The sequence below is a fragment of the Paenibacillus sp. An7 genome, from assembly GCF_009870785.1.
In the GTDB taxonomy this organism is placed as follows: domain Bacteria; phylum Bacillota; class Bacilli; order Paenibacillales; family Paenibacillaceae; genus Paenibacillus.
The window spans coordinates 1-57,671 of record NZ_WTWX01000019.1; the positions used below are offsets into that span (position 1 = coordinate 1).

At 43.3% G+C, this 57,671-nt stretch carries 57 protein-coding genes (1 of these 57 running past the window's edge); 15 read left to right on the plus strand and 42 right to left on the minus strand.

The window, feature by feature from the left end; all coding sequences use genetic code 11:
- Window positions 1-241 precede the first annotated feature (241 nt).
- Window positions 242-706 (minus strand): MarR family winged helix-turn-helix transcriptional regulator, encoded by a 465-nt coding sequence (locus GQY27_RS16950; RefSeq protein ID WP_160036443.1) that lies wholly within the window; start codon window positions 704-706, stop codon window positions 242-244.
- An 801-nt stretch (window positions 707-1,507) separates the two neighbouring features.
- On the opposite strand from GQY27_RS16950, the gene GQY27_RS16955 reads away from it, so the two are divergent.
- Window positions 1,508-3,121: a YifB family Mg chelatase-like AAA ATPase gene (locus tag GQY27_RS16955; protein ID WP_160036444.1), complete on the plus strand. Its 1,614-nt coding sequence runs from the start codon at window positions 1,508-1,510 to the stop codon at window positions 3,119-3,121.
- 109 nt (window positions 3,122-3,230) lie between these two features.
- On the opposite strand, the gene GQY27_RS16960 is transcribed toward GQY27_RS16955, so the two are convergent.
- The 10 genes from GQY27_RS16960 to rplS form a co-directional block, all read right to left on the minus strand.
- Window positions 3,231-3,482, minus strand: a complete 252-nt coding sequence (locus GQY27_RS16960) for a YolD-like family protein (RefSeq protein ID WP_160036445.1) — start codon at window positions 3,480-3,482, stop codon at window positions 3,231-3,233.
- Window positions 3,483-3,662: 180 nt separating this feature from the next.
- Window positions 3,663-4,550, minus strand: coding sequence for a hypothetical protein (locus GQY27_RS16965; RefSeq protein WP_160036446.1), 888 nt, complete (start codon window positions 4,548-4,550; stop codon window positions 3,663-3,665).
- Window positions 4,551-4,836: 286 nt separating this feature from the next.
- Window positions 4,837-5,400, minus strand: a complete 564-nt coding sequence (locus GQY27_RS16970; protein WP_160036447.1) for a nitroreductase family protein — start codon at window positions 5,398-5,400, stop codon at window positions 4,837-4,839.
- A gap of 314 nt (window positions 5,401-5,714) precedes the next feature.
- Entirely contained in the window at window positions 5,715-6,137 is a 423-nt protein-coding gene (locus tag GQY27_RS16975) for a YraN family protein (RefSeq protein ID WP_160036448.1), read from the minus strand.
- Window positions 6,138-6,149: 12 nt separating this feature from the next.
- A complete protein-coding gene (locus GQY27_RS16980; RefSeq protein ID WP_160036449.1) occupies window positions 6,150-6,452 on the minus strand; it encodes an EscU/YscU/HrcU family type III secretion system export apparatus switch protein in 303 nt (100 codons plus the stop codon).
- On the minus strand, window positions 6,449-8,566 hold the full coding sequence (locus tag GQY27_RS16985) for a TP0910 N-terminal domain-containing protein (RefSeq protein WP_160036450.1): 2,118 nt from the start codon (window positions 8,564-8,566) through the stop codon (window positions 6,449-6,451). Before GQY27_RS16985 ends, GQY27_RS16980 begins: the two co-directional genes overlap by 4 nt.
- Before the next feature lie 169 nt (window positions 8,567-8,735).
- Window positions 8,736-9,392 carry a ribonuclease HII gene (rnhB, locus tag GQY27_RS16990; protein WP_160036508.1) on the minus strand — a complete coding sequence of 219 codons (657 nt, stop codon included), beginning with the start codon at window positions 9,390-9,392 and terminating at the stop codon, window positions 8,736-8,738.
- A 199-nt stretch (window positions 9,393-9,591) separates the two neighbouring features.
- Complete coding sequence (gene ylqF / locus GQY27_RS16995; protein WP_160036451.1) at window positions 9,592-10,458, minus strand: ribosome biogenesis GTPase YlqF; 867 nt, start codon at window positions 10,456-10,458, stop codon at window positions 9,592-9,594.
- 61 nt (window positions 10,459-10,519) lie between these two features.
- Window positions 10,520-11,140 (minus strand): signal peptidase I, encoded by a 621-nt coding sequence (lepB, locus tag GQY27_RS17000; RefSeq protein ID WP_160036452.1) that lies wholly within the window; start codon window positions 11,138-11,140, stop codon window positions 10,520-10,522.
- Between the two features lie 232 nt (window positions 11,141-11,372).
- Complete coding sequence (gene rplS, locus GQY27_RS17005) at window positions 11,373-11,714, minus strand: 50S ribosomal protein L19 (protein ID WP_160036453.1); 342 nt, start codon at window positions 11,712-11,714, stop codon at window positions 11,373-11,375.
- 278 nt (window positions 11,715-11,992) lie between these two features.
- Between rplS and GQY27_RS17010 the strand changes: the two genes are divergently transcribed.
- On the plus strand, window positions 11,993-12,937 hold the full coding sequence (locus tag GQY27_RS17010; RefSeq protein WP_160036454.1) for a polysaccharide deacetylase family protein: 945 nt from the start codon (window positions 11,993-11,995) through the stop codon (window positions 12,935-12,937).
- A gap of 148 nt (window positions 12,938-13,085) precedes the next feature.
- Here GQY27_RS17010 and trmD read toward each other — a convergent pair whose 3' ends face one another.
- The 8 genes from trmD to wecB form a co-directional block, all read right to left on the minus strand.
- Window positions 13,086-13,868 carry a tRNA (guanosine(37)-N1)-methyltransferase TrmD gene (trmD, locus tag GQY27_RS17015; protein WP_160036455.1) on the minus strand — a complete coding sequence of 261 codons (783 nt, stop codon included), beginning with the start codon at window positions 13,866-13,868 and terminating at the stop codon, window positions 13,086-13,088.
- Complete coding sequence (gene rimM, locus GQY27_RS17020; RefSeq protein ID WP_160036456.1) at window positions 13,868-14,377, minus strand: ribosome maturation factor RimM; 510 nt, start codon at window positions 14,375-14,377, stop codon at window positions 13,868-13,870. Before rimM ends, trmD begins: the two co-directional genes overlap by 1 nt.
- An 87-nt stretch (window positions 14,378-14,464) precedes the next feature.
- On the minus strand, window positions 14,465-14,695 hold the full coding sequence (locus GQY27_RS17025) for a KH domain-containing protein (RefSeq protein WP_047909748.1): 231 nt from the start codon (window positions 14,693-14,695) through the stop codon (window positions 14,465-14,467).
- Between the two features lie 23 nt (window positions 14,696-14,718).
- A complete protein-coding gene (gene rpsP, locus GQY27_RS17030) occupies window positions 14,719-14,991 on the minus strand; it encodes a 30S ribosomal protein S16 (protein ID WP_160036457.1) in 273 nt (90 codons plus the stop codon).
- A 46-nt stretch (window positions 14,992-15,037) separates the two neighbouring features.
- On the minus strand, window positions 15,038-16,417 hold the full coding sequence (gene ffh, locus GQY27_RS17035; protein ID WP_160036458.1) for a signal recognition particle protein: 1,380 nt from the start codon (window positions 16,415-16,417) through the stop codon (window positions 15,038-15,040).
- A gap of 41 nt (window positions 16,418-16,458) precedes the next feature.
- Window positions 16,459-16,815, minus strand: coding sequence for a YlxM family DNA-binding protein (ylxM, locus tag GQY27_RS17040; RefSeq protein ID WP_160036459.1), 357 nt, complete (start codon window positions 16,813-16,815; stop codon window positions 16,459-16,461).
- A 199-nt stretch (window positions 16,816-17,014) separates the two neighbouring features.
- Entirely contained in the window at window positions 17,015-17,662 is a 648-nt protein-coding gene (gene trhA, locus GQY27_RS17045; RefSeq protein ID WP_160036460.1) for a PAQR family membrane homeostasis protein TrhA, read from the minus strand.
- Window positions 17,663-17,739: 77 nt separating this feature from the next.
- On the minus strand, window positions 17,740-18,855 hold the full coding sequence (gene wecB, locus GQY27_RS17050; RefSeq protein WP_160036461.1) for a non-hydrolyzing UDP-N-acetylglucosamine 2-epimerase: 1,116 nt from the start codon (window positions 18,853-18,855) through the stop codon (window positions 17,740-17,742).
- Between the two features lie 232 nt (window positions 18,856-19,087).
- Between wecB and GQY27_RS17055 the strand changes: the two genes are divergently transcribed.
- The 5 genes from GQY27_RS17055 (at window position 19,088) to GQY27_RS17075 (ending at window position 22,984) form a co-directional block, all read left to right on the plus strand.
- Complete coding sequence (locus GQY27_RS17055) at window positions 19,088-20,113, plus strand: glycosyltransferase (protein ID WP_160036462.1); 1,026 nt, start codon at window positions 19,088-19,090, stop codon at window positions 20,111-20,113.
- Window positions 20,070-21,362 carry a glycosyltransferase family 2 protein gene (locus GQY27_RS17060; protein WP_160036463.1) on the plus strand — a complete coding sequence of 431 codons (1,293 nt, stop codon included), beginning with the start codon at window positions 20,070-20,072 and terminating at the stop codon, window positions 21,360-21,362. The genes GQY27_RS17055 and GQY27_RS17060 overlap by 44 nt, the downstream gene beginning before the upstream one ends.
- Window positions 21,359-22,369, plus strand: a complete 1,011-nt coding sequence (locus GQY27_RS17065; protein WP_160036464.1) for a polysaccharide pyruvyl transferase family protein — start codon at window positions 21,359-21,361, stop codon at window positions 22,367-22,369. Before GQY27_RS17060 ends, GQY27_RS17065 begins: the two co-directional genes overlap by 4 nt.
- A gap of 24 nt (window positions 22,370-22,393) precedes the next feature.
- Window positions 22,394-22,717: a hypothetical protein gene (locus tag GQY27_RS17070; protein ID WP_160036465.1), complete on the plus strand. Its 324-nt coding sequence runs from the start codon at window positions 22,394-22,396 to the stop codon at window positions 22,715-22,717.
- A 63-nt stretch (window positions 22,718-22,780) separates the two neighbouring features.
- The gene (locus tag GQY27_RS17075; protein ID WP_160036466.1) at window positions 22,781-22,984 is read left to right on the plus strand and encodes a hypothetical protein; all 204 of its coding nucleotides are present in this window, start codon (window positions 22,781-22,783) and stop codon (window positions 22,982-22,984) included.
- Between the two features lie 238 nt (window positions 22,985-23,222).
- On the opposite strand, the gene ftsY is transcribed toward GQY27_RS17075, so the two are convergent.
- From ftsY to GQY27_RS17135, 12 genes are all read right to left on the minus strand, one after another.
- Window positions 23,223-24,227: a signal recognition particle-docking protein FtsY gene (gene ftsY / locus GQY27_RS17080; RefSeq protein WP_160036467.1), complete on the minus strand. Its 1,005-nt coding sequence runs from the start codon at window positions 24,225-24,227 to the stop codon at window positions 23,223-23,225.
- A 33-nt stretch (window positions 24,228-24,260) separates the two neighbouring features.
- A complete protein-coding gene (smc, locus tag GQY27_RS17085; RefSeq protein WP_160036468.1) occupies window positions 24,261-27,830 on the minus strand; it encodes a chromosome segregation protein SMC in 3,570 nt (1,189 codons plus the stop codon).
- 279 nt (window positions 27,831-28,109) lie between these two features.
- Window positions 28,110-28,802, minus strand: coding sequence for a ribonuclease III (rnc, locus tag GQY27_RS17090; RefSeq protein ID WP_160036469.1), 693 nt, complete (start codon window positions 28,800-28,802; stop codon window positions 28,110-28,112).
- 13 nt (window positions 28,803-28,815) lie between these two features.
- Window positions 28,816-30,054: a beta-ketoacyl-ACP synthase II gene (fabF, locus tag GQY27_RS17095; RefSeq protein ID WP_160036470.1), complete on the minus strand. Its 1,239-nt coding sequence runs from the start codon at window positions 30,052-30,054 to the stop codon at window positions 28,816-28,818.
- Between the two features lie 204 nt (window positions 30,055-30,258).
- Window positions 30,259-30,492 carry an acyl carrier protein gene (gene acpP, locus GQY27_RS17100; RefSeq protein ID WP_160036471.1) on the minus strand — a complete coding sequence of 78 codons (234 nt, stop codon included), beginning with the start codon at window positions 30,490-30,492 and terminating at the stop codon, window positions 30,259-30,261.
- A 120-nt stretch (window positions 30,493-30,612) separates the two neighbouring features.
- Complete coding sequence (gene fabG / locus GQY27_RS17105) at window positions 30,613-31,362, minus strand: 3-oxoacyl-[acyl-carrier-protein] reductase (RefSeq protein ID WP_160036472.1); 750 nt, start codon at window positions 31,360-31,362, stop codon at window positions 30,613-30,615.
- Window positions 31,363-31,406: 44 nt separating this feature from the next.
- Window positions 31,407-32,348 (minus strand): ACP S-malonyltransferase, encoded by a 942-nt coding sequence (gene fabD, locus GQY27_RS17110; protein ID WP_160036473.1) that lies wholly within the window; start codon window positions 32,346-32,348, stop codon window positions 31,407-31,409.
- Between the two features lie 84 nt (window positions 32,349-32,432).
- A complete protein-coding gene (locus GQY27_RS17115) occupies window positions 32,433-33,428 on the minus strand; it encodes a beta-ketoacyl-ACP synthase III (RefSeq protein ID WP_442950916.1) in 996 nt (331 codons plus the stop codon).
- 5 nt (window positions 33,429-33,433) lie between these two features.
- Entirely contained in the window at window positions 33,434-34,423 is a 990-nt protein-coding gene (gene plsX / locus GQY27_RS17120; RefSeq protein WP_160036474.1) for a phosphate acyltransferase PlsX, read from the minus strand.
- The gene (gene fapR / locus GQY27_RS17125; protein ID WP_201450751.1) at window positions 34,407-35,003 is read right to left on the minus strand and encodes a transcription factor FapR; all 597 of its coding nucleotides are present in this window, start codon (window positions 35,001-35,003) and stop codon (window positions 34,407-34,409) included. Before fapR ends, plsX begins: the two co-directional genes overlap by 17 nt.
- A 344-nt stretch (window positions 35,004-35,347) precedes the next feature.
- Window positions 35,348-35,521, minus strand: a complete 174-nt coding sequence (gene rpmF / locus GQY27_RS17130) for a 50S ribosomal protein L32 (RefSeq protein WP_160036476.1) — start codon at window positions 35,519-35,521, stop codon at window positions 35,348-35,350.
- Window positions 35,522-35,846: 325 nt separating this feature from the next.
- On the minus strand, window positions 35,847-36,353 hold the full coding sequence (locus GQY27_RS17135; protein WP_160036477.1) for a YceD family protein: 507 nt from the start codon (window positions 36,351-36,353) through the stop codon (window positions 35,847-35,849).
- Between the two features lie 252 nt (window positions 36,354-36,605).
- Between GQY27_RS17135 and GQY27_RS17140 the strand changes: the two genes are divergently transcribed.
- Window positions 36,606-37,862 (plus strand): nucleotidyltransferase, encoded by a 1,257-nt coding sequence (locus GQY27_RS17140; RefSeq protein ID WP_268893035.1) that lies wholly within the window; start codon window positions 36,606-36,608, stop codon window positions 37,860-37,862.
- Between the two features lie 154 nt (window positions 37,863-38,016).
- Here the strand turns inward: GQY27_RS17140 and GQY27_RS17145 are convergent, their stop codons facing one another.
- Window positions 38,017-39,054, minus strand: a complete 1,038-nt coding sequence (locus GQY27_RS17145) for a SepM family pheromone-processing serine protease (protein ID WP_160036478.1) — start codon at window positions 39,052-39,054, stop codon at window positions 38,017-38,019.
- Between the two features lie 204 nt (window positions 39,055-39,258).
- Here GQY27_RS17145 and GQY27_RS17150 point away from each other — a divergent pair, with 204 nt between their 5' ends.
- On the plus strand, window positions 39,259-40,509 hold the full coding sequence (locus GQY27_RS17150) for a nucleoside recognition domain-containing protein (RefSeq protein WP_160036479.1): 1,251 nt from the start codon (window positions 39,259-39,261) through the stop codon (window positions 40,507-40,509).
- On the opposite strand, the gene coaD is transcribed toward GQY27_RS17150, so the two are convergent.
- A complete protein-coding gene (gene coaD, locus GQY27_RS17155; RefSeq protein ID WP_160036480.1) occupies window positions 40,484-41,002 on the minus strand; it encodes a pantetheine-phosphate adenylyltransferase in 519 nt (172 codons plus the stop codon). The two genes, GQY27_RS17150 and coaD, sit on opposite strands and share 26 nt — an antisense overlap.
- The gene (gene rsmD, locus GQY27_RS17160; RefSeq protein ID WP_160036481.1) at window positions 40,995-41,615 is read right to left on the minus strand and encodes a 16S rRNA (guanine(966)-N(2))-methyltransferase RsmD; all 621 of its coding nucleotides are present in this window, start codon (window positions 41,613-41,615) and stop codon (window positions 40,995-40,997) included. Before rsmD ends, coaD begins: the two co-directional genes overlap by 8 nt.
- Window positions 41,616-42,410: 795 nt before the next feature.
- On the opposite strand from rsmD, the gene ahpC reads away from it, so the two are divergent.
- Together ahpC and ahpF are read left to right on the plus strand one after the other, a co-directional pair.
- Window positions 42,411-42,974, plus strand: a complete 564-nt coding sequence (ahpC, locus tag GQY27_RS17165) for an alkyl hydroperoxide reductase subunit C (protein WP_160036482.1) — start codon at window positions 42,411-42,413, stop codon at window positions 42,972-42,974.
- Window positions 42,975-42,987: 13 nt separating this feature from the next.
- Window positions 42,988-44,517: an alkyl hydroperoxide reductase subunit F gene (gene ahpF / locus GQY27_RS17170; RefSeq protein WP_160036483.1), complete on the plus strand. Its 1,530-nt coding sequence runs from the start codon at window positions 42,988-42,990 to the stop codon at window positions 44,515-44,517.
- A gap of 115 nt (window positions 44,518-44,632) precedes the next feature.
- Here the strand turns inward: ahpF and GQY27_RS17175 are convergent, their stop codons facing one another.
- The 4 genes from GQY27_RS17175 to GQY27_RS17190 form a co-directional block, all read right to left on the minus strand.
- Window positions 44,633-44,827 (minus strand): hypothetical protein, encoded by a 195-nt coding sequence (locus tag GQY27_RS17175; RefSeq protein WP_160036484.1) that lies wholly within the window; start codon window positions 44,825-44,827, stop codon window positions 44,633-44,635.
- Between the two features lie 12 nt (window positions 44,828-44,839).
- The gene (locus GQY27_RS17180) at window positions 44,840-45,715 is read right to left on the minus strand and encodes an SMP-30/gluconolactonase/LRE family protein (protein ID WP_201450750.1); all 876 of its coding nucleotides are present in this window, start codon (window positions 45,713-45,715) and stop codon (window positions 44,840-44,842) included.
- Window positions 45,716-45,948: 233 nt separating this feature from the next.
- Window positions 45,949-46,743, minus strand: a complete 795-nt coding sequence (locus tag GQY27_RS17185; protein WP_160036485.1) for an alpha/beta hydrolase — start codon at window positions 46,741-46,743, stop codon at window positions 45,949-45,951.
- A 154-nt stretch (window positions 46,744-46,897) separates the two neighbouring features.
- The gene (locus tag GQY27_RS17190) at window positions 46,898-47,737 is read right to left on the minus strand and encodes an AraC family transcriptional regulator (protein WP_160036486.1); all 840 of its coding nucleotides are present in this window, start codon (window positions 47,735-47,737) and stop codon (window positions 46,898-46,900) included.
- 114 nt (window positions 47,738-47,851) lie between these two features.
- Between GQY27_RS17190 and GQY27_RS17195 the strand changes: the two genes are divergently transcribed.
- Window positions 47,852-49,879 carry a beta-galactosidase gene (locus GQY27_RS17195; protein WP_160036487.1) on the plus strand — a complete coding sequence of 676 codons (2,028 nt, stop codon included), beginning with the start codon at window positions 47,852-47,854 and terminating at the stop codon, window positions 49,877-49,879.
- A 196-nt stretch (window positions 49,880-50,075) separates the two neighbouring features.
- Entirely contained in the window at window positions 50,076-50,984 is a 909-nt protein-coding gene (locus GQY27_RS17200) for a hypothetical protein (RefSeq protein ID WP_160036488.1), read from the plus strand.
- Between the two features lie 78 nt (window positions 50,985-51,062).
- Here the strand turns inward: GQY27_RS17200 and GQY27_RS17205 are convergent, their stop codons facing one another.
- Window positions 51,063-52,580: a UxaA family hydrolase gene (locus GQY27_RS17205; RefSeq protein WP_160036489.1), complete on the minus strand. Its 1,518-nt coding sequence runs from the start codon at window positions 52,578-52,580 to the stop codon at window positions 51,063-51,065.
- Window positions 52,567-54,081, minus strand: coding sequence for a tagaturonate reductase (locus tag GQY27_RS17210; RefSeq protein ID WP_160036490.1), 1,515 nt, complete (start codon window positions 54,079-54,081; stop codon window positions 52,567-52,569). Before GQY27_RS17210 ends, GQY27_RS17205 begins: the two co-directional genes overlap by 14 nt.
- Before the next feature lie 132 nt (window positions 54,082-54,213).
- Here GQY27_RS17210 and GQY27_RS17215 point away from each other — a divergent pair, with 132 nt between their 5' ends.
- The gene (locus GQY27_RS17215) at window positions 54,214-55,083 is read left to right on the plus strand and encodes an AraC family transcriptional regulator (RefSeq protein ID WP_160036491.1); all 870 of its coding nucleotides are present in this window, start codon (window positions 54,214-54,216) and stop codon (window positions 55,081-55,083) included.
- An 82-nt stretch (window positions 55,084-55,165) separates the two neighbouring features.
- Here the strand turns inward: GQY27_RS17215 and GQY27_RS17220 are convergent, their stop codons facing one another.
- Window positions 55,166-55,753, minus strand: coding sequence for an HD domain-containing protein (locus GQY27_RS17220; protein ID WP_160036492.1), 588 nt, complete (start codon window positions 55,751-55,753; stop codon window positions 55,166-55,168).
- 133 nt (window positions 55,754-55,886) lie between these two features.
- On the opposite strand from GQY27_RS17220, the gene GQY27_RS17225 reads away from it, so the two are divergent.
- A complete protein-coding gene (locus GQY27_RS17225) occupies window positions 55,887-56,558 on the plus strand; it encodes a tetratricopeptide repeat protein (protein WP_160036493.1) in 672 nt (223 codons plus the stop codon).
- A gap of 72 nt (window positions 56,559-56,630) precedes the next feature.
- On the opposite strand, the gene GQY27_RS17230 is transcribed toward GQY27_RS17225, so the two are convergent.
- Window positions 56,631-57,671, minus strand: the 3' portion of a protein-coding gene (locus GQY27_RS17230) for a phosphotransferase (protein WP_160036494.1). 33 nt of this gene lie beyond the right edge of the window; only the last 1,041 of its 1,074 coding nucleotides appear in the window; its start codon lies beyond the right edge, outside the window — the gene reads right to left on this strand; its stop codon occupies window positions 56,631-56,633.

Sequence of the window (57,671 nt, forward strand, 5' to 3'; positions counted from 1 at the left end):
GCAACAAGGCGGGCTAGTTAGTCATATGTCCTTATAAACCCACATCATTGTAACACGTTTTTAAAACGCTTACCTTAAAAATTGGTATCAAACTGAGTGTATTTTGATATCGATATCATTCCAAATAAAGAATGTTTGGGTAAAAATGGAAAAACCTTCTACACTCGTTCTGTTGAGTTGTAGAAGGTTTCTCCTTTTTTAGACGAATTCTAAAGCTCATTCTTATCAGCCTATTTTCATCTTAGTTCTTCTTTTGTTTGTCCTCGACGTTATTTTCGTGAACCTGTGTTAAAAGACCTGTGAATTGATTTAATAAAGATGTAAACTGATCATCATCAAGACAAGCTTGATTCCGCATCGCGTTTGGGATATGAACCGCTTCATCCTGCAGCATTTTCCCTTTTTCGGTCAGCGAGATAAGTACCTTTCTTTCATCATGGACAGAACGCTCTCTGTTAATCAGCCCTGCGGTCTGCATACGTTTAAGCAGCGGAGTGAGGGTGCCGGAATCGAGATACAGCGCTTCGCCAATCTCCTTCACTGTACATTCCTCTCGCTCCCACAACACCATGAGCACTAAATACTGGGAATAGGTGACACCGATCTTGTCTAGGTATGGCTGGTAAAGTTTTGTTATCTCTCTAGAACAAGCATATATAGCAAAACAAAGCTGGTTCTCCAGCTTTAACTCTTCATGAATTTTCATTAATATTCCACCTGCTCCCTGGCATTCAAATCATGTTGGATTCTGATGCAAAATACATATACAACCCAATCTTTGTATCTTATTTTATCATAGCAAATCTAAAATACCATATTTAATTTCCAATCATTTAGTCGCACCCTTAATTTATTACGGAAAATTAGATTGCAGAAAACATATATGTAACACAAAGTGCCTTCTAGAAGCCCGAGATAAGATTAGTAGTATCACTTTACTTCTGTTATGCCATCATTATAGAGCAGTTAAGATACAGAATGAAAAATGAAATAGTAATCTATAAGGCAAAGAAAAATACGGTTGTCATTCGTAAAGATCGCAGCAGGGTATGTAATACCAAGTGTAGAAGATAGTAAAATAGAAATTAGTAAAATAGAATAAATTTTGCCCTAGATTACTTCAAATAGCACATGCAGAAAAACAACATCAATCAGTAGTCCTTTTGGGAATTACATATAAGATCTGTAAATGTGTGTCCGAGATGTTCATGTAAATTCTTCTATAATTAAGATTGACATAGAAAAGTATCATTGTTTACAATGAACTTGCTAGTAAATGATTCCATTTAAATATAATAAACTCCAAACGTCATTTAAGTGGAATCCAAATTTATTTTTGGAATTAAGTTATTTATCATAGAAATACAGACTAAAAGTTCACACATACGTTCTATTGCAATCCATTGAAATATACATATTCATTTTGAAAATAAGGAAGCACCTTTTTTCATGTTTAATTACCCATTTATCTAGCGTGGGATAAACTGAAAACGAGGTGTTTTTTCATATGTACGGAAAATTATATGGAGCTTGTTTATACGGTATTGATGGGGTACTTATTGAGGTGGAAACGGATTTGTCTAACGGATTACCTCAAACTTCAATTATCGGACTTCCAGACTCAGCTATACGAGAAGCAGTAGAACGTGTCCGAGCTGCAATCAAAAACTGCGGTTTTCAGTATCCCTTGCAGCGGATTACCATTAACCTGGCACCTGCCGACCTCCGTAAAGAAGGGTCTTCTTTTGATCTCGCCATCGCACTGGCCGTCTTAACAACTAGTGAGCAGCTTATCCTTCCTGCAAATAAGAAGACTTTATTTTTAGGCGAATTAGCACTCGATGGTAGTCTTAGACCTGTACCCGGTATCCTCAGTATGGTAGACCTTGCTCGCCGGCAAGGCTTTGATTCTGTTGTCGTTCCCATCGAGAATGTAACCGAAGGTTCCGTTATCCAAGGAATTGAAGTCTATGGTCTTCGGCATTTAAGAGATTTGGTCCCCTCCGTGTCGGGAGACGCGGATTCATCTATATCCAAGGCAAAAATACAGCAAGGAAGAATACAGCTCGAAGACTACGCTCATCTCTCTACAAATACATATGCATCACGTAAAGAATCTTCTGAAGAAGGTTCTTATCTTATGGAAGACTATATTGACGTTCTAGGACAACAGCATGTGAAAAGAGCACTCACAATTGCTGCCGCTGGAATGCACAACATTATGCTGGTTGGTCCTCCCGGCACGGGAAAAACGATGCTCATCAAACGTCTGCCTACCATACTCCCTCCGCTTACCGATCAAGAAGCACTTGAAGTCACCAAAGTTCTAAGCGCTTCAGGCAAATTAAAAAATGGACTGAGTAGACTAGCAACCGTTCGTCCGTTTCGCTCTCCTCATCATACAATTTCAGCCGCCGGTCTGATCGGAGGAGGAACGATACCAAAACCAGGAGAAGTCAGTCTTGCTCACCGAGGAATTCTGTTCCTGGATGAACTTCCTGAGTTTAACCGCCAAGTCCTTGAAGTACTAAGACAACCGCTAGAGGATCGACATGTAACACTTAGCAGAGCTCGGGCAGCTTTTACATTCCCTGCTCATTTTATGCTCGCCGCCTCCATGAATCCTTGTCCGTGCGGATATGCTGGCAATGATCCTAAGCAGCAGCGATGTACTTGTACACCTCATAAAATAGCCGCCTATCGTGCCAAAATATCCGGACCGCTGCTGGACCGGATTGACTTACAAGTCGAAGTCCCCCGGCCCAAAGAAGGCCTTGAGGTAAAGATTACTTCCTCCTCTGCAGATCTCCAAGCCCAGGTGCTCGCTGCACAGAAAATTCAGGAAGAGCGGTATAAGGGACTGCCGATCTCTTGGAACAGTGAGTTATCGGGTAGTTTACTTCGGCGGACCGCTGTTCTGGATAAACCTGCCGAGGACATGCTTCATCAGACCATTGATGCACTCGGGCTCAGCATGAGATCTTATGATCGGATTCTTAAGATGGCTCGTACGATTGCAGATCTAGCAGAAGAAGAGCAGATTAAAACACTCCATGTGGCAGAAGCCATTCAGTATCGGAACTTAGATGTGAGATCTGTGGCGATGCAGGAGTATGAATAAAGAAAGGAATTTTCTGAGGTTTAAACATAAGAATCAAAAATATGAATTCAAACATTAAATATTAAAAATAAACCCGTCTCCTTAAAAGGATCGGGTTTGTTTAATGCTATTAATCTCTAGGGTAATCCATTCTCATAATATCCATAAAAGGGACTTTATACAGTCCTTCTTCAGACTGAATATGTACCTTGCCTGTACGTGAATCCATCGTCACGATCTGTCCTCGTACTTTTTCTTCCCATGCCCATACCGTCACTTCAATTGTGGATTCTTCTTGATAGGCTTCTGACAACTGGTTCCCTAATTCTTCTAGTACAAATTCATCTCTTGTTGGCCGCTTTGGTACTTTGGATTTTGCCATGATGATGTCCTCCGATCAATGCATGCTATATTTTGAGTTATTATTTAATTCAGTTATTTTGCAAAATGCTCATTTAAGAAATTGTCTTTGTAAAGGTTCATTATATCGCATATCCGTTCTGCAGGATAACTTTTTAATCAAATCCCCACAGTTTCCTCATATCCTTTTACGTTCTAAAGTCTATTTCCATCTTCGATGAAATTTACTTAGATCATTCAAGGCTTGATCCATATCATACTTTCTCAATAGATCGCTGATCTCCACATACTCTATGACTCCGAATCTGGCTTTGTAAAAAGCGAGTTTTTGTATTTTATAAGGCTCCCCTTCTAATCGATTCAGTAAATAATAAGTCACTAGTTCTGCAGCTTCTTTCCAGTTATATCCGTGTTTTTTAGTCGTTCTGATATCATACAGCGTATCTCCAATCATAAAATCAGCCGAAGCTCCGCCCACTCGTCTTCGCTTCTCATCAAAGGAAGGAAAATACTTAATTTCTTTCCTTTGCTCATAAGGAAAACGTTCTTCAAAGATCTGCCATAGAAGCTTTAGGTCACTCTCTACATTAGGCATAGGAGGATGGATAAACTGCTGAACAAATTCTGTTGGACTTGAAAAAGTCGCATGTACACCAAGCCGGTAGATCGTATCGAGCTTACTGCACATAAAGGCTCCGTGAATGAATTCCTCTTCCGAAACCGCTTCTCCTCTTATAAATGAATCCCAAACCTCAGTGAAACTCTCAAAAAAATGAGTCAGCTCATCGATCGCAGGTACATCGGAAAAGAACTCATGAATCACTTCGCACCCTTTTCTTGCAAGCGGATTGAAGGCTTTATCAGGAGAATCTAGATTTTTCCTAGCCAAAATAGCACGAATCATATATTGAAAAGATAACCGAACGAGTCCAGATACATAGCTCGTAAAATTAGAATCTGCGAGTATCGATTTTTTCTTAAAGGGAGGGACTTCCGTAGAATAGAATTTAAAATCTACTGCTTTCGGTGTAACTTTACGGATGATTTCTTGAAAGTCCTTATTTGTATGAATAAGCGAAGTTAAGCTCAAAGTATGCCACCTCGTATCGGAGTATCGATCTAAAAAAACGAAGATTATATCTATTAAATGAATTCCTCACTCTTAACCAATCTCAATTATAGCACAAATGTTCGCATTTTTCTTGTGTAAAACCAATTATTTAAAAGCAGTAAGAATTAAATAAACAAACCAAAAAGAAGTCCCCTATGACAGATCACTGTCATAGGGAACTTCCTCTTCGTTAAATAGCTGAATTCGATGATTAACTACGAGCCGAATCAATTTCATAACTCACTACACCTTATTCAGTTAGCGTTTATTTAAATATCATTAATTTTTCAGATGCTGGCGTACGTTCTTGTGGTTTAGGCACGACATCAGGATAGCCGATATAGAGCATACCTACAATCTTCTCACCGGGAACAATGCCAAGTGTTTCTCTAAACTTAGGCCCGTACAAGAACGGTTTTGTTACCCAGAATGTTCCAACCTCTTCAGCCCAGGCTGCTAACATAAAGTTCTGCACAAGCGCACTTGTTGCTGCAAAATCTTCATCAAAGATCGCTTGTCTTGGGTCTTCCTTCATAACCACAAGCATAATCGTCGGCACATTCAGGACCGTAGTCACAAACTTGTTGTCTTCACCCATCTCAGCAGCGATGGCCTCCGATAACTTTTGACGACCCTCTTCCCGGAATAGTAAAAACCTCCACGGCTCACGAAGCTTATGGTTTGGCGCCCATACAGCTGTGTCCAAAAACTCTGTAATCTTTTCTACAGGTACGGGTTGTTCCTGAAATTTCTTAATCGTACGGCGTCCACGGATAACTTCTTTTATGTCCAAGTTCTTTGCTGCTGCTTGTACAGGTGTATCACTCATTCGGATTTCCTCCTCAAGAAAAACTCAAAGTATTTTTTCACAAGTTACATAGATAATGAGAATGTTTATCAATTAAAGCACTGCCCTTAGCATACCTTGGTAAAGGTTGTAAAGTCAATTCCTCACAATAGAAAAAGTCCAGTACCCTCTCGGTTGATTCCCCAAGGGTCTGGACATTCACAGTTAAACTCTATGATACCGCTTTTTCACATTACATTACTTTACTTTTCATTACATCACCTCTACGACACTTCACTTCACTTTAGATTACTTCACTCTACATTACTTCACTCACAAAAGTGGAATCTAGTATATTAGAATGCATTCTCAATATGTTTAATCTCTATCGACCCCTCGGACCAATTCACGGGAGGAAGTAATACACCCATCACATCAAAGCGTATCTGTTTATTACTAATACGACGATCTTGAAGATACACCGCGGCAGTCTGCCGCACCTGATTTATTTTACGATGATTCACAGACTCAAGAGCCGTTCCATACTGATGCGAACCGGTTCGACTTCGAACTTCCACAAAAATATACATATCCTCAAGTACAGCGATAATATCAATCTCACCGCTTCGGCATCTCCAGTTGGTTTCTACGATTCGGTAACCTGCCTCTATTAAAAACCTAGCTGCTGCTTCTTCTCCTGCTTTTCCTTTGGCTTTCCGTGTATCTTTGGGCACTTCACTGCTAAAGTTTGCTCCATTAGGAACTTGTCCGTTATTCATCGCAATTCCTCTCTACTCGGGAAGAGTATAAACTTTTGCTTTTTGTTCTGCCTGATAGACAAATGTCAGTACTTCAGCAACCAGCTGATAGAGTTCAGGAGGGATTTGGGTATCCAAATCAAGCTTGGAGAGAACTTCGACTAAAGCCGCATCTTCCTGAATGGGTACACCATGTTCTTTTGCTTTTTCAAGTATTGAATCTGCCAAAGTCCCATTGCCTTTAGCCACGACAACTGGTGCTTCCGCTTCCCCTAGTGTATATTTCAAAGCTACTGCCTTTTTCTGCTCTTGTTTCTGCGAGGAGTTCTCTTTCATATTCGCAGATCCACCCCTTTATAGGAGTCAGGTACATAGGTATCTAGCAGCTGTTTTGGTGGGGGTCCTGATTCGTTACCGCCCGAAGAGGATTCTCTTGTTACTACTTCTGAACGAAATACGGACAGTTGGTACCCTGTGTTCTCGAGGAGTGATCCAATCTGATCATGTCCTTCTTCAAAAATACGAGCGGAAAGCTCATTATCTGTACGAATATGCAGGCTTATCACTTTACCAACCACCTGCATGTCTATTAATGTTGGGCCAAGCTGCTTCATATTCAAATCAAACCAAATCCGGCAATGGGATGCATCCAGTTCGCCTCTGGGCCCGCGCCGAGACTCGATTTGTACATTTGCCGTCACTTGTCCGTCTGCTCCTGTTAGCGGGATGAACCAATTCATCTGGGCAAAAGGAGCCGTCCGGTCCGTATTCATTAGCAACTGATGCCCTGTAAGCAAGTGCACAAGCTGCCCAGCCGTCTCTTTCACGGGCGGCGGAAGTTCTGCACTTGCCTCTGCTTGCAGCAGCAGGCCCTTCAGCGTGTCCGCTTGCTCTGCTGCGGCCACCCCACTCTGCGCGGGAGAAGGCAATGTCCCGCGCAGGGTCTGCTGCTCGTGCTCCGCACCGAGCAGCTTCAGCACACGCCCCACCCACGAGTCATCACTCGTGGCGGCAGGCGTGTGCCCGGGTGCTGGCTGTACATCAGCGCCCTGTCCCTGCTGCGGCGTGCCTGGCACCGCAGCAGCTTTGCTGGCCGAGTTCTCACCGGCCAGCTGGATTTGCGGCGCAGCCTGCAGTTCCTGCAGCAGGTTTGTTACGCGCCGCGCCAGTTCAGGCCCAGGCGGTACAGCTGCTGAGCGCGCAGGAATCAGCTCTGTCCCTCCCTGATCTGCAGCTCTTGCATTTGCAGTCATATTTTCAAACTGCTCTTTTTCACTCGGCGCAGATAGGGATACAAACTTCGTATCTTTCACGATTGGATCTCCGCTTGAATTTTTCTTACTTGCATTTTCGCCGCCATGAACCTGATCATTCCCCTCACTAGCAGCTGTATTCTTAGGAGCCTGATGCTGTTCCTCGCTACCCTCTGTTTTGATACCCATACTCTGTATATTTCCGCTACCCTTTAATCCGCTGTCTTGTGTATTTCCTTTAGAGCTCGTCATTCCCTCCGGTTCACTTACAGCCTGTTCCCCCGTAGCAGCAGAACTTAGATCACTCGTATTCTTTGCGCCCATTCCTGCAGCTTTAGAACCATGATCTCCATTCGTTAGCGGTGTTGCCGTACTTCCTTCAGCACTTTCAGCACTAAGACCCGTATAAGTGATCTGCGCAGAGTGCACCGTCTCTCGTTTACCCTCAGTTAGGCTAGTATTCCCTCTAACATTCCCACTACCATTCTCTACTTTCGTTTCAGGACGAAGCGGCATCTCAGAACCTGGGAATGGGGTCCGGTTCCCGTTCCCGTCTACGATCCCCGCCGTTTTAGCGGAACTGCTCTTCCATGTCGAGTCTGGCGTGATCAATTTTTGCAGCATACCATCCAGTTCACCCATAAGTTGATCCAGCGAAGGGCCATACAAAGCCATATGGAGACTTTGAACACTCGTTCCGGTAACGGGAAGTCCTCGCTGCATAGCAAGACTTACCGAGTTCACCCATTCCCCTAATTTTATATTTTCGGGTTTCGCCGTCATCACGCTTTGCACGTTTGTCACATTTTCTTTCGTAAGCTGAATACCGCTTTGCTGCATCGCAATCAGCAGCTGCCTGTTTTCTTTGGTGTCAGTCAGCTTAAGCGAACTTAAAAGATCGGTCATGGTGCCGGGTGAAGCAGATGCAAGTGTTCCTTCATACGGCTTCATCACGAGCATGCCGTCTTTATTCGGAGAACCTACCTGGAGTATGGCGGTATCTCCGACTTTCATAGGTGTATCCAGTGCAGCTCGTATTTGAACTCCTTTAATCTGGAGGACCGCTTCTTTCTGATCTGCGGATACCTGTACAACGCTCGCCCGAACCACCTGTCCTTCTTTTAATTCGAGCGACTTTGAACCTCCCGCTGCCTTTGAATCGCCTAACAGTCCTCGTAAGGTTTGTCCTATATTCATGGGAATAATTCCCCCTTCATTGCATTGTGCCCTGTCTCGCTGTGTTACTTTATCCTTATTATCGGTTATTCCTTGGTCACACTGAAGTTAAGTGCTATTAAAAAAAGATAACCCCGGTATAAACCAAAGTTACCTTCTACTACAGACAGAAACAAAACCTGAGTGAACATTAGAATAACGTTGGCTGTTCCTGTTCACCCAAAATTTTGCCAAGAAAGCTTCGCCGATGCATAGGGGTAGCCCCTAATGCCAGCAGTTGCTCTCTATGAAATTTCGTTGCATATCCCTTATGTACGGCAATCCCGTATTCCGGATACATTTCATCCCATACTTCCTTGCACATCCGGTCTCTTGTCACTTTAGCGATAATCGAAGCCGCGCCAATGGACTGACTATTGGCATCCCCTTTAATGATCGATAATTGAGGTATCGGAAGATCCACCGTTTCCGCATCTACCAGTAAGTGATCTGGCGCCACAGCGAGTTGTTCAACTGCTTTTTTCATAGCTAGTCTGGAAGCCTGTCTAATGTTGATTCGGTCAATCGTCTCGACATCACAGATTCCTACGCCGACAGCCAGTGCTTCTTTCATAATGATGTCATAGAGCAAGTCACGTTTTTTGTCCGATAGTTTCTTAGAGTCATTCACTCCATCAAGAACAAGCCCTTTGGGGAGAATAACCGCAGCAGCAACCACATCTCCAAACAAACAGCCTCTTCCTACTTCATCAATTCCTGCAATATATTCGGCTCCGCTTTCCCATGCTTCTCGTTCATAGCGCAGCATATCTATCGTTTTATTCTCTTCTTGCTCATAATCTAACATGCCAATCTCCTGATTCTTCAAAACATATCTTCCCCTTCGCGGTATTACTCCGTATTCATTATCATAGCATATGTAACCTTATACGAGAACCTTCTCTACTACCGCGATCTGTTATGAAAATTCGGCATAAAAAAAGTCCCTGCCTAAAAGCAGAGACCTTTCCTACCTACTATATTCACAGCTGATTTCGTAAAATGGCTTAGTAAGGAGCTTCCAGACTGAAACGCCCAAGCTTGCCCGCTCTCAGTTCTCTTAATAAGATAGAGGAAGCTTTCTCAAGATCTACTCGTCCACCGCTGATAATCGCACCGCGTTTACGTCCAATTGCTTCCATAATGGCAACAATCTCATCCGGGTTATCGATATCCTTAGGCGGTTCTTCGAGTCCGTAGCGTTCCTTCATTGCCGGCCAGTAGAACTGAACGAGGTACTTGATAGCAAAAAATGCGATATCTTCAATATTCAGAATTTCTTCTTTAATCGCTCCCGTTACGGCAAGACGATATCCAACATTTTGATCCTCAAATTTAGGCCACAGAATACCTGGGGTATCCAACAATTCGATCTCTCTGTTCGCTACCTTAATCCATTGCTGCGCCTTCGTCACACCAGGTTTGTCTCCTGTTGCTGCAATGTTACGGCCTGCCATTCGGTTAATCAGCGTTGATTTTCCAACGTTAGGAATACCTACAATTAAAGCCCGTATAGGACGAGGATTGATCCCTTTTGCAATCTGTCTATCGATCTTATCTTTGAACAAAAGCTTGGCAGTTGCCGGAATGTCTTTTACACCCGTACCTGTATTCGCATCAATCGCAAGGGTCGTATGCCCTTCCTCTTTGAAATACTTAATCCACTCTTCTGTTACTTCCGGATCAGCCAAATCTGCTTTATTCAGCAAAATCATCCGAGGTTTGCCTTGCAAAATCTCATCAATCATGGGATTTCGGCTGGAAATCGGCAAACGTGCATCAATCAGCTCAATTACTACGTCAATCAGTTTCAGTTTATCCTGAATTTGACGACGTGCTCTTGTCATATGTCCGGGAAACCATTGTATAGTCAAGTTCATTCACCTTCTTTTACACAGCATTTCTGATAAACCTATACATCAATCAGAATCATTTTTAGTGGTTAATCCACTCAATATCTTTTATTGGCCAAAAAATTACATCTGCTCTACCTACCACATCTTCGAGCGGAACATAACCAATCATACGGCTATCCGTACTGTTACTACGGTTGTCACCCATCGCGAAAATCATGCCTTCAGGCACTTTTCCATCTGGGAAAAATTCATTTGGGAAGTTATACGTATTATACTGACCGCCATCTGCCTGAGCTTCTTCAATCGCTTCTTTTAAATAAGGCTCATCGATAACTTGCCCGTTTACTTTTACTTCATCTCCATTAACTTCAACCGTATCCCCGCCTACCGCAATAACCCGTTTAATAAAATCTCGGTTTTCGGAAGGAACGTGAAATACAACCACTTCTCCACGTTTCGGCTCCCTAATATCATACAAGATCTGATTCACAATGACTCTTTCACCCGTATGAAAATTAGGTTTCATTGAAGGACCATCCACAATAAAAGGTTTAAACAAGAAGAAGCGAATAATGAAAACCAGTACTAAAGCAATCGCAATCGCTTTGGTCCATTCCCAAACTTCATTTCTTACTTTCTTTGATTTAGAATCTCCATCTTGCGGTGGATTCACTCGTCCATTTTGTACATCCTGCTCCATAGCTCGTTCTCATCCTTCCATGTCATCAAATGACGCATTTAACGAATTTATGTATGATTCCTTTTCCTTATTAATAGGTTGCCTATTCTGACCAAGGAAACATCATCTACTTAAGAGTCCCTCAAGCTATTGTAAGAGAAATAAGTACAGGTTACAACTTTCTATTTCAACAAAGATAAAGTAAAAAAAGCAAAAAGGGCTTGTTTCCAAGCCCTTTCCGTTATTCGTTATATTAACGAATTTCTTTAATTCTCGCTGCTTTACCGCGAAGTTCACGAAGATAATAAAGCTTCGCACGACGCACTTTACCACGGCGAGCCACTTCGAGTTTATCGATTTTTGGGGAATGAAGCGGGAAAGTTCTTTCCACACCTACACCGTAAGAAATTTTACGAACTGTAAAAGTCTCACTGATTCCACCACCACGGCGTTTGATTACTACACCTTCAAACAACTGGACACGTTCGCGTGTTCCCTCGATAACCTTAACGTGCACTTTTACAGTGTCACCAGGACGAAAGTTTGGCAAATCAGTACGAAGTTGTTCTTGTGTAATCGCTTGGACGATATTCATCTATGACTCCCTCCTTCCGTACAGGTGTTCATGTATCTTCCGGATACTCTCAACGTTATCCATCATCATCCACAGAGGACCACCGTATTCCACACAACAGAATAATTATAACATGCAGTACTATTATATTGCAAGTATAACGCTCTATTATTTTGCAAAGATTATATTGTAAGAACCTTGTAACTTTCTAGCCTTCCTTCTCGTTTAGGATAGAGAAAAGATAATAAGATATCAATAAGGAATCTTCTTTCCTTTAATGATTTTAAAAGGAGAACTGTATGAACCGCAAGTTTTTGAAAAAATGGAGCCCTCGGCTCATTGTTGTCCTGGTCGCCATGATTATAGTGTATGCAGCACTTGTCTCAAATCCAACGAATGCTTTTAGTCACAAGGTATGTACATCATGGCAAATGGTTAAGAACAAATCATTTATATTGTCCCACCGTCCGTTTTCTGAGAATATTATAAACACAGCCTACGCAGACAATATAACGGAGCAGCAGGCTGAACAAGTCCCTGTACTTATGTATCATTATCTTGTTCCTAAATCGTTAAATAAAGAACCAGGCAACAAATCAGTTATGAATGTAGAAGATTTTGAAAAAGGTATGGATTATCTCCATCAAGAAGGATACTATACTCCTACTTTGCAAGAGCTCGAACAATACGTTAATGGCGAAATTACACTGCCTAAAAAATCAGTTGTCATTACTTTTGATGATGGATATGAGAATAATTTAGTTTATGCCTATCCCATTTTGAAAAAGTATAATTTCAACGCTGCCATCTTTGTCATCGGAAGTAAAACACAAGAAAATAATGAACCATTTGATCCTGCTCGCAAAAGTTTTTTAACAAAAGCACAAATGGAAGAAAGCAAGGATGTATTTGAATTCCACAGTCATACCTATAATCTCCACTATAAAGGCTTTGAAAAATGCGGTTCCACGTACGCGGCAGGTCTTGACACTAAACTGCTGAAACAAGATATGAAACAAATGAAAGAATTCGGCATTGATACTCCTTATTTTGCATATCCCTATGGGAATAAAAGCACACAAATGATGTATTATTTGCGTGAAGAAGGTTACCGTATGGCATTCTCGGTAAGACAAGGTTTTGTTAAACCCGGGGATAATCCAATGAAGCTGAATCGATTAACTGTAACCACAGGTACCGATTTATCTGTCCTTCTCCATCCGCCGGCTGAAAGTTTGGAATGACATAAGAAGGCTGCCCCCAACACATATGCATGGGTGCAGCCTTTCTTTTTGAATTTTAGAAGATAATGCTCAAATTTAGGATATATCTCTGCCAATCCATAAAACGGTATTTTAGTTTATCGTAATCATAGTTCTCCGCAGTACCCGTTTAATCAGCTTCGTTATTTCGTTCATGCTCACGAATCTGTTGCTCGAGCCAAATCTTTTCTTTCTTCGTCATCTCGGTATGTTCAAGCAAGTCTGGACGGCGCGTATATGTCCGCCAAAGCGACTGCTGTCTGCGCCATAGATCAATATTACGATGATGACCAGATAACAGGACGTCCGGCACTTTATGACCTCTGTACTCGGCTGGTCTCGTGTAGTGAGGGTATTCTAAGAGGCCTGTACTAAATGAGTCTGTGATCGCACTCGTTTCGTTACCCAGAACCCCAGGAAGGAGTCTAACCACACTATCGATTACCACCATGGCCGGAAGTTCTCCGCCAGTAAGTACATAATCTCCTGTAGAGATCTCATCTGTAACGAGATGCTCACGGATTCGTTCATCGTAACCTTCATAATGACCACAAATAAAGATCAAGTGATCTTCTTTGGAGAGTTCCTCTGCTTTTTTCTGAGTGAATGTCTCGCCTTGCGGGCACATCAGAATAATACGTGGAGGTTTCTTAGAAGGGTCTACCGTGCCATTCTCTAAATCTGTACCTGTGATACTTTCGACTGCGTTAAAAATAGGTTCTGGTTTAAGAACCATTCCCCCACCGCCGCCATAAGGCGTATCATCTACCTGTCCATGTTTATTGCCTGAATACTCACGAAAATTGATCGCTTGTAAAGATACAATGCCTTTTTCTTGTGCTTTTCCGAGAATACTCGTCTCAAACACACCAGGAAACATCTCAGGGAACAGTGTTAATACATCTACCTTCATTAAATAAGCCCTTCCATCAAATGAACCGTGATCTTTTTGTTTGTGATATCTACATGAAGTATAACATCATCAATATAAGGAAGCAGAACTTCTTTTCCGTTATTCATTTTGACGACCCATACGTCATTGGCACCCGGTGTAAGAATTTCTTTCACTGTCCCGAGTTCTTCACCTTCATCTGTAATTACAGTACAGCCGACAATTTGATGAAAATAAAATTCATCATCCGAAAGTTCTGTTTGATATTCTTTAGAAACTTTAAGCATGGATCCTTTATATTGCTCAACTTCATTAATATTCTTGAATCCCTCAAATTGAACGACATACATATTTTTATGAAATCTTGCAGATTCCACAGTAACAGGGATGTTCTGTTTCGTCGTATCTATAACAAGTTTACTGCCTTTTGCAAAACGTTCCTCTGGAAAGTCTGTTAATGGCAATACTTTTAGTTCACCTTTTATTCCATGTGTGTTTACAATCTTACCTACATTAAAAAATTGTGCCATAATTCCTCCTGTATATCGATTATACGATTCTATAAGCATGTACGAAAAAGGGCTAGGAAATGCATCCTAACCCCCTTTCGTATATCTTTAAGATATGATATCAACGGTAACCCGTTTATCCATCTTAACTGCTGCCGATGTGACGACCGTACGGAGTGCTTTCGCAATCCTCCCCTGTTTACCAATCACTTTCCCAACATCTTCAGGATGTACGGTCAGTTCATAGACTACCAGGCGATCCTTTTCAAGCGTCCGGACCGACACATCTTCCGGATGATCTACCAAAGCCTTCGCAATAACGCCGACTAATTGTTCCATAGATACCCTCCGTTATCAGCACCTTATTTCTGTAGTTTAGACTCATGGAATTTCTTCATTACACCCGCTTTGCTAAGCAAGTTGCGAACTGTATCAGATGCTTGTGCACCGTTTTGAAGCCATGCCAAAGCTTTATCTTCATCGATTTTAACCACTGCTGGTTGTTCAATCGGATTGTAATAACCGATTTCTTCGATAAAACGACCATCACGCGGGGAACGGGAATCCGATACCACGATACGGTAGAAAGGAGCTTTATGAGCACCCATGCGTTTCAGACGAATACGTACTGCCATGAAAATTCACCTCCTTCAATGAAATTTAATTTATCATCATGAGAACTTACCGGAAAGGAAATTTCATTCCTTTACCACCTGTAAGGCTCTTGAGTTGCTTCATCGCTTTTTTGTTACCTTTAGGACCCATCATGTCACTAAACTGCTTCATTACACGGCGCATCTCATCAAACTGCTTAATGAGTCGGTTTACTTCGGCTACGGTTGTACCACTGCCAGCTGCAATCCGCTTGCGTCTGCTTTGATTAATGATTTCAGGATTTTGTTTCTCTTCCTTAGTCATCGAGAACACAATGGCTTCAATTCTTCCCATTTGCTTATCGTCGACTTTCAGATCTTTGGTCTGTTTCATCTTGCCCATCCCAGGAATCATATCCATGAGTTGATCAATCGGTCCCAGCTTCTTAATCTGATCCATCTGTTCCAAGAAGTCTTCAAATGTGAAGGATGCGGTACGCATCTTTTGTTCCATTTCTTTTGCCTTCTCAGCATCAATGTTAGACTGTGCTTTCTCAATTAGAGAGAGCATGTCGCCCATACCAAGAATTCGGGAAGACATCCGTTCTGGATGGAACGGCTCCAAGGCATCAAGTTTCTCACCAAGCGTAATGAACTTGATCGGGCAACCTGTTACTGCTTTAACAGACAGCGCAGCACCACCACGAGTATCACCATCAAGCTTAGTCAGAACAACACCGCTAAGGGAAAGCTGAGTATTAAAATGTTCTGCTACGTTCACTGCATCCTGACCTGTCATTGCATCGACAACGAGGAGCACCTCGTCTGGATTAACATGACTGTGGATCTGATGCAATTCTGCCATCAGTTCTTCATCAACATGAAGACGACCGGCTGTATCAATAATGACATAGTCATGATTGTTATCTTTCGCATGCTGTAAACCTTGCTTCGCAATTTCAACCGGGCTTGTCTGATCGCCGAGTGTGAATACGGGAGCCTTAATCTGTTCTCCAAGTACTTGTAACTGCTTAATGGCAGCAGGACGATAGATATCAGCAGCTACGAGCAAAGGTTTTGCATTCTGCTTCTGAAGCAGTTTGGCCAGTTTACCGGAAGTCGTTGTCTTACCGGCACCCTGCAAACCCACCATCATAATAACAGTTGGTGGTTTATTTGCTTTGGCAAGCTTGGATTGGCTTCCGCCCATCAGCTCAGTCAGCTCTTTATTCACGATATCAATGATTACCATGCCGGGTGTGAAGCTGTCCATCACTTCTTTACCGACTGCTTTTTCTTTGACCTTCGTAATAAACTGCTTTACGACTTTAAAGTTAACGTCCGCTTCAAGCAAAGCAAGGCGCACCTCGCGCATTGCGTCATTCACATCTTCTTCGGATACCTTACCTTTTCCTCGAAGCTTGCCGAACACGTTCTGTAATCTCGCTGTTAATCCTTCAAATGCCATAAACACACCTCCTTCAAGTCCATTACTTATGGGAAACTTCCCTATTCCAGAACCTCTAGGTGGTTCACAATTGTATTCATTCGATCCTTTTGCTCACTGTCAAGATCACTTGAAGTAATAAGTCCTCTCAGCTCTACCAAATCCGATAGACGCCGTTCGTGCTTATCAAGTAAACCGAGCTTGTTCTCATACATTTCCAGTACTTGCTCTGCTCGTTTAATATGCTCATATACTGCTTGCCTGCTAATCTCAAATTCCGCTGCAATCTCTCCTAATGAGAAATCATCGTGAAAATAATATTTGAGAAAAGTTTGTTGTTTCTCGGTAAGCAATGTTTCATAAAAAGCAAACAGCAAGTTGATTCGGTTCGTCTTCTCGAGCCGATTCTCCTGACTCATACGGGACACTCCCTTCGTCAAGGAAAAACACTTTACACTCATTAACGTTCTTTATCTTACATAAAAGAAAAGAAGATGTCAAGCAAAAATCCTTGTCATCTTCTAATAAATCTTTTTTCATGCAAATCACTGTAAATTATCTTCAATTTCAGTTGGTCATTTACAGAAAATTATTCTTTTATTCCGATTATAGAGCTGATTATCTAAGCGGTGTCAGATAGATAAAAATAGCGAAGAAATGAAGAACACTTCCTGCAAGAACAAACAAATGCCAGATCGCATGATGAAAAGGGAATCCTCTCCATACATAAAACAGGGTCCCGAGTGTGTACATCAGCCCGCCTGCAACGAGTAACACAATACCGTTATAAGGGACTGTTGCTACAAGCGGCCCCCAGGCAAGTACAATCAGCCATCCCATTGCCAGATAAAACAAAGTGGACATAAAGAGAAATTTCTTTGTGAAAAAGGCTTTAAATGCGACACCGAAAAGAGCAACTCCCCAGATGATTCCAAAAAGCGTCCATCCCAGTGTACCGCGTATCGCAACCAGCAAAAACGGAGTATACGTTCCTGCAATAAACAAGTAAATAGAAGAATGGTCAAAAATCTCAAATAGATCTTTGGCTTTTCCCTCTTTTAATGCATGCACCATTGTTGAATTAAAATACAAAAGCAGCATCGAAATCCCATAAATCGTAAAACTGACGACATGCCATGCTGTTCCGTTTATACTTGCTGCCGCAATAAGCAGCACGAGTGCTGCCACGCTGAGTACAGCCCCAATTCCGTGTGTTACGGCATTTACTACCTCTTCCCGGCGGGTATAAGTGTAAGTGTTAGCCATTCCATCATTCCTTTCCAAAACCGTGTTACCTATCCTTATAGTATACTACGATTTCCCGCGCCGTTCATCTTTCCCATTTATTGTTTCTTAAAATACTTTAGAATAATCTCCGCTATTCGGTCTGATGCATAACCATCGCCATATGGGTTTCTCGCTGATGCCATTTTCTTATATTTCTTTTTATTACAGAGCAAGATCTGAGTCTCTTTCTTTACTCCTTCATAATCCGTTCCAATACACCGCAGTGTCCCTTCTTTGACTCCCTCTGGTCTTTCCGTTTTCTCCCGCAGCACTAATACTGGCTTTCCTAAAGTTGGAGCTTCTTCCTGAATTCCTCCTGAGTCTGTGAGTATTAGATAAGAACGACTCATCAGATTATGCATATCTATTACATCCAAGGGGCTCGTAAGATGGATTCTCTCCTTCCCCCCTAACATTTCATAAGCCAGGTTCTTAACAAGCGGGTTCGGATGGACTGGGAATACAAGCTCGATCGTCCTATCATTACTTACCATTTCCCTAAGAGCCCTAAATACTTGTTCCATCGGCAAGCCCCAGTTTTCGCGTCTGTGCATGGTCATGAATATCATTCGGCTTCCCGGCTGAATCTGATCCAAAAGTGGATGATGGTAATTTTCTTTAAGTGTCCATCTGAGCGCATCAATAGACGTATTACCTGTTACATAGACATGCTGCTTTCGATTTTCGCGGGCCAGCTGCAATGCAGACAAAGGAGTCGGGGCAAAATGAATATCTGCCATCCTTCCTATCCATTCCCGGTTCATCTCTTCAGGATAGGGTGCATATTTGTCATACGTACGCAGCCCTGCTTCCACATGACCAATCGGTATTTTTGCATAGTAGGCGGTTAGAGCTGCTGCAAAGGCGGTTGATGTATCGCCGTGAACAAGCACCAAATCATAAGCTTCCTGCATAACCGGTTCTAGAACTTGTACTAGATGCGCAGTGAGGGAAGCCAGCGTTTGAGCATTTCTCATCACGTTGAGTATAATATCCGGCTTAATATCAAAATCATTCAGTACTTGGTCCAGCATTTCTTGGTGCTGCCCAGTAACACAAACAACCGGGTTAATCCCGGGTGTTCTCTGTAAGGTTTTAATAAGTGGTGCCATCTTAATCGCCTCAGGTCTAGTTCCAAAAACAATGAGAACACGCACTGAACTCTGTTCCATGTAATCAAATCCCCCTATAAAATGATGATCTGCTATACCCCAGATAAGGAGAGAAAAATGGTCCCTCATTTCTTTTATATGTAAGTCAGCAATCTAGCGAAACGGACAAATCATCTTATAGATTATCCTTTATATCAAATTTTCCGCACTTAGAACTAGGTCTTCCGCCGTTTCTATTAAACTAGTGACGAATAAGCTGATATAGAGTTTGCAAAGGAGGTATTGTGATTACATGGCGATTATTATTTATCCCAAAACGATGAACTGGACTTTCATGAAACAGCGTCCTCAGCAGCTGATGACAGAACTTGGAGCAAGAGGACATCATGTATTTTTTGAAAACTTGGCTCCGATGACAAGCAGGCTCACCGAGATTGAACCCGGTGTTCATCTGTTTACGGATCATCATGCTTTTGTAAAAAGACATCTAGCCAAGCTACGAAAAGATCATCCTGTTGTCGTATGGACGACCTGGGCCAAACAAAGAACAAGGCTGCTCGCTTTATATGATCCGGATGCGGTCATTTATGATTGCTGTGATGAATTTCCACACTGGGCGAGGTACGAACATCGCATGGTAGAATCATCAGATCATTTAGTGGCTACCGCAGAAACCATCAAAACACGCTTGTCACTTGCATACCCTGAAAAGCCAATTACCCTTATCCCGAATGGTGCTGATTCAAGTATGTTTAATGCAGATTCTGCTCCTAGACCCCATGATCTTCCGAGCGGGCCTGTTGTTGCTTATATAGGAGCATGGGCTTATTGGGTGGATCATGAACTTTTTGCTAAGTCCGCAGAAAGGTATCCGGATGTACAGTTTGTATCCATTGGTGCTCCTTATGGAGATATACCAGGATATAAGTCTCTCCCGAACGTACACATTTTAGGTGAAAAACCCCACCACGAACTAAAGTGGTATTTACAGCATATCGACGTTGCTGTTATTCCTTTCCTGTACCATCCCATTACTCTCGCAACGAATCCTGTAAAAGCTTACGAATATATGGCAACTGGCGTTAAAGTGTTGTCCACCGCACTCCCAGAATGTATTCATATGGAACCTCATGTCACGACGGCAACCACACATGAAGATTTCGTCAATAAATTAGGCAAAATGCTGTACGAACCAGAAGACCCTTCCGCAAGATTAGCCCGAATTGCATACGCCAGAGACAACCGCTGGACCCAAAGAGGGGAAGCAGCTGATATTGTCATCCGTCAAACCCTTGCTGCCAAAGGAATCTATGAGTAAGCGTGCAGCATCTAGCTTTTTCTACAAAATGGCGGGACTTCATTACTTTACACTCATGTCAAAGTCCGAATACCGTGCTGACAAGTTATTCCTAGAGCTCACTAAAGAACTTGAACATCATCCCTGTGCAGAATGGCTGTTATGGTCTAGTCAAGGAGTTCATCTCTCCACTACGGAAGAGTTTCAGCTGCGTCATCAACTTATACACCTCCCCAGCAAGGTTCAGTGTGTCGTTTATACTGTCACAGGCAGACCTGAATATTTCTTCTTTCGAAGAGATTTGTTCACTCCGTCCTATAATCTAACACTCGCCCCCCTGCCTTCTGCCCACTGGTTAGCCTGGGAACTGCAACAGTTATGTCACACAAAATCCACATGCCTATACCTAAATCTGCAAAATGGAAATCATACATTCACTAACACGCCTCTGACCCCTGCACTTAAAATAGCCCCCTCTCATGACTCCATACTTCCGGTTATACAGCGGACTGTCCCATTATCTGTTGAGCAGCGTCAAGTTCCTAAAAGCGTTTATCAATCCTCTTTCCCACTTGTGAGTATTCTGCTTAGTGTACACAACATGGAATCTACTATTGGCTGGTCCATTCGCTCCGTCCTAGCGCAGAGTTATCCAAACTTCGAACTGCTGATCGGAGACGATGGTTCCACAGATAATACTGCTGAGAAAGCATCTGCAATGGATCATGATCCTCGGATCTGGATACTTCGCTATGCTGCAAACCGAGGAAAAGCCTTCGTACTCAATGACCTGCTCCGTGAAGCTGCCGGTATGTATGTTCTAGAACTAGATGCAGATGATTGGCTCCCTCCAGATGCTCTTCATTCGCTCATCCGTCTGATGGAACAGAATCCCTGCGCTGCTCTTGGTACGGGAACAAGTCTTGTATGGAGAAGAAGCCGAGATGGCCATATTAGCTTGCGCGGTCAATCAACCTTTGAAGGGACACTCGAGACAGATACCCATGCTTACCCCCCTGTACCTAGAATCTATCGCACTGAACATCTGAGATCCGTAAGGGGATGGACGGAATACGGCGGTCTTTATGGGAGAGTCTTTGAAGATATAGAAGTCTGTAGAAAGCTGCTTACTAAATATGAATTTGCTAAAACAGAAGAGGTTGTCTACCACAGAGTGGTTCATGCAAGAAGCGTCAGTCAGCAGCATCTGCACCAATATAAAGCATGGAAAAACCGTTCTCTTCATGATAAAGGAGGTGAATCCACATGAGAATCGCAGCGAGCGGTTACTACGGTATGGGTAATTTCGGTGATGATCTATTTTTAAAAACGTTACAACAAGCCTTTTACAGACACCATCTATTTCCTTGGAATGGTTATATTGACCCTCGTGAGGTGGATGCTGTCATCATTGGTGGTGGAGACCTCATTACCCCTTATAAATTCAGTAATTATTATTTCCCTAAAGTGCTGCAACAACATCCAATGTGGCTCTATGGAGTAGGCATTGTCGATACGTATCCGCCCGAAACATGGCCTCAGGAAGAGATCGATAGACACCGTGAATATATTCAACATGCAAAAAGAGCTGTTTTTCGGGATAAGACATCAGCAGAGCTTGCCGGAATTGGGAGATTTCATGATCGTCCAGAGGTAGCCCAGGATATCGTATTTGCTTACCAGGAGCATCCGTTTCCAATACAACGTTTTTCATCTAAAAAAACCATCGGGGTTTGCCTCTTCTCTTACCCTGCATTTCCTTTCGAAGAAATGACCCGCCTGCTTCTTAGACTAAGTCGCGAAAGTTATCATATTGTTCTTATCCCTGTGGTCAACCACCCCAATAACCACTTTTCTGATTACGAGACATGCAAAAGACTTGAACAAACAATCAAAGAAACAGATCCTGAGGCATCTATCCAGACGATATCTCTTCTGCTTGAAATCGACCTCACCTACAACATCATCCAGTCAATGGATTATTTAATTAGTTATAAACTTCACCCTGCATTAGTTGCTCTGCGGGCGGGTGTACCGGTTCTCTCTATGAGCAAAATGGGTAAAGTCAAACATTTGCTAAGCCGTTTTCATTTGGAACATTACTATTGTGATTATTCTATGCCGTTCACTTCGCTAGACCCTTTGATCGAGCGTTTTCTTAAAGAGGGTCCGGCCGAAGTACAGGACAATTTACCGCTGATACGCAGGGCAGAACAAGAAAGCACAGCAGAACTAAAGCAGCTTGTTCAAGATCTTGAACAAACCATAAAAAGTTAATAACGAATCAAGGAGGCTACATTCATGTGTTTTCTATTTTGTAATTGCCGCCGGTTTGCGGCACAGATCCAGCGACTCAATAAACGAGTAGAAGAATTAACAACGAAAGCAGATTTACTCCAGGACCGGTTATCTCAGCTCGAATCTGAGGTTCGCTCCGGGCTTACCGTAAATCTAGAATTGCAAACTTTTTTTGAATCACAGACAGGTCGCAATATCAGTATTAGTACGACAAGCATTACGGTGATCGGTACCGTGCTTGCCGCAGGAGTTGATGCCGTCGAAATCCGTGAAAACACGGGGGATATCGTTATTATTCCTTATAACAATATATCTGTGGCCCAATAAGCATGAGCTTCCAATGAATAAAAAGAAGCAATCCAAAATTGTAATTGTAAAGGAGAATGATTAATGAATTTCAGAGATATGGTTCGCGGCTTCTTAGGGAGTGAAGTTGAAATCCTGACATCGAATGATTATTTAGACGGTATCTTGGTATCTGTCGATGAAACGACGCTGATCCTCCGCGTTCCTCCTATTATTTATGGACCTCCGGGAGATCTTGCATTTGTACCCCTCTCATCGGTAGAACTCATCCGCATTCTTGCTGCCTAGCTTACCCGTACAAGTTATCTAATCAAAACGATGAAAGAAAGATATGACTAATATGACCCAGATCATAATGAAATAGCAGTTCAGATTGATAAATGAATTGCAGTTCCAGAACAGTATAAAATAAAAAGACTGCAGGCAGACTAGTTTAAGCTAGTTTGCCTGCAGTCTCTAGATCGGCTCTTGCATTAGAGTCCGATCTTTTTTGGTAAGAATAATAAAATTCTGTTATATACAGATTCTACTCTTCTTTCTCTTCATCATTTTCATTCTCTTCTTGAATAAGTCCTGCAAATAGGGCGTGAACAAACTGATCAGAATCAAATGGCTGCAGATCATCCGCTTTCTCTCCAAGACCGACCAGTTTCACAGGGATGTCCATCTCCTGACGAATAGCAATAACGATACCGCCTTTTGCTGTACCATCCAGCTTCGTTAGGACAAGTCCGGTTACCCCGCTCTTCTCTCCAAACAATTTAGCCTGACTCAGCGCATTTTGCCCCGTTGTCGCATCAAGCACCATAAGTACTTCATGCGGAGCACCTGGAATTTCGCGCTGAATGACACGGAAGATTTTGTTTAGCTCTTCCATCAGGTTTGATTTGTTCTGAAGACGTCCCGCAGTATCACACAAGAGTACATCCACATTCCGCTGTTTTGCTGCTTTTACTGCGTCGTACATAACTGCAGCAGGGTCTGATCCGGCTTGTTGTTTGACCACTTCTACTCCGGCACGTTCTCCCCAAACTTCCAGCTGTTCAATCGCACCTGCTCTGAATGTATCTCCCGCAGCGAGCATTACTTTTTTGCCTTCCTGTTTGAAGCGGTGTGCAAGTTTACCAATCGTCGTTGTTTTACCAACACCATTAACCCCTACGAAGAGAATAACGGTAATCCCGTCTTTGTTCATGTTCAGCGCATTGTCTTGTTCGGACCGAAGCAGAGCTGTCAGTTTCTCAGAAAGTACAGGCTGAAGTTCCGCAGCATCTTCGATCTTGCGTTTCTTCACTTCTACTCTCAGATCATCGATCAGGTCCATCACCGTGTTAACTCCTACATCCGCACCGATTAGAATCTCTTCCAGTTCTTCATAGAATTCTTCATCGATTTTTTTGCGGCGAATCACAAGGTCTGATACCTTTTCAACAAATCCTTTTCGTGTTTTCTCCAGGCCGTCTTTAAATTTATTAGTAACCGTTTCTGTTTTGGTTGAAATACTCTCTTTTAATTTTTTAAAGAAACTCATACGTTCCCTCCACCTCAATAATACGTGCTGTAGTTATGCGATAACCGCTTCTTCATCTTCTAATTTGACAGAGACAAGCTTCGATACTCCGCCTTCTTCCATCGTTACCCCGTACAGAACATCGGCTTCTTCCATCGTACCTTTCCTGTGAGTGACGACGATAAACTGCGTCTGTTCAGAGAACTCACGTAAGTACTGAGCAAAACGAACCACGTTCGCTTCGTCTAGTGCAGCTTCTACTTCATCCAGTACGCAGCAAGGAACAGGCCGCACATGCAAAATAGCAAACAATAAAGCCATCGCGGTTAGTGCGCGCTCCCCGCCAGATAGAAGCTGAAGATTTTGAAGTTTTTTACCCGGAGGCTGAGCGACAATGTCGATCCCTGTAGTCAGCAGTTTATCCGGATCAATCAAGACGAGATCTGCACGTCCCCCGCCAAACAGCTTGGAGAATACCGTACCAAATTCCCGTTTAATTGCATCAAACGTCGTTTTAAATCGTTTCGACATCTCATCATCCATCTCTTTGATAACTTGATAAAGTGTCGTCTTCGCCTGCGTTAGATCCTCTTTCTGTTCACTAAGGAAGGTATAACGCTCATTCACACGTTCATATTCCTCTATGGCACCAAGATTCACTTCACCAAGCGCTTGGATATTTCGTTTCAGTTGCTGTACGTCAGCCTTGCTTCCCTCGACATCTTCAGGAATATCATAGCTCTGTTTAGCCAGCTCATACGTAAGCTCGTACTCATCGTTTAGCTTTTTCAAAATATTGTCCAGCTCAACATCCAAACGATTGACACTAATTTCGGTTGTTCTCAGCTCATCTTCGCAAGTCTTGAGACTCTGACGCTGTTCTCTTGTCTCATTCTCTTCCTGTTCTAGCTTTTTGATGAGCTGACTGCGAGAAGCACGTTTGAAATCAAGCTCTTTTGAAGCTTCCTCTTTTTTCAGTTTGTACTGATTAAGTGCTTCTGTCTGCTTAATACTTTCCTCTTCATTCGTTTTGAGGTCAGCTTCTACCGATGCTAGCAGCGTACGATTGCGATATCGTTCTTTATCCACATTTTGATACTCACGTTCAAGACGGCGTACCTGCTCTTCAAGGGAGAATCTTTCCTGATCAAGCTTACCTTCCTTCACTTTTAAGATGGTAAGCGAGTTTTGAAGTTCTTCCTTGGCAGACTCATTCGCCTTACGAGCGAATTCTGCCGCATGAATCGCCTGATGCGTTGCTTTCTCCTCATCTTCCAGCTTAGATAAGTTCTCAGCTGCTTTAGCGCGTGTCTGCTCTAGTTCTTTTATTTCATCTGCAAACCCTGTTTTCTCTTGGCCCGCAGCTTCGACCTGAGTAAGGACATGACCCAATTCATGCTCGAGCTGCTTTAACTCCAGAGATACTTGTTGTTCCTCAGACCTTTTGTCATCTCCATTTTGACGGAGGGTGTCCAGGCTAATCTGACATTGATCCGTTTGTACTTTGATCTCTTCCAGATCACGCAGGAGTTTGCTGATTTGATTCTCCGTTTCCTGAATATCTAGGTCCAGCTGCTCGAGCTGGCGTTTACGAGACAGCAGGCTGCTATTTTTGCGGTGCTGACTTCCTCCCGTCATCGAACCGCCTGCATTAACCACGTCTCCATCTAAAGTAACAACACGGTAACGATACTGGCATTTCGCCGCAATACGGTTTGCATCCTCCAAGCGTTCTGCAATGATGACATTACCGAGTAAACTGCCCACAATGGCTTCATACTTGGCATGATATTCAACAAGATTTGCACCGATCCCGACAAAACCATCTAACGCCTGAGCGACTGCACGATCAGCTGCGCCAATCGTTCTCGGACGTATCACATCCAGCGGCAAGAAGGTAGCTCTACCAAGCTGACGCTGTTTTAGGAAAGCAATCGCTTGGCGGGATACAGCTTCATTTTCCATGACCACATGCTGTAGTGAAGCTCCCATCGCCGTTTCAACAGCAAGTTCGATTTTTTCCGGTACTTTGATGAGTTCTGCGACCGCACCATGAACCCCTTGCAAGACGTTTTTACGAGAAGCTTTAAGCACCTCTTTGACACCGGTCATAAAACCATCAAAATCATCCTGCATTTCCTTCATGGTATCACGTCTTGAGACCTGCGCTTCACGTTTCTGTTCCCATTTTCTTATGGTCGACTGGCTTTCAGAATACTGTTTTTGAAGAGAATGATATCGTTCACTCTCTGAAATATATCCTGTACGTAGTGAAGTGATTTCCTTCTGTAACTTTTGGATGTTCTGCTCAAGCAGGCTCTTCCGTTTTTGCAGTTCATCTCTTTTTTCTTCCCACTTATCTGATTCTTCATCAGCGCGGTTTAAACGACGCTCAATTGATTCTTTCTGCTGATCCGCATAACGAATCTCATTACGGGCCTGCGCCATCTGATTCATCAGCTCGAGAAGGTTACCTTTTAGGCTTTCTTCTTGTTCTTGACTGATTCCGCCCGTTACACCAACAAGCTTTGCTTCCTCCGCAGATAACGTCTCGCGCAGTTCAGCAAGTTCTTGCTCAAGCGTTGATAGTTTGGCTCTGAAGTTGTCAAGCTCCTGTTCACGTTCCACATAACGCTCTTCACTTCCACTCAGAGAGCTTAGCAACTGTTCTTTGTTAGCTAAGAGGTTTTTTAATCTCTCTTTTAGCAGCTCACGATATCCTTCACTTTTCTCTGTCGCTTCACTATAGTGAAGCAGTTCTCCTTGAAGACGTTCCACCGCCTCTTCGACTTCACGAAGCTCTGTACGGTCCTGTTCAAGAATGGCATCGTGATTGGATACAATCGCCGATAATTCCATCTGTTTTTCTTTGAGTGAAACTAGACGTTCATTAGCCTCACTCCACGAGGAATGAATTTGTTCAATTTGATATACGTACAAGGAAAGTTCTTTTTCCTTAAGTTCATTTTTCAATTCTTTATAATGAAGTGCTTTTTGAGACTGTTCCCTGAGGGGACCAATTTGATCTTCAAGTTCTGTCACAAGATCGTGAATACGCAGTAAATTCTGCTCCGTATCATCCAGCTTGCGGACTGCATCTTTTTTGCGAGACTTGTATTTCACAATACCTGAAGCCTCTTCAAAAATTCCGCGGCGGTCTTCAGAACGTGTACTCAAAATTTCCTCTATACGGCCTTGGCCGATAATGGAATAGGCTTCTTTCCCGATCCCTGTATCCATAAACAGCTCTGTTATATCTTTCAACCTGCATGGTTGTTTGTTTATAAAATACTCACTATCCCCGCTTCGATGAACACGGCGAGTTACCGTAACTTCACCAAAATCGAGTGCAAGTGCCTGATCTTCATTATCCAATGTTAAAGAAACTTCAGCAAAATTAACTGCTTTTCGCGTATCACTTCCGGCAAATATAATATCTTCCATCTTGCCCCCGCGGAGGGACTTAGCGCTCTGTTCACCCAGTACCCAGCGAATGCCGTCAGAAATATTACTCTTCCCGCTTCCGTTCGGGCCAACTACTGAGGTTATACCCTGAACAAACTCCATCTCCGTACGATCAGCAAACGATTTAAAGCCGGATAGCTCTATACGTTTTAAATACATCTATCTTGACACCTCCATGCCTTACCACGGTCCATAAACGGGTATGTACATCCGTTCTTTATTTTAGGTGAAACATCCTATGAAGTCCATGCCTTCCCTAAGAAGGAACACATATCAAGCTACATCCATCCCTCTATAAGCTGATTCAAACTTCATTCAACAAAAAGAAGAGCAAAAAGCAGTCCATCCCCCATGTTCAGCAAGATACTCCATACTTAAGCGGGCTGCTCTTTGCTCTTCGTTTGTCAAAATTCAGGTTCACGTATAAGAAAACCATCTTTAAGGAAGTTTCAATGTGTTTAGTGCAAGCTGAGCTGCTTTTTGCTCTGCTTCCTTTTTCGATCGGCCCGAACCTCGGCCGAGTCTCTGGCTACCCATATATACCTCTGAGACAAACTCCCGCTCATGAGCAGGTCCTCTCTCTTCCACAATCCGATATTCAAGTACACCCATATTATGATGTTGCGTAAGTTCTTGAAGCTCTGTCTTGAAATCGGTAAGAGCGAGTTCTCCTTCAATTACAAGACCGGCAAATATATGTTTATCTAAAAACTTCTTGACCGTTTCTAAACCTTGATCCAGATACAGGGCACCAATAAACGATTCAAATACATCGGCTAGAAGTGCTGGACGGGTTCTTCCCCCTGTAAGTTCTTCTCCTTTACCCAAAAAAACGTACTTGCCAAAATCCAATGCTTCAGCAAATTTGACGAGTGAGGGCTCTCGTACAAGAGCTGCCCTCATCTTTGTCAATTCGCCTTCTGGACGGTTCGGATGTTCATTATACAAAAACTCCGATACCGTAAGTTCCAGTACAGCATCTCCTAGGAATTCAAGTCTTTCGTTATCCTGACTGTGACTGAATCTATGTTCATTCACATACGAAGCATGGGTAAAGGCCTGTTTTAACAACGGACGGTTGTTAAACTCGATTTGAAGTTTGCGCTCTAATTGTTTCAGATCTGCATTCAATCGAACTGACCCCTTATGATTCATATTTTTTAAGAATTACAGTTGCGTTGTGACCGCCAAATCCAAAGGAATTGGAAAGCACATAATTAAGATTCGCTTCACGCGGATGATTTGGTACATAATCAAGATCACATTCCGGATCCGGGTTGTCCAAGTTAATCGTTGGAGGAATCGTTTGGTTCTTCAAGGCTAGTGCACAAATGATCGCTTCTACACCGCCAGCAGCACCAAGCATATGACCTGTCATTGATTTTGTAGAACTCACAGCGACCTTATAGGCATGGTCTCCCAGCGCAATCTTGATTCCCTGTGTCTCGGATTTATCGCCAACTGGGGTTGATGTTCCGTGTGCATTAATGTAATCGACCTCATCAGGCTGAATTCCGGCATCCTTCATCGCCATCTTCATGCTGCGTGCACCGCCGTCTGGATCGGGATCTGTCATATGTTTTGCGTCAGCTGACAAACCGTATCCTACCACTTCACCATAAATGTGAGCACCGCGAGCAAGAGCATGATCCAGTGATTCCAAAATAAGAATTCCGGCTCCTTCACCCATTACAAAACCATCACGATCGATATCAAATGGACGGCTTGCTTTTTCCGGCTCATCATTGCGTGTAGACATCGCACGCATCGAGTTAAACCCTGCCATCCCTGTTGGACGAATGGTTGCTTCTGCACCGCCGCAGATCATCGCTTCTGCGTCACCACGCTGAATCATGCGCATAGAATCGCCAATGGAATGACTTCCTGTTGCACATGCCGTTACTTGTGTTGTATTCGGACCTTTTGCACCAAGGGAGATAGACAATTGTCCAGAAGCCATGTTTGCAATCATCATCGGAATGAAGAAAGGGCTCACTCGCTTGGGTCCTTTTTCAAGAAGAATGTTATGCTGATCTTCCCAAGTTCCAAGACCGCCAATACCAGAGCCTACAGAAACTCCAATATCCTCAGCATCAATATTCTCACCAATTTGAAGTCCGCTATCATTCAAAGCCATCGAGCCGGCAGCAACTGCGAACTGGACAAAACGGTCCATTTTACGAGCATCTTTCCGCTCCATATAATCTTCGGGATTAAAATCTTTAATGGATGCAGCAATCTTGGTATTATAGTCGGTCACGTCAAAAGCTTCCACCAGGGAAACTCCAGATTTGCCTTCCATCAAGCTGTTCCATAATTCATCAAGATTTTTCCCGATTGGGGTCATGACACCCATACCTGTCACTACAACTCTACGACTCAAATCAAATTCACCTCTATATCGACTGCATAACGGCGAGCGTTACACTAGTTAACAGATTTTAATGTAATGAAACCCATTTTATACATGTGTCTAATAACAAACACCTATAAAATGGGCTTCTTGTTGGCCTTAAGCCTTATGGTGCAATTAGGAGAAGAAGTCCCGCCTATGCGATAGGCGCAAGCGCGGGACTTCCAGGGTGACTTAGGTATGTGATTGTATGTAGTTTACAACTTCACCTACGGTCGTAATTTTCTCTGCATCTTCATCAGAGATCTCCATATCAAACTCATCTTCGAGTTCCATAACCAATTCAACAACGTCTAGAGAGTCAGCACCCAAATCATCTTTGAATGATGCTTCTAACGTTACTTCAGCTTCATCAGCGCCTAAACGATCAATTACGATGCGTTTTACGCGTTCCAATACGTCGGACATTTCCGGTTCACCTCCTCTTTCGTATTATACGAGAATAACTAGTAAAATGCCATAGACCCTACATGTCTCTCTTCATAGCGCCCCTATAGAAAGGTTCTATGACTAGAAGAATTAGGTAGGTTACATATACATTCCGCCATCAACATGCAGTGTTTGCCCTGTCATATAGGAAGCCGCCTCGGATGCAAGGAATGTAACGACCCCAGCAATTTCCTCTGGCAGACCCAATCTACCAAGCGGAATATTTGTCATCATGCCCTCTACAATATCAGAAGATAACTCCTGTGTCATTTCGGTTTGAATAAAACCAGGTGCAACACAGTTTACCGTAATACCGCGAGAAGCTAGTTCTCTGCTTGAAGATTTGGTAAGACCAATAACCCCTGCTTTCGCAGCCACATAATTGGCCTGACCTGCATTCCCTAACACGCCGACAACAGAAGATATATTAATAATTCGGCCATATCGTTGTTTCATCATCGGGCGAGTTACCGCTTTTAGGCAATTGAACACGCCTTTCAGATTCGTCTCAATAACTTGGTCGAATTCTTCCTCTTTCATTCGCATAATGAGGTTATCCCTTGTTATTCCCGCATTGTTAACCAGAATATCAATTTTTCCCCATTGTTCGATGACTTGCTTCACCATTTGGTCAGCTTCTGCGGTAATTCCGACATTCGCTTTCACCGCGATCGCCTGAACCCCTTTTGCTTCAATCAGCTTCACCACTTCGGCAGCAGCAGCCTCGTTACCTGCATAATTCACAGCAACATGACAGCCCGCATCAGCTAAGGCAAGGGCGATACTGCGTCCAATCCCTCTAGACGCACCTGTAACAAGAGCAACTTGACCTTTGAGTGATATAGACATCTCTTGTGTACCTCCTTTCCTCAAGTATCATCGAAGTTAGATGTTTAAGAAAGTTCAGCAGCCAATACATTCAGGCTTTCCAAATTGTTCACATTATAAAGCTTCAAGGACTTGTCTACTTTCTTAATTAGACCTGTTAACACATTACCAGGGCCAATCTCGATAAATGTATCCACACCTTGTCCTACAAGATATACGATTGTATCTTCCCATTTAACAGAGGAATAAACTTGTTCGACAAGAAGATCCTTAATCTTCTCTGCGTCTGTAACTGGTGCTGCAGTTACATTAGCAATCACTGGAACAGATGCATCGTGCAGTGTAACTTGTGCTAAGCGTTCTTGCAGCTTCTCTGCCGCACCTTTCATCAGAGAGGTGTGAAAAGGTCCGCTGACAACAAGAGGGATTGCTCTTTTTCCTCCTGCTTCTTTTACACGCTGAACAACTTCATTTACACCATCCTGTAAGCCGGAGACAACAATTTGTCCTGGTGAATTAAGATTCGCTAGTTCAACCAAGTAGTCCTCCCCTTGCGAAGAAATTGCAGCACAGAGTTCAGCCAGAGCTTCCCTTTCTGCACCAAGGACTGCTGCCATGGCACCACGGCCTCCAGGTACTGCTTCCTCCATAAATGTTCCTCTTGCACGAACAATGGATACTGCATCTTGAAACGAAATAACGCCTGATGCAACAAGCGCGCTATATTCACCAAGGCTGTGACCTGCCATATAATCGGCGGTAATGCCTTTTTCCCTTAATGCTTCATAAAGAGCAATACTTGCTGTCAATAGTGCAGGCTGAGTGTTTTTTGTTTGTTTCAAATCCGTATCTGGACCTTCGAACACTAACGTGCTCAGTGAAAATCCAAGTGCTTCATCTGCTTGTTTAAAAATAGCTTGGGATGCGTCTACCTGATCGTATGCATCTTTTGCCATTCCTACAGACTGAGAACCTTGTCCTGGAAATACAAAAGCAATTTTGCCCATACTAGATTCAAAACTCCTTTCGTCCAATTACTAGAGTTAAAGAATAATATAAATAAATGATAATTACGAAATCATTTCACTAGATTACCAAACGAGAACCGAAGCTCCCCATGTCAATCCGCCGCCAAAACCAACCATCAGTACCTTATCGCCCGGTTTCATTCGGCCTTCTTCCGCTGCTTCCACGAGTGCGAGAGGTATGGATGCTGCAGAAGTATTCGCATACTTGTCCACATTAATAACTACCTTCTCCTCTGGAAGCTCAAGACGCTGCATGGCAGATTGGATAATACGAATATTAGCTTGATGTGGAATGAAAAGATCTACATCTTCTTTTCCAAGTCCTGCTTTTGCTAGTACATCAATGGTAGCTGTTCCCATAACACGAACCGCAAATTTAAACACTTCTCTTCCGTTCATGTAGATATAATGCTGTTTATTCGCAACCGTCTCCTCTGAAGCTGGCAATCTAGAACCACCTGCTTGCAAGTTCAGAAGCGGACCGCCTGCTCCTTCAGCTCCAAGGTCAAACGACTTAAATCCGCGGCCTTCCGGTACTTCACCCAGGATTACAGCTCCAGCACCGTCTCCAAAAAGAACACTTGTGTTACGATCTGTGTAATCTGTAATTCTCGAAAGGCAATCCGCACCTATTACAAGTGCATTGTTGTACATTCCTGTTTGGATAAGACTTGTTGCCGTTGCCAGACCATATACAAATCCGGAACACGCAGCGGACAGATCAAAAGCTGCCGCACCTTTTGCACCAAGTTTATCTTGCAGAATACAAGCTGTGGATGGAAAAGCACTGTCTGGTGTTACCGTTGCAACAATGATAAGTTCAATGTCTTCATGCTTAATACCTGCAGATGCAGCCGCTGCTTTCGCGGCTTCAAAAGCTAGATCAGACGTAGCTTGCTCAGGTGCTGCAATATGACGTTCCCGAATCCCAGTACGAGAAACGATCCATTCGTCATTGGTATCCATCATTTTTTCCATATCCTGATTTGTCAAAATGCGTTCAGGTACATATTTACCTGTGCCGATGACACCGACTGGACGTAAATGTGTATTCATCATGTCACTCACTTCCCTGTAATTTCCTTAGATATACTTTCAACCAGCTGATTCTCAATCGCGATTCTAGCCTGCCGAACAGCATTCTTAATTGCGTTGGCATCTGCTGAACCATGACTTTTGACAACAAGACGGCTAAGTCCAAGTAAAGGAGCACCGCCATGTTCTTTGTAATCGAGTTTTCCTTTTAGACTGCGCAGTTCCGGCATAAGCATTGCTGCTGCCAGTTTTGTCTTCAGTGAAGAAGTAAACTGTTCTTTCAAGAGAGCAAAAATAGCACCCGCTGCGCCTTCTACTGATTTCAGCAGTATATTACCTGCAAAACCGTCACAGACGAGTACATCACATGTTCCCATAAGAATATCTCTTGCTTCAACATTTCCAATAAAATGAATCGGCAGCTTCTCCAAAAGAGGATAGGCAACTTTCGTCAGTTCATTCCCTTTTCCAGGTTCAGTACCCACATTCAGAAGGCCCACTCTCGGGCGCTCAATGCCTTGAACTTTCTGACGGTAGATACTACCCATAAGTGCGTACTGCGCAAGATGTTCTGGTTTCGCATCCATATTCGCACCAAGATCAAGCGCAAGCATTCCTTTATCATCAATGGTTGGAATCATAGGAGCAAGGGCAGGTCTCTCAATCCCATGCATTCTGCCTACTACGAGCAACCCTGTTGTCATTAGTGCACCTGTATTGCCAGCTGAGATCATCGCATCAGCACTGCCTTCACGAAGCATGCGTCCTGCCACGACCATCGAGGCGTCTTTCTTGCGGCGAACAGCTCTAACAGGTTCGTCATCAGACGTAATCACTTCCGATGCATGCTGAACAGTCAAGTTCCCCGGTCGTTCATTCCCAAGATAAGGCGCAATTGCTGTTTCGTCTCCGACAAGTACAATCTCGGTATCTTTCCATTCCTTGGCAGCAAGAAGGGCACCTTCTACACTTGCAGCTGGTGCATTGTCGCCTCCCATTGCATCAATGACGATCCTCATGATGATTACCTCCCTCTTCGCTATCTTGTCTTGCAGATCGGTAAATGACGAAGTTTCCTTGAAACACCATTTCCTCTCCGACATAAGCGAACACTTCTACTTTTGCCTTTCCCTTCTGTTCCGGCATCGAACGAACATATGCCTTAGCAATACACTTTTCTCCTAAATGAACCGGTCTTACAAACCGAATATCTGCGGAGGCAGTGAGTGCGATCTCATCGTTAATGACCGCAACAGCAAGTGAATTGGCCTGCGCAAACACATAGTGTCCACGCGCAATCCCCGTTCTAGAGAATACATGTTCATCTTTAATTTCAAAAATGGAAATACCACTTTTATCAAGCTGAAGATCAACAATATCTCCGATGACTTCATGTAACGGAAGGGAGCGAACTTGATCATATGACCTTTCAGCCATCAGCTTCATCCGCTCACGCAGTTCTGGAATGCCAAGTTCCATACGATCAAGACGAATCGTTTGAATACTTACCTTAAGCAGTCTGGTTAACTCTTGATCCGTGATAAAAGGATTGTCCTCAATCATCTGTGCAAGTTGCTGTTGCCTTTGTCTTTTCGGTATGCGTTCTATGACCAAGCTCCCCCTTACTTCCGAAATTTATAATCTCAAGGCTAAATCATCACCTTGTATATGTGAAACTAATCCGCGTCTAGTCTATGTAAAGCATAGCCAAACCATCTATATTTTCAAAACATTATATTCTCTGTTATTCATTCATCAATCAGGTATCTCATACCTAAAGGCAATGATTATAAACCATTTCTAGATCACAAACTAACCAAGGTTAGAACCTGGTACTAAAGCTTAGTATAAAGGATGCTGACACAAAAAGAAAGTACTGCTTTATTACTTACAAAAAAATAGTACTCTATCCTAGGATAGAGTACTATTTCGCAGCAAAGCTATTATTGAGAGATGATCTCTCTAGATTTGTACGTTCCGCACACTTTGCATACGTGATGAGCAAGCTTCATTTCTCCGCATTGTTCACATTTCACCATACCTGGCACTGCCAATTTAAAGTGAGTACGACGTTTGTCACGACGAGTTTTGGATGTTCTCCGTTGAGGTACTGCCACAATTCCCACCTCCTTATCAAAATCAACTGTTGCATAATAGCACAGATGTCATGTATTCAGCAAAAACTTTCAATAATCCATGCATTCCTATTGTGATGCAACTAGTTATTGATATCAACTATTAATTATTCATGCGCGCTAAGCGGTGCACCAAATAACTAATATTACCATTAATTATTCATGCAGGCTAGGCGATACACTAAGTGACGCACTAAATAATTAATATCTACTATCAATCATTCATGCACGCTAAGCGGTGCACCGAATGATTAATATCTACTATCAATTACTCATGCACGCTAAGCGATGCACCAAGTAATTAATATCATTTAAAGAAATCCTTAAGCCCAGCAAGCCGCGGATCCACAACAGTATTGTCGCAGTCACAACTGCTTTGGTTCAAGTCGGTACCGCATGTAGGACACAGCCCTTTACAATCGGGCTTACACAGCGGCGCAAACGGTAGATGCAACAAGAAATATTCTTCCATAAATGGATCAAGATTCACGATATCCTCGTCCACATACAAGGTATCATCTTCTTCATCCGCATCTTCCGGCTCTGTTCCTTGTTTGAACTGTTCGGCGAATTTCATATCTAAATGTTCATGTACGTTACCTAGACAACGAGAGCAGAGCATATCCACTTCGGCCGTTAACGGACCTTGAACATCCACAACGTCTCCCGGTAATGCAGTTAGTGTTAGTTCTGCCTGCAAAGGAGATACGGCTGTGATTTCCTTGTTGTTTCGAATAAGATGACTAAGATCAAGTTGTTCCGATACCTTTAGAGGTTCAGTACTTGCTGCCATCTTGCGAAATGACATTTGCATTATAATCACTCCAGACGATAAACCATTTTTTCAATCAGCCCTATTACTGTATACTATCTTAGTGTGTTGCAATACAGACATAAGTATGTTGAGAAAAGGGTCTAACAAACAAAAATCATTATAACGATTTTCAAAGAGGTTTGTCAACACTTTAAACTTTACACCCTGTCTTGAGGATAAGCTGTTCTTGTAAAAACAGTTACCGTATCAGCTAAGATAACAAATAAAGCAGGTCTTAAGCAAATCGGGAGGTTGAACAATATCGTGAATTCCGCGGTAGGACTGATTGTAGAATATAACCCCATGCATAACGGTCACGTATATCATCTAGAAGAATCAAAAAAGCTCACACAGTCAAGCGCAGTGGTTGCCGTCATGAGCGGGCATTTTTTGCAGCGCGGCGAACCCGCGATCGTCAGCAAATGGGCACGCACGGAGATGGCGCTTACGCTGGGCGTCGATCTCGTGCTTGAACTGCCGGCTGCCTATGCAGTACAGCCGGCGGAATGGTTTGCCTATGGTGCGGTGGCCACCTTGCATCATACAGGCGTTGTTGATTCGCTCTGCTTTGGCAGCGAATCGGGTGAGCTTGCACCGCTGGTGGAGCTGGCGGACCTCTTAGCCAGTGAGCCGCAGGCTCTGGCTTCCCTCCTCCAGCAGCAGCTTGCCAGCGGTGCAAGCTATCCCGCAGCCTATGCAGCGGCTGCGGCAGCTCTTGCCCCCGGCAGCGATCCTGCGGGGGCACTGGCCTTGCTGAAGCAGCCCAATAACACACTTGGGCTGCACTATCTTATCGCGCTGCGCCGTTTAGGCAGCGCGATAAGACCCTTCACGGCGCAACGTACCGGCGCCGGGTACCATGATGCGATGCCGGGCACCGGCAGCATCGCAAGTGCAACAGCCGTGCGCCAGCTTCTGCTCGGCGAGGACGGCCTTGCCGCCGCGGCACCGTACGTGCCGGCGGAGGTACTTGCCATTCTGCAGCGCGAATGGCAGAATGGACGCGCTCCTGTGGATCTGGAGCGCTATCGTGACGCGCTTTTTACCCAGCTCGTGTCAAAGAGTCCTGAAGAACTAGCGCGCTTTGGAGAGGTCACTGAGGGCCTCGAGCATCGTTTACTTAAAATGATCCCTCAGCTTCCAGAGCTCTCCATCCATGCTCTCCTAGAAGCGGTCAAAACCAAAAGATATACAAAAACAAAACTTCAGCGCATGCTGACTCATATTCTTCTACATCATGAGAAGGAGAGAATGACACCGGACATTCTTCGCCAAGGCCCTCATTATATTCGGGTTCTTGGTTTCACGGATAAGGGACAAGCCTTGTTAAAAGAAATGCGTAAAAAAGCAACACTGCCGATTGTCATTAAATCGTCTGCCTTTGAGCATGATCAATTAACATGGGATCAGCAGGCAACAGCAGTCTATGGAATGAGCATGCCTACGCCGGACCCAAGGCTATTATTTCGCGATTTTTATGAACCCCCTGTACGGATTGTAGAGAAATGATATGAAATATATGCAGCTAAATCATAATGATCATCCATAATTGATCATCCAATAAAAATAAGGCATATAACGTGAAGTCTCTGACCTCAAGTTATGTGCCCTATTTTTTTACGTGTAAATTTCATTACCATCCTGAGATGTGATGAAAAAAGATTTATTTTTCGGAAAGCATATTAATATATTCAAGGGCATCCTCTACCGTGTCCACAGGAACGAGTTTCATTTCTGTTTTGATGGAATCTGCCTTTTTCTTTGCATCCTCATAATTATCTCTAGGTACAAAGAAAATTTCCGCATTTTTTCGGTCTGCAGCTACAATTTTATGAACTACACCGCCGATGGGTCCAACGATGCCCTCTTTCGTGATCGTTCCTGTTCCCGCAATAATGTGGCCTTTTGTCAAATCCCCTGGAGTAAGCTGATTATAAATTTCCAGCGTAAACATAAGTCCCGCAGAAGGACCGCCTACCCGGGTATCCTTGAATACGATCTGGTGGGCCGGATCTTCGGACTTTACCTTCTGAATGGTTCCGATCATCACGCCAAGACCGGCTCTTGTCTTCCCCGTATTCGTATCTTTAATCGGTACTAGCGTAACTTCTCTCGTAATGGTCTCTCCATTCCGATTTAACTGCATTTCAATGGGGTCTCCCGCTTTTTTACCCTCCAGTTCCTTTGACAGAACCGTATGATCGGGAGTAGGCACACCATTTACAGACAGTATTTTATCTCCGGCCTCAATATCCCCTTGAGGCGCAGGATCTTTGGACAGACCAAACACAAATATATGCTCAGGTACAATACTATACTTAATGCCAGCCTGCTCATATGCAGCTTCCATAGCAGATGATTGAGAATCACTCATATAAAAAACCTGCTCTGCCGAATATTCATCTTTTGATTTTCCGTGGAGACGCTCTGCTTTCTTTCCAATCTCCGCATGATCATTAAATACAGATAAAAAGAGGAGTGACAAATTCGCGTAACTCGCCGATACGGTGGTCATGAGAAATTCGCCCTCTTCTTGTTCATCCCCATTTTTCACTTCGACCATGGGTTTTACTGCCTCTGCCGAACCCGGCTGAGTAATGATATATGGCGTAGGCATGTACACCAAAACATAAACCACAATGGCAAGTACGGCGATATATAGCGTCGTTCGCATTCCGCTTTTTCTACGCATATCACTCATGAACGTCCACCTCCTCCTTACTTACAGACAGCTTGTTCTTGTTCTTTGTATTCTACATATACATGTATAGGACAACATATTCATCCACAGAACATGAAGTAGAAGCTAACAAGAACATGTTGCACCACTACCATTCAACCTTAAAAGAACCGTGCCTTTTTTTACAGGATCGGTCTTTATCTTACCTATAGAGGTGATCGTTCATTGAACTTTAATAAGAAAACAAGTACAGGTATGCGGTCCTTGATTCCTCCCTATCTCATCACGGTGCTGCTGGGTATAGGTGCTCTTTTCCTCGTAGTCGCTATTATTTCTACCCCCGAAGAGGCGTTTGAGGCCTCTATACAAGGACTTGATATCTGGTGGAAAATGGTGTTTCCTGCCTTGCTGCCATTCCTAATGCTGTCCCAGATGCTGACTGCTTACGGTTTTACCCACGGACTGGGTGTACTTATCGACCCCTTAATGAAAAAAGGTTTTCGATTGCCTGGAGCAACCGGTATGGGACTAGCCATGGGCTTGAGTGCCGGTTTCCCTTCCGGAGCCGATACCGCAGTACAGCTGTATGAACAAAAGTTAATCACGTCAAAAGAAGCTTCACGGCTTGCTGCGCTCACGCATTTTACCAATCCTATGACACTTCTCGTTGTCATCGGTGCCGCTTTTTATCAAAATCCCGTTGTCGGTTACGTCCTCATCCTGGTTCACTGGGCAGCTGGTATCCTTTCCGGATTCATTCTCGCGAGGTTTACTGACAAAAATGATGCCGTATCGGTAAGTAATACGAACCCGCACTTACAAGAACCAACCGTTCCAAAAAAAGGTCTTCTCTACTCCATGTATCAAACCGCTGCTTTGACTAGAAAAAAAGACGGCCGAAGTTTTGGGAAACTGCTCGGAGAAACAGTAAGTCATGCCGTTCAAGTGCTAATGATGACAGGCGGCTCAATGATCGTATTTTCTGTCCTGATCAGGTTAATTGGAAAATATGTAACTCCATTTTTCCCAGACTATCTCTGGTCTTCTTTTTTTGAAATACACCTTGGCGCCTATGCTCTTCGTTCCACTGATATCATCTCGCAGCCACTCCAGTTCGGGTTACTTGCAGCGGCGATCGGCTGGGGAGGGCTGAGTTCACACTGGCAAGTCTCAGCTCTCTTGAAGCCGTACGGAATCAGCACTTCTATCTTTACTTTTGGACGGATATTACACGCATGTACTTCCTATATTCTTGTCCTGATTCTGTGGACACCCATTAAAATGTGGCTTGTCTCCACTAAAACCGTGTTCAATGACGCTTCCCCCGGAATAAAAGGAATCTCAGAACCTGTAATAACCATTTTCCAGCATGCAGGATGGCTCGGTATACTTCTCATTTTACTGCTAACAACGTTCATTTTATTATCCAAATGGATTGCCGGATGGAAGTCTACTCGAGGGCCTTTTTCTCATTAACTTTACGTCTAAGCGCTTCTTCCACTTCTTTGGACACTAGGTCCGTCACATCTCCATTAAAGCTTGCAATTTCCTTAACCACACTGGAACTAAGATAGGAATAGATCGGATCGGTCATCATAAAAATAGTCTCGGCGTCCTTATTCAATTTCTTATTCAAGGACGCGAGCTGCAATTCGTATTCAAAATCCGTTACCGACCGAATTCCGCGCACAATGACATCGGCCCCTTTAACGCGTACATAGCTCGCAGTAAGATCACGAAAACTGTCCACTTCTACATTGGGCAGATCCTTCGTAACCATCTCCAGTAATTCAACACGCTCCTCTACCGAAAATAGAGGATTCTTGCTTTTATTGTTCAGAACAGCAACCACCAGACGATCAAACTGTTTGGAAGCTCTTGTAATGATATCAAGATGCCCCATCGTTACGGGATCAAAACTACCCGGATAGACGGCTACTCTCTCGCCTGAATGTACTTCTTTATTCATCAACTTGTATCTCCTGACTTGTTTCATTCTGACTTATATCTTCTTCCACTGCTTCAGTGCTGGGGGAATAATGGTATACCGATATAGCTGTATCACCATAGGTTGTTTTTCGAGTTTGGACAAAATGACCAAACTTTTCCTCATACTCATGATCTGCATCATATTCAACGACTACGATTGCATCTTCAGAAAACATATCGTTCTCCTGCATCGCCAGCATGAGTTCATCTGCATTTTTCATCCGGTAAGGCGGATCGAGAAAAACAACATCAAACTTGTAAGCACGTTTTGCGAGCAGTTTCAAAGCTCTGCCAGCCTCATTGCGATACACTTCTGCCTTACTCTCAAGCTTTGTAGCCTTCAAGTTAGCTCGAATGACTTCAATACTTTTGGGTTCAAGGTCGATAAATATCCCCTTTTCCATCCCTCTGCTAAGTGCCTCTATGCCAAGTCCGCCGCTGCCAGCGAACAGATCGAGCACATTTCCACCTTCAAAATAAGGTCCAATCATACTAAAGACCGCTTCCTTCACCTTATCGGTTGTCGGGCGTGTCCCTGTTCCGGGAACTGCTTTAAGCGGTCTTCCTTTTGCTGTACCTGATATCACTCTCACCTTTTTATGTCACCCTGTTTCTGTCTTAATATGTGCCTTTATTATACCGATATCGTACCACAATCTATAATAGATGTGAAAATGCCTAAATGAATTTTGCAAAAAGAAATTGGCTCGGTCATGTATAAACTTACGTGAGAGCGGTCATGATGTAATTATCGGCATCACAAGTGCCGTAGACAACCGCGGAGAAGACTTACGTTTCCCCATAAGCTCTTCATCCGGTTTCTCCTCTCCCATGATTTGGGCGTCTCGAAAGAGGCGCCCTAAATTATTTTGTAAAGGAAAATAATCACTTTAAATATACTTTTCTGACCTCTATAATAGAAGAAGGAATATTACCAAGTTCTTCTCTTATATTCTCTGCTCCTATAAATAGATTCTACTCACTTATCGTTTCCACTCTAAACTTATCAATTGAATTGTAAGTATTAGCCTGACTTCAAAGTAATTCTCTATATAAAAACTGTAAAAAACAAAGCAACCTGCATTTGAATATTGATTCTATTCTCTGTAAGCTTATAGATGAAGATACTCAAGATACTCCTCTTCGCATATGTCCCTTTAATGAAATAACACATCACTTGGGCGGAGTAGAGTTTATTAAAATAAAACAGTCTATGGGATAAAAGTTTAAATCTAATTGAGAAGTATTCTTGACAGAACGATAAGGTTATATGATAATAATTACTAGATTAGAATTATTATTATTTAATTAGTTTTGAATTTTATTTCAATACTAGTTAAGTATAAATTCTGTAATAACATACACAACATTTTAGGAGGAACATGAATATGTCTCTAATCGGAAAAGAAGTACAAGAATTTAAAGCGAATGCTTTCCAAAAAGGTGAATTTATCGAAGTAACTGAACAAAACTTTAAAGGTCAATGGAGCGTAGTATGCTTCTACCCAGCAGACTTCACTTTCGTATGCCCAACTGAACTTGAAGATCTTCAAAATCAATATGCTACACTAAAAAATCTTGGCGTGGAAGTATACTCTGTATCTACTGATACTCACTTTACACATAAAGCTTGGCACGATCATTCCGAAACTATCGGTAAAATCGAATACATTATGATTGGTGACCCTTCTCAAAAAATTTCCCGTATCTTTGATGTACTAGACGAAGAAGCTGGTCTCGCTGACCGCGGTACTTTCATTATTGATCCAGATGGTGTTATCCAAACCGTAGAAATCAATGCTGGCGGTATCGGCCGTGACGCAAGTACACTTGTTAACAAAATTAAAGCAGCACAATATGTACGTAACAACCCAGGTGAAGTTTGCCCGGCTAAATGGCAAGAAGGTAGTGCAACACTGAAACCAAGCCTTGATCTTGTAGGCAAAATCTAAGGAGTGCGTCAATATGATACTAGAAGCAGATATTAAAGCTCAATTAGAACAATATCTTCAGCTTCTGGAAGGCGACGTAGTACTTAAAGTATGTGCGGGGGACGATGAAGTCTCCCGTGACATGCTTTCCCTAGTAGACGAGCTTGCTACGATGTCCTCCAGAATTAAAGTTGAAAAAGCACAATTGGAAAGAACACCAAGCTTCAGCGTAAACCGCGTTTCCGAAGACACTGGTGTTGTTTTTGCAGGTATTCCTTTAGGACATGAATTTACTTCCCTGGTACTCGCTTTGCTTCAAGTAAGCGGCAGACCTCCAAAAGTAGATCAAAAGGTAATTGATCAAGTGAAAAGCATTCAAGATGAGCTTCATTTTGAATCTTACATCAGCTTGTCTTGCCACAACTGTCCTGATGTCGTTCAAGCGTTAAACGTAATGAGCGTACTGAATCCTAACATCACACATACCATGATCGATGGTGCTGCATTTAAGGAAGAAGTGGAGAGCAAAGATATTATGGCTGTCCCTACTGTTTTCTTGAATGGAGAATCATTCGGAAGCGGCCGTATGACACTGGAAGAAATTCTTGCTAAAGTAGGAAGCACTCCAGATGCATCTGAGTTCAGCAATAAAGAACCATATGATGTACTCGTTGTCGGCGGCGGACCAGCAGGTGCTAGTGCTGCTATTTATGCTGCACGTAAAGGGATTCGAACAGGTATTATTGCAGAACGCTTTGGCGGACAAATTATGGATACACTGGGTATCGAAAACTTTATCAGTGTGAAACATACCGAAGGTCCTAAACTGGCTGCTAGCCTCGAAGAACACGTAAAAGAGTACGATATTGATCTGATGAACCTACAGCGTGCAAAACGTCTGGAGAAAAAAGATCTTATCGAAATCGAGCTGGAAAACGGAGCTGTGGTTAAGAGTAAGACGGTTATTCTTTCCACAGGAGCTAGATGGCGTAATGTTGGTGTACCGGGCGAAGCCGAGTTTAAAAACAAAGGCGTAGCTTACTGCCCTCACTGCGACGGCCCATTGTTTGAAGGCAAACATGTTGCTGTAATCGGCGGTGGTAACTCTGGTATTGAAGCTGCCATTGACCTTGCTGGTATCGTAAAACATGTAACGGTACTTGAGTTTATGCCTGAGCTAAAAGCAGACTCTGTTCTTCAAGAGCGCCTTTACAGCTTGCCAAACGTTACTGTTCTTAAAAATGTTCAAACCAAGGAAATTACAGGTACCGATAAAGTAAATGGTATTTCCTATATTGAACGCGATACAGGTACTGTTCAACATATCGAACTTCAAGGTGTATTTGTCCAAATCGGTCTTGTTCCGAATACAGATTGGTTAGGCGACACAGTTGAGCGTACGAGAATGGGCGAAATCGTGGTAGATAAACGCGGAGCAACAAGCCTTCCTGGCGTATTTGCTGCCGGCGACTGCACAGACAGTGCCTACAAACAAATCATTATCTCGATGGGATCAGGTGCAACAGCTTCACTCGGAGCATTTGATTATCTTATCCGCAATTAAATATATTATTTCTCATAAAAACCACAGAATGGTGATTCAGATTATCCATTCTGTGGTTTGTTTGTGTTTTTGTTTTTGTGTATTTAACATCATCTCTCTATTTCGAATATTAAAACTAAAAGATTCGAGATAAGAGAATTACGCCCGCAATGATTCCGACAATAATTAACAAATTAGAAACTTCACGCCATAATGATGGAACACCATTTTTATGCAGTTCTTCTTCCTTCACGTCAAAGTTTGATTTAGCACTATATGGATCTAAGGGTTTAGAAAATTGGTTCTGATCTTGGAAGTGATCGGCATTCATTGCACTGCCCCCTTATTTTTGTTTATAACGGAATGTCGGCATTCCTTTAACGCCCGGTTTGATTCGAAACAGTCCACCCGCGTGCGGCGTTTTTTTGAGTTGTTCAGCGCTTAGTCCGTTTCGTGCTGTAGTAATATACAGCTCATCTAAATTTTCACCTCCAAAGCAGCAACAAGTCACTTGCTCCGCAGGAACCTCTATACGTGAGAGCATTTTTCCTGTGTCCGGATTCCAGCGGCTTACTTGAGATCCGCCCCAATGTGCAATCCAAATCATCCCTTCTGCATCTACGGTCATGCCATCAGGGAAACCAACATTGTCAGGAAAATCCACTGCTGTTCTGCGATTAGACACTTTGCCTGTCTTTTCATCATAATCAAGCCGGTCTACCTTCCCTGTAGGTGTATCAATATAGTACATTGTTTTATGATCAGGACTCCAACCTAAACCATTAGAGGTGGAAACTTCGGTAAAGATGGTGCTGACTTCTCCGTCTTCCAGACAATAAAAAGCGCCTTGCTTATTCTTTCCTTCAAGACTCATCGTCCCTGCCCAAAAGCGGCCTGCCGGGTCACATTTACCATCGTTAAACCGGTTATCCTTACGACCCTCTTCCGGGTCATGAATAAGCTGAAGCTCTCCCGTCTGGAGGTTGTACACATGATACCCCTCTCGCAGCGCAACGATAACGCGTTCCTTCTCGTATGGTACAACAGCACCGATATGTTGTCCGATATCATAAACGGTATCCTCGCCCGTCTGCGGATTATAAGCATGCAGCTTAAAACCTTCAATATCTACCCAAAATAGTCGGCCCACTTTCGCATCCCAGCTGGGCCCTTCTCCAAGCTTCGCTTTTGCATCTAATACAAGTTCAATTTCTGCCATCTTAAACACTCCTTCGCTAATCGCTATAACAATTTGGCTGGTATATCTATCCATGTTAATACACGAGATTGACTCTACTTAAACGCAAGGACTAACACTAATCATCAAGACCATACTGCAGACTTAAAAAAATCCGGGCCTGCACTTCCGTATCAGTAACCAACTCTCTGGTCATTATAAAACTGCCCTCACCTACAGCCTTAACCCCAAGGCCGACTTATCTTCAAAACTCTCTACCATCCCTGCTTCCGAAGCCAGGTAATACATAGTTCCTTCCACTTTCCTGTTGTTTCTGCGAACTCCTCAGCCAGTCCAATTCCATGCCGTCCTTCTTCAAATACATGAAGCTCATGAGGAACTCTTGATTCACTTAACGCCATAGACATAGCAAGACTGTTCTGAACAGGGACTGCCTCATCTGCATACGTGTGCCAAATAAAAGCAGGCGGTGTTTCCTTGAATACTTGCTTTTCGTTACTATACTTTTGAATGAGATCGCTCGAAGCACCTTTACCAAGCAATGCTTCTCTTGAACCTAAATGACCGTAATCCTCCATCGTAATCACAGGGTAACAAAGAATCATTGCATCTAGCTTTGAACTCTCCGAGGCTACAGGATCTTCACCTTTCGGATCTTCTGCACCAGGAACCCACGAAGTTCCCGCATTCGCGGTCAAATGTCCGCCAGCCGAGAATCCGAGCATAGCAATCCGGTTTTTATCAATTCCATATTCCTCTGCATGGGCTCTTACATACTGTATCGCCCGTCTAGCATCAGCGAGAGGTGCAGGTTCTTTGTGCGGAGAAATTCGGTATTTTAATACAAATGCCGAAATGCCCGCTTCATTCAGCCACTTTGCTACAGGCTCTCCTTCATGATCTGCTAGATGGCCGTATCCGCCACCTGGGCAGACAATAACCGCACTTTTGGCTCCTTCCGCTAGGTATGCTCTCAGTGTGGGTCGATCTGCTTCATATCCTTCTGCTGCATAAGGAGGCTGACCAGGCCAAATGAATATTTCAGACATTCTTTCCCCTTCTTTCTTCATCCCATGTGTTGTTTTCCCGTCTACCTAACCCATCATCCTATATAAAACCGTTTTCATCAATCCTAAAGAAGCATTTTATCTATATATAGTCCCGGTTAAGGCTTCTAAAGCTAAAATGAAATTGTTTCATTTATCAGTACAATTTACGAAATTGTTCGGGTGTTACCCCTTCGATTTTACGAAACGTAGCTACAAAATGGCTTGCATCCCGGAAGCCGACAACTTCTGCTGTTTCTTTAACCGTCATATCCGGACGTGATGTGAGAATTTCTTTCGCTCTGCGGATTCGTTTCAGGATGAAATATCCATAGGCAGTCTCTCCAAAAGATTGCTTGAAAAGGGTATTGACGTATCGGGGACTAACCGACAGTACAGCTGCCATTTCTGATAAGCCAACATTCGGATCACTCAATTTTTCTTCCATAAACTGAAGCAGTGGAGCAAGCCTTTCAAGAGAGTGAGACAACGAAGGTGAATTTCCTGTCGTTCCATATTTTTTAAGCAACAATAGAAAACGGTACAGGTCCCCAGACGCTTCAAGACCCGTTAAATCGCGATCACTGCCGATGGACCCAAGAACTTCTTGTCCAAAGAACTGAAGCTCCGACGAAGGGTCCCACTGATAACATGCCGATGGTTCAAGTTCAAGCGTTGCTAGAATGGCACTCGTCTGCGGACCGCTAAACGTAATATAGAGAGTAGACCACGTAGTACCCGCTTCTAATCTTTTGTATTCATGCGGTTCACCTGGGGCCACAAGTACACCGGTTCCAGGGGAAAGCGGGTACGTTTTTCCAGCAAAAGTAAACTCTCCCTCCCCTTCCATGGTCTGCAGCCAGTGGTAACAAGGATATCCTGTGGAACGCACGATTGATTCTTGATTTAAATTCACTCCAATACTTTCAATATATAATGGCAACGGTTGTTCTCTGCTCGTCATAAAAAAACGTTGATGTTCTGGAGTAAGCAGCATTATTTCACCTCAAATATAGTTCCATATTATTATATACGTCTCTACAATTCTTATATTTTAAAAATATATCTCATGATATATCATGGACTTATTCTTATACAAGAGGTGAATCCATTGATTAGTTCCAAACTTCCTAAAATATTCTACGGCGGCGACTACAATCCAGAGCAATGGGACAAGGCAACACATCAAGAAGATCTTCGTATGTTCAAAATAGCAGGTATCGATATCGCAACAATTAATGTATTCTCATGGGCTAAAAACCAACCTGATGAAATCACCTATCATTTTGAATGGCTTGATGAACTAATTGATAGTCTTTATGAAAGCGGTGTCTATGTTTGTCTAGCAACCAGCACCGCTGCTCATCCGGCATGGATGGCTACTAAATACCCAGACGTACTCCGTGTAGATCGAGATGGTCGAAAACGGAAGTTTGGCGGACGTCACAACTCCTGTCCAAATAGCCCGACCTATCGTTTGTACTCCGAACGAATTGCAGGCAAGCTTGCAGAACGTTACCAAGATCATCCTGCTGTACTTGTATGGCATGTTTCCAATGAGTATGGCGGTGAGTGTTACTGTGACAACTGTGAACGTGCTTTTCGTGTATGGTTGAAGCAACGTTATCAGAATCTGGATAACCTGAATAAAGCCTGGAACACCGCTTTCTGGGGACATACCTTCTATGACTGGGACGAGATCGTACTCCCAAGCAATCTCAGTGAAGAATGGGGTGAGCGCAGTACCAATTTCCAAGGGATTTCCCTTGACTACTCTCGTTTTAATTCGGATAGTATGCTCGCTTGCTACAAGATGGAGTATGATGCAATTAAAAGATACATACCGGATTCTGTGGTAACTACGAACTTGATGGGATTCTTCAAACAGCTTGATTATTTCAAATGGGCAAAACATATGGACATCGTATCTTGGGACAGCTACCCGAGTCTCACCACTCCTCCTAGTGAAACAGCAATGGCAAATGACCTGATGAGAGGTCTAAAAGACGGTATGCCGTTCATGCTGATGGAGCAGACGCCAAGCCAGCAAAACTGGCAGCCCTACAACTCTTTAAAACGTCCAGGTGTCATGCGTCTCCAAAGCTATCAGACGGTTGCCCATGGAGCAGATACCGTGATGTTCTTCCAGCTTCGCAGATCCATTGGCGCTTGTGAGAAATACCATGGTGCGGTCATTGAACATGCAGGCCATGAAAATACCCGGGTATTCCGTGAAGTAACTCAGCTAGGACAAGAACTCGCGAAACTCGGAGATCGAATACTTGACTCTCGTGTAGAATCTAAAGTAGCCATTCTGTTTGATTGGGAAAACTGGTGGGCAATTGAGAAATCAAGCGGTCCTTCGGTAGCACTAAACTATGTAGAACAAATTCATAAGTACTATGCAGCCTTCTATCGCCAGAATATCCAGGTTGATATGATCAGCGTAGATACGGATCTTTCTTCCTATGAGGTTGTAGTAGCACCCGTGCTCTACATGGTAAAACCCGGATTCGCCAATAAACTGGAGACATTCACGAAAAACGGCGGCACCTTTGTAACTACGTTCTTTAGCGGAGTAGTGAATGAGAATGACCTAGCCACGGTGGGGGGATACCCTGGTGAACTTCGAGATCTTCTCGGTATCTGGGTAGAAGAAATCGATGCACTGTTCCCGGACCAGAAGAACAAAATGATGATTAAAAACACATACGGCAAACTTTCGGGCGAGTATGAATGCGGTCTGCTCTGCGATCTGCTCCATACCGAAGGGGCAGAAGTGATTGCTGAGTATGGTGAAGATTTCTATCAAGGCATGCCATCTTTGACCCGTAATGTATTTGGCCTTGGTGAAGCATACTATGTCGCTTCTGATCCAGAAACCAGCTTCCTTGACGGCCTGGTTGATAAAATAAGAGCAGATAAAGGTATTGGACAGACGCTCGTTACACCTGATGGCGTTGAAGTCAGCCGCCGTGTAAAAGACGGAATCTCTTATCTATTTGTGCTTAACTTCAATAAGGAAGCTTGTTCCTATGATCTAGGGGATGTTCAGGTTGAGGATCTTCTAACAGGTACTGACCATCAGGGAACGATCCAAATTGAAGGACACGGTGTACAAATACTGCAAGTTAAATAGTACGCAGCAGGCGTATTCTATACACGTTTTCTTATATCCATTTTCTTATACCCATTTTTTATACCTATTCCCGTATCACCTGAGTAAGCAGAGGGTGCGGGAATTTTTGTTTTCCCTGACTTTTTGCAGGTAAATAAACGAAAACGAAGAATACAAAAAGAGGATTCGACCAAGCACTGAAGGAGTGAACCAAACGATGACCACTTACCCATTATTAGATGTGTCTCATCCGGTTGTGAAAAAAGCCCATCATTTCATGTATACCCATGCTCGCTTGCTGGATCGTTACCGTTTCGAATATGCAACAGGACAAAGATCTGCAGAATCCGTGGTACAAGCGCTTGCCGCTTATCAAAATCAAGATGGCGGTTTTGGGCATGCACTAGAACCCGATATTCGCAGTCCTTTCAGTCAGCCCCAAGGTGCTGAGTTTGCTCTTCATTTACTAAGTGAAGTTCGCTATTATCCTGAACGTATCCTTACAGGGCTTGGGTTTTTCCTGCAGAAACATGCGAATCCTACAACTGGCGGCTGGCCCTATTCTTTTAAGAACGTAAACGATTATCCCCATGCACCCTGGTGGACAACAAAAAAAGATGACACGGCTTCTCTTAATCCATCAGGTTCTATTATTGGACTGCTATATAAATGTAAGGATTGGCATCCTTTCCTTAGAGAGAACTGGTTTAAAAAATCGGTGGAATTTGTTTGGTATTCCCTCGAAAACAGTGAACTAGAAGGATATCATACGCTGATTCAAGCCATACATTTTCTCGAAAATCAAGTTGAGAGCGAGCGATCCATTCGGCTCACTCAAAAACTCGATCATTTGCTAGAGCAGCATGGTGACATCGAACTGGACCCAGAAGCGACCGGATATGTACAAAAAGTGCTGGACTGGGCGCCTCGTTCAGACAGCTATGCAGCTCGATTTATATCCAAGGAAATTACGAAGCAGCATTTGGAGCACCTTCTCTCCTCCCAACAAGAAGACGGCGGCTGGCCAATCTCTTGGCCTGCGCTAAGTGCAGCAGCCGAAGCAGAATGGCGGGGACATCTCACGATGGAACGACTTAAGACACTCGCTAGTTACGGAATCATCTAAGAGAAGACGCTAGAAAAGGCCGGTAGAGAGATGCTCCTCTCTGCCGACCTTTCTTATTTTTCAGAAATGATATTACATCTACAAGATGACTCCATCTTTGAAAATCGCAATCTCGCGGAAACCGTAACGTTCACTGTTCGTCACTTTATTCCCCGAAGCAATATCAATCAGTTCTGCCAGAAATTCATTTGCAAGATCGTCCATCGCTTTTCCTTCGAGCAGCTGACCTGCATTAAAATCAATCCAGTGCTTTTTGCGATTAGCGAGATCCGAATTGGTAGCAATTTTAACAGTAGGAACCGGTCCGCCAAAAGGAGTTCCTCGTCCGGTCGTAAACAGAACAATATGTGCACCTGCTGCCGACAGGGCGGTTACGGATACGAGATCATTACCGGGTGCCTCCACGATGTTGAGCCCTTTTTTCGTTACCTTTTTCCCATAAGCAACTACATCCACTACCTCTGAATGTCCGCCTTTTTGTGTACAACCCAGCGATTTTTCTTCTAATGTGGTGATACCTCCCTCCTTATTACCCGGTGAGGGATTCTCATAAATATTCTGTCCATGGTTTACATAGTATTGTTTGAAATTGTTGATTAAGTTCACAAGCTCTTCATAAACCTCTTCACTGCGAGCTCTGTTCATCAGAATCGTTTCCGCTCCAAACATTTCTGGTACTTCGGTAAGAATTGCTGTACCGCCAGCAGCAACCAGTTTATCGGATACAGCCCCAACGAGAGGGTTTGCTGTGATCCCCGAGAAACCATCGGAACCTCCGCATTTCAGACCAATGGTAAGTTCAGATATCGGAACAGGTTCACGCTCCTGCTTCTCCGCAAGCTCCGTCAGTTCTTCTAATAAGCGCAGCCCTTCGGCCATCTCATCATCAATTTCCTGTGCTTTTAAGAATCGTACCCTCTCCCTATCCTCAGCTGGAATAAACGTCTTGAATTCTTCGATCTGATTATTCTCACAGCCAAGCCCAATGACTAATACGCCGCCGGCATTCGGGTGGGATACAAGAGATGCAAGGAGCTGCTGAGTATACTTGAGATCATCACCAAGCTGTGAACAACCGAACGGATGAGCAAAATGGTAGACCCCGTCCACTCGGCCCTGAAATGCCGTATTCCCCATTTTCGCCAGTGCCTCACATACTTTGTTGATACATCCAACCGTATTAATAATCCAGATTTCGTTACGAATTCCTACCTTGCCGTTACTTCGTCTGTATCCCTGAAAAGTATGAAGATTGGCAGGAACAACCGCCGGTTTTTCGAGAGGGGTCTTTATATATTCGTAGTCAATAAGTCCGCTTAGGCCTGTGCTGACATTGTGTGTATGAAGCCATCTTCCTGTCTCAATCTGTTCCTTAGCGATACCTATGGAATAACCGTATTTCATAATATGTTCGCCTACTTGAAGCTCCCTTACGGCAAACTTATGACCTTTTGGGACATCCTCTTTCAAAATGATATGTTGTCCGCTAGCCACCTCCATCTGTTCACCTGCGTTTAGATTACGGAGTGCAATGAGCACATCATCATTCGGATGAAGCCGTGTCCAATCCGTTACAGAAGATTCATACGTATTCATTATGCTCCTCCTTTTCCCACTTGTTCAGATTCTCTGCCAATTGATCACGCAGCCCAGAGATCAAATCAAGGTTCTGTCCCCATATTTGTTCATCTGCCAATATGTTAGAAACGACCTCATTCATATTAGTGCCGCTATACTCAGACCAATACTGAGCCAAGGATGCAAGCAGCCGCTCCTCATCCCGCAGGGTTACTATCTCCCCGCAAAAAGTGCTTGACACATATCCACTTTCTGTTTGTTTCGCCTTATATAAACGAAGCAGTGCACTAAAAGAAGTGACGATTCGTTCAGGCAGAACCCCGTTTTTGTTGTTACTTTCAAGCAGGGTCGGAAGCAGTCTTACTTTGAATTTAGAGATAGAGCCAAGCATAATATCTGTCAGTTTATGATTGATATAAGGATTCAGGAAGCGGTCCCACACCTCTTTGACATAACTTTGCATTTCCTCCTCAGGCAGATCAAGTGCAGGAATGATTTCTTTTTTCGCTGCATCTCTTACAAAAGCTCCAAGTTCGCTGTCTTCCATCGTCTCACGCACATATGTCTGGCCTTTAAGTATGGCAATCGGGGTCATGAGAGTATGAGAACCATTTAGGAGACGTACCTTCCGCAGCTGAAACGGCTTTAAATCTGAGGTCCAGTGGATATTCAGTCCTGCTTGTGCCAGCGGAAGCCTGTCATCAAGGTCCGGTTCCCCTTCAATCGCCCACAAATGGTAAGGCTCAGCTAAGGTCATTAGCTTATCTTCATATCCGAAACGTTCTGTGAGTACAGCCGCCTCTTCTTCGGAAGGGGCACCCGTGACGATCCGATCCACCAAATTATTCAGAAACCGATTGTCCTGCTGAACCCATTCCCGAAACGAATCCGAAAAACCAAAATCAATACTATGCTGCAGCACGTATTTTTTGAGAACATCTCCATTTCGATCGACAAGCTCACAAGGCAGAATTAGTAAACCGCTCTCTTTGCTTCCGGAATAGTGAGTATAGCGTTCATGTAAAAACACGGTAAGTTTACCGGGAAAAGAATCGATCGGTACCCCCTCTTCATATCTCGTCTCCAGGTAGGTTAAACCTGCTTCTGTCGTATTGGAGATGATAATATCCAGTTCAGGGCTTACCGCCAGCTGTAGAAAATCCTGCCATTCTTCATAAGGGTCAATGGTACGAGACAAGATAGGGATGATCGATGTCTTTTCAACAGCCGTCCCATTAACGATACCTCTTGTTAGCAGCGTATACAGACCGTCTTGTTCCCGTATTGTCAGCAGCTTCCCTCTACCTTTCCGTCTAGGCTGGGTTACAGCTACCGTTCCTTTAAACCCACCTTTAACAGCGCTTTCATAAATCATCCAGTCTGCAAACCCCCGCAAAAAATTCCCTTCACCGATCTGAAGAACTTTCACTGGGAGCTGTTTAATCTCGGCCTGAACTGAATGTAGGTGATTGTTACTGTTCTGTAAACTGAGTCTTGGATAATCCTTTTTTACCGGCACAATCTTCACCCCTATTATTAGTGGTTGTATCCTTATGTAGTTCATTGTATCATCATCTGAAAGAACATAAATTGCTATTTTTGCTTAAAATATACTCTGGGATGATATTGTATGTATAAGGAGAGAGCAGCTATGAAATATGAGCTTGAGGCACCCGTAGATCGGCGGCTAAAAGCAGCAATCGATCTTCCTTTTCGCATGTTATATCATGAAACCAAACTTCCTGAACATGAACTTCCTGACCATTTTCATGATTGGCATGAACTGATTTGTGTACATCAAGGAGAAGGGAAAATGTTAATTGATCACTCGATCGTCGATATTAAAGCGGGAAGTCTTATCATCATCCCTGGCAATACACTTCATCGTACCTTTCAAGAGGCAGAGAATCCGCTGACGTCTTCCGCTTTTTATATCAGTCCTGCTGTCTTTCAAGGGATGGGAGGAGAAGCAGCATCCATTCAGCAGTTTTTCGAAAGATCTCGAAAGTCGCGAAATTATATCCAAATACTGAACCGCAAACAAATGGATGCATTCGAACGATGGATTGAACAGATTTACACAGAAACCGTAAGTCAGGAACATTTAAGGACTTATGCCACCCTCTTGTTATTACAGCTGATGCTGATCTCTCTGATGCGAATGACGGAAGCTGTAAAATCTGAAAAAACAACGTTATCAGGGCCGATCTGGATGGCGCAAGCCCTTAAAAGGTTAGACGAGCACCTTCATCAGCCTGTGTCTCTCTCTGAACTTGCTAAGGAAGCTTCCATCTCTACTGCTCACTTTAGCCGAGCTTTTAAAAAGCATACAGGGATGACGCTCACCGAATATGTTGCGGCAAGACGCATTATTCTCTCAAAAGAAAAACTGCTGCGTACCGATGATACAATGACAGCCATTGCAGAAGCCAGCGGGTTTGAGAGTCTTCCGCATTTTTACCGATTATTTAAAAAACATACCGGAATGACTCCTTCCTCCTATCGAAGACGGATGCGCTAAACGTTCTATTTGTTTTGGGCATCTACTAAAAAAGAAGGACCTTAGTTTAAGAGGATCCTTCCTTCTACGTACTGGATTTGTCTCACGGTAACAGGTAACCCTTCTCTACCGCTTCGTCAATCAGTTTATTAGCATATGTGTCTAGAGCAGGAGAAACCTCTTTTAATACCGCCAGCCTTTTTCTAACCGACACAGCAGATACTTGATTGGCTCTCCATGCTTTTCCTTCGGTATAAAAATTGTGAAGGACCGGCTGAAGACGATCCATCGCCGCCGCATACTGCGCCTCTTTTGTCAGGCCTTCCTCAAATTCTAACCAGAGGTTCATCCATTCCTCTTTTTGTTCTGCCGGAAGCAGCCCATAGATTCGTTTTGCCGCCGCAAGTTCTCTTTCCCATTTGTCTTCATATCCTTTGACATCGTATGCGAACGTATCTCCTGCATCGATTTCTACCAAATCATGAATGAGAAGCAGGTGCAGCACTTTTGTCATATCTAAATCCTCATCGCTATGTTCTTTTAGCAATAAAGCCATAACAGCAATATGCCAACTATGTTCCGCATCATTCTCATGTCTTTCTTGATTCATTAGATAAGACTGCCGAAATACGTGCTTCAATTTATCAATTTCGCGAATAAACTCGATTTGCTGTCTGATTTTCTCTGTCATGATTGTACTCCTTTTTCCACTTTATTTACTTCCATCTTACTAGAGTTATAGAAACGCTGTCACGAGCGTATATGGTATAATATTGAAATAATCGACATGAGGAGATTACTAATTATTTATCAGGGGGAAGGTTATGAGTAAATTTTTACTATTTGGTTTGCTTTTCTATATCATTGGTAATCCGTTTATTGCTATTATTGTACTGTTTCTTATTTTTTACCTTTTAGATCGGCGTTTTGTCGGTGTATTTCCAAGCATCACAAAACCTTTTAAACGGATGCGAAGCATCTCCAAAAATCGGCAGCAAATTGCGCTGAATCCAAATGACGTTACCTCTAAATTTGACTTAGCAAGACTCCTGATTGAACGCAAAAAGTACAGGGAAGCTCAGCAGTTACTACTATCGATTGAGTCTTCATATGATCATTCAGCAGAATATTGGGATATGGTCGGAACGACAGAGATTCATCAAGGACAGCTAGAACAAGGGGAACAACATACGCTGCATGCAACGAAACTGAATCCAAAAGTAAAATACGGCCAACCCTACCTTCGCCTCGCATCCGCTTACAAGGATAAAGATCAGGCTAAGGCACTTCAATATGTAGAGAAATTTCAAGACATCCAGTCTTCCTCCAGTGAATCTTTCTATTACCTCGGACTTGTCTACGGAAAGCTTGGCCAAAAGGATGAGGCAAAAGAAGCCTACCGTCAGTCCATTGACGTATACCGCTCTCTGCCTAAATATAAAAAGCGGCAAGAGCGCCGCTGGGCTGTCCGCAGTTTCTTTCGGAAATCAATATAATTACATCCCATTCCTAAACTTATTAAAACGCTATTCTCTTCCTTATCTGCCCGAAGAGACAGCGTTTTTTTATTATAGCCATTGTCTTACTCTAGCCTGATGTAACGCAAGCCACCTTACACAGCTTATCAACTTCTGCAGCTGATCGCGAACGATATCTGCTGGATCAATTCCTTTATGATACCGAGTCAAAAAATGCATGACGACATCTACTCTCCGAAGAAGCACAAGAGACGGAATCATGTCCTTCTCTTCGGGTAATAGAGAAACTTCGGAAGCATAACCGCTGATCAGCGCTTTAAGATTGTTCCACATCTCCTCTTCTGCTTGCGTGTTATCGTTCTCATCCATAATCATGCCAGTGATGAGATCGGAAAGAGGAACAGCCAGTTCCATCACACGAAGATCCCAAGTAGCAAACTCAAAATCAAGGATTGTGGTTATATTCCCTTCTTCATTGACTAAAATATTTGAAGTATTCAGATCTCCATGTACGAGTTGGTGAGGAAGATCTTCGAGGCCTCCGCAAGTCTTGATGAACAGATCTTCAATGACTTCTGCGATTTCCTTGGTTTCTTGATGCAGGGATTGAAAAGACGAGTCAGGTTGCTGTAGAAAACGAATGAATGTTGCTGGCGAAATTTCCGGATAAGCTAGATCCAATCTGTAGTAAGGTGGATACACAGGCGCTAAAGGAACCGTTATGAGGGACAATGCGAGTGTAACCTGGCCCGCTTTTTGTCCCAATTGCAGGTACTGATTCGGCCCCATTCGTACCGCATTACTTCCTTCTTGATAGTGAAATAAGGCTCCTATTTTCCCTTCCTGATGAGTAAATGTCGTATCTTCCAATGTTGGTACCAGCTGCGGATAAACAAACTTTTGCTTATGTATTGCAAGACTTTTCAGAATAGCATGTTCATACTTAACCTTATCAAAATCCTGATGACTATTGTAATTACGCAGTACATATCGTTTCCCACTCAGATGAATCAAGTACGTAGAGTTGTTCATTCCTCCCGTTAACCGCTCAATGATACAACTCTCTAATTCTGTTCCCGATGAGTCTTCAACGTAATTCTTAAGCATACGGCGAACGCGTACTTCTTCTTC

Coding starts and splice junctions, on each gene's coding strand:
- GQY27_RS16950 (WP_160036443.1), bottom strand. CDS start 706: ATGAAAATTCATGAAGAGTTAAAGCTGGAGAACCAGCTTTGTTTTGCT.
- GQY27_RS16955 (WP_160036444.1), top strand. CDS start 1,508: ATGTACGGAAAATTATATGGAGCTTGTTTATACGGTATTGATGGGGTA.
- GQY27_RS16960 (WP_160036445.1), bottom strand. CDS start 3,482: ATGGCAAAATCCAAAGTACCAAAGCGGCCAACAAGAGATGAATTTGTA.
- GQY27_RS16970 (WP_160036447.1), bottom strand. CDS start 5,400: ATGAGTGATACACCTGTACAAGCAGCAGCAAAGAACTTGGACATAAAA.
- GQY27_RS16975 (WP_160036448.1), bottom strand. CDS start 6,137: ATGAATAACGGACAAGTTCCTAATGGAGCAAACTTTAGCAGTGAAGTG.
- GQY27_RS16980 (WP_160036449.1), bottom strand. CDS start 6,452: ATGAAAGAGAACTCCTCGCAGAAACAAGAGCAGAAAAAGGCAGTAGCT.
- GQY27_RS16985 (WP_160036450.1), bottom strand. CDS start 8,566: ATGAATATAGGACAAACCTTACGAGGACTGTTAGGCGATTCAAAGGCA.
- rnhB (WP_160036508.1), bottom strand. CDS start 9,392: ATGTTAGATTATGAGCAAGAAGAGAATAAAACGATAGATATGCTGCGC.
- lepB (WP_160036452.1), bottom strand. CDS start 11,140: ATGGAGCAGGATGTACAAAATGGACGAGTGAATCCACCGCAAGATGGA.
- rplS (WP_160036453.1), bottom strand. CDS start 11,714: ATGAATATCGTCCAAGCGATTACACAAGAACAACTTCGTACTGATTTG.
- GQY27_RS17010 (WP_160036454.1), top strand. CDS start 11,993: ATGAACCGCAAGTTTTTGAAAAAATGGAGCCCTCGGCTCATTGTTGTC.
- trmD (WP_160036455.1), bottom strand. CDS start 13,868: ATGAAGGTAGATGTATTAACACTGTTCCCTGAGATGTTTCCTGGTGTG.
- rimM (WP_160036456.1), bottom strand. CDS start 14,377: ATGGCACAATTTTTTAATGTAGGTAAGATTGTAAACACACATGGAATA.
- GQY27_RS17025 (WP_047909748.1), bottom strand. CDS start 14,695: ATGGAACAATTAGTCGGCGTTATTGCGAAGGCTTTGGTAGATCATCCG.
- rpsP (WP_160036457.1), bottom strand. CDS start 14,991: ATGGCAGTACGTATTCGTCTGAAACGCATGGGTGCTCATAAAGCTCCT.
- ffh (WP_160036458.1), bottom strand. CDS start 16,417: ATGGCATTTGAAGGATTAACAGCGAGATTACAGAACGTGTTCGGCAAG.
- ylxM (WP_160036459.1), bottom strand. CDS start 16,815: ATGAGTCAGGAGAATCGGCTCGAGAAGACGAACCGAATCAACTTGCTG.
- trhA (WP_160036460.1), bottom strand. CDS start 17,662: ATGGCTAACACTTACACTTATACCCGCCGGGAAGAGGTAGTAAATGCC.
- wecB (WP_160036461.1), bottom strand. CDS start 18,855: ATGGAACAGAGTTCAGTGCGTGTTCTCATTGTTTTTGGAACTAGACCT.
- GQY27_RS17055 (WP_160036462.1), top strand. CDS start 19,088: ATGGCGATTATTATTTATCCCAAAACGATGAACTGGACTTTCATGAAA.
- GQY27_RS17065 (WP_160036464.1), top strand. CDS start 21,359: ATGAGAATCGCAGCGAGCGGTTACTACGGTATGGGTAATTTCGGTGAT.
- GQY27_RS17070 (WP_160036465.1), top strand. CDS start 22,394: ATGTGTTTTCTATTTTGTAATTGCCGCCGGTTTGCGGCACAGATCCAG.
- GQY27_RS17075 (WP_160036466.1), top strand. CDS start 22,781: ATGAATTTCAGAGATATGGTTCGCGGCTTCTTAGGGAGTGAAGTTGAA.
- ftsY (WP_160036467.1), bottom strand. CDS start 24,227: ATGAGTTTCTTTAAAAAATTAAAAGAGAGTATTTCAACCAAAACAGAA.
- smc (WP_160036468.1), bottom strand. CDS start 27,830: ATGTATTTAAAACGTATAGAGCTATCCGGCTTTAAATCGTTTGCTGAT.
- acpP (WP_160036471.1), bottom strand. CDS start 30,492: ATGTCCGACGTATTGGAACGCGTAAAACGCATCGTAATTGATCGTTTA.
- fabG (WP_160036472.1), bottom strand. CDS start 31,362: ATGTCTATATCACTCAAAGGTCAAGTTGCTCTTGTTACAGGTGCGTCT.
- fabD (WP_160036473.1), bottom strand. CDS start 32,348: ATGGGCAAAATTGCTTTTGTATTTCCAGGACAAGGTTCTCAGTCTGTA.
- GQY27_RS17115 (WP_442950916.1), bottom strand. CDS start 33,428: ATGATGAATACACATTTACGTCCAGTCGGTGTCATCGGCACAGGTAAA.
- plsX (WP_160036474.1), bottom strand. CDS start 34,423: ATGAGGATCGTCATTGATGCAATGGGAGGCGACAATGCACCAGCTGCA.
- GQY27_RS17135 (WP_160036477.1), bottom strand. CDS start 36,353: ATGCAAATGTCATTTCGCAAGATGGCAGCAAGTACTGAACCTCTAAAG.
- GQY27_RS17145 (WP_160036478.1), bottom strand. CDS start 39,054: ATGAGTGATATGCGTAGAAAAAGCGGAATGCGAACGACGCTATATATC.
- coaD (WP_160036480.1), bottom strand. CDS start 41,002: ATGAATAAAGAAGTACATTCAGGCGAGAGAGTAGCCGTCTATCCGGGT.
- ahpC (WP_160036482.1), top strand. CDS start 42,411: ATGTCTCTAATCGGAAAAGAAGTACAAGAATTTAAAGCGAATGCTTTC.
- ahpF (WP_160036483.1), top strand. CDS start 42,988: ATGATACTAGAAGCAGATATTAAAGCTCAATTAGAACAATATCTTCAG.
- GQY27_RS17175 (WP_160036484.1), bottom strand. CDS start 44,827: ATGAATGCCGATCACTTCCAAGATCAGAACCAATTTTCTAAACCCTTA.
- GQY27_RS17180 (WP_201450750.1), bottom strand. CDS start 45,715: ATGGCAGAAATTGAACTTGTATTAGATGCAAAAGCGAAGCTTGGAGAA.
- GQY27_RS17185 (WP_160036485.1), bottom strand. CDS start 46,743: ATGTCTGAAATATTCATTTGGCCTGGTCAGCCTCCTTATGCAGCAGAA.
- GQY27_RS17190 (WP_160036486.1), bottom strand. CDS start 47,737: ATGCTGCTTACTCCAGAACATCAACGTTTTTTTATGACGAGCAGAGAA.
- GQY27_RS17200 (WP_160036488.1), top strand. CDS start 50,076: ATGACCACTTACCCATTATTAGATGTGTCTCATCCGGTTGTGAAAAAA.
- GQY27_RS17205 (WP_160036489.1), bottom strand. CDS start 52,580: ATGAATACGTATGAATCTTCTGTAACGGATTGGACACGGCTTCATCCG.
- GQY27_RS17215 (WP_160036491.1), top strand. CDS start 54,214: ATGAAATATGAGCTTGAGGCACCCGTAGATCGGCGGCTAAAAGCAGCA.
- GQY27_RS17220 (WP_160036492.1), bottom strand. CDS start 55,753: ATGACAGAGAAAATCAGACAGCAAATCGAGTTTATTCGCGAAATTGAT.
- GQY27_RS17225 (WP_160036493.1), top strand. CDS start 55,887: ATGAGTAAATTTTTACTATTTGGTTTGCTTTTCTATATCATTGGTAAT.